This window comes from Oceanobacillus sp. FSL W7-1293 (assembly GCF_037969815.1).
Classification (GTDB): domain Bacteria; phylum Bacillota; class Bacilli; order Bacillales; family Amphibacillaceae; genus Oceanobacillus; species Oceanobacillus oncorhynchi.
This window is the reverse complement of record NZ_CP150212.1, coordinates 4,141,057-4,198,727: the sequence shown is the minus strand read 5'-3', so window position 1 is coordinate 4,198,727 and position 57,671 is coordinate 4,141,057. Positions and strand designations below refer to the sequence as shown.

48 protein-coding genes and 1 pseudogene (2 of these 49 only partly in view) are annotated in these 57,671 nt (G+C 36.8%); 45 read left to right on the top strand and 4 right to left on the bottom strand.

From position 1 onward, the window contains the following. The 4 genes from MKY65_RS20330 to MKY65_RS20315 all read left to right on the top strand — a co-directional run. Positions 1 to 402, top strand: the end of a protein-coding gene (locus MKY65_RS20330) for a hypothetical protein (RefSeq protein WP_339180117.1). It extends 1,296 nt beyond the left edge of the window; 402 of the gene's 1,698 nt are visible here — the last part of the coding sequence; its start codon lies beyond the left edge, outside the window; its stop codon occupies positions 400 to 402. 95 nt (positions 403 to 497) lie between these two features. Next, the gene (locus MKY65_RS20325) at positions 498 to 1,013 is read left to right on the top strand and encodes an alpha-glucosyltransferase N-terminal domain-containing protein (protein ID WP_339180115.1); all 516 of its coding nucleotides are present in this window, start codon (positions 498 to 500) and stop codon (positions 1,011 to 1,013) included. 146 nt (positions 1,014 to 1,159) lie between these two features. Beyond that, on the top strand, positions 1,160 to 1,990 hold the full coding sequence (locus MKY65_RS20320) for a glycosyltransferase (RefSeq protein ID WP_339180112.1): 831 nt from the start codon (positions 1,160 to 1,162) through the stop codon (positions 1,988 to 1,990). A gap of 56 nt (positions 1,991 to 2,046) precedes the next feature. Then, on the top strand, positions 2,047 to 2,637 hold the full coding sequence (locus tag MKY65_RS20315) for a class D sortase (protein WP_256705118.1): 591 nt from the start codon (positions 2,047 to 2,049) through the stop codon (positions 2,635 to 2,637). Positions 2,638 to 2,646: 9 nt separating this feature from the next. Here MKY65_RS20315 and MKY65_RS20310 read toward each other — a convergent pair whose 3' ends face one another. Both MKY65_RS20310 and MKY65_RS20305 read right to left on the bottom strand, forming a co-directional pair. Continuing rightward, positions 2,647 to 3,414, bottom strand: a complete 768-nt coding sequence (locus tag MKY65_RS20310; protein WP_339185329.1) for a sodium/glutamate symporter — start codon at positions 3,412 to 3,414, stop codon at positions 2,647 to 2,649. 142 nt (positions 3,415 to 3,556) lie between these two features. Continuing rightward, positions 3,557 to 4,279 carry a GntR family transcriptional regulator gene (locus MKY65_RS20305; protein WP_339180108.1) on the bottom strand — a complete coding sequence of 241 codons (723 nt, stop codon included), beginning with the start codon at positions 4,277 to 4,279 and terminating at the stop codon, positions 3,557 to 3,559. Positions 4,280 to 4,978: 699 nt separating this feature from the next. On the opposite strand from MKY65_RS20305, the gene MKY65_RS20300 reads away from it, so the two are divergent. The 9 genes and pseudogenes from MKY65_RS20300 to MKY65_RS20260 form a co-directional block, all read left to right on the top strand. Then, the gene (locus MKY65_RS20300; protein WP_339180106.1) at positions 4,979 to 7,543 is read left to right on the top strand and encodes a glycoside hydrolase family 43 C-terminal domain-containing protein; all 2,565 of its coding nucleotides are present in this window, start codon (positions 4,979 to 4,981) and stop codon (positions 7,541 to 7,543) included. 316 nt (positions 7,544 to 7,859) lie between these two features. Then, positions 7,860 to 9,206, top strand: coding sequence for an ABC transporter substrate-binding protein (locus tag MKY65_RS20295; RefSeq protein WP_339180103.1), 1,347 nt, complete (start codon positions 7,860 to 7,862; stop codon positions 9,204 to 9,206). A 418-nt stretch (positions 9,207 to 9,624) separates the two neighbouring features. Further along, positions 9,625 to 10,602, top strand: a complete 978-nt coding sequence (locus tag MKY65_RS20290; protein ID WP_339180100.1) for a sugar ABC transporter permease — start codon at positions 9,625 to 9,627, stop codon at positions 10,600 to 10,602. Next, entirely contained in the window at positions 10,602 to 11,444 is an 843-nt protein-coding gene (locus tag MKY65_RS20285) for a carbohydrate ABC transporter permease (protein ID WP_339180097.1), read from the top strand. Before MKY65_RS20290 ends, MKY65_RS20285 begins: the two co-directional genes overlap by 1 nt. Positions 11,445 to 11,468: 24 nt before the next feature. After that, complete coding sequence (locus MKY65_RS20280; RefSeq protein ID WP_339180095.1) at positions 11,469 to 12,104, top strand: YesL family protein; 636 nt, start codon at positions 11,469 to 11,471, stop codon at positions 12,102 to 12,104. A 115-nt stretch (positions 12,105 to 12,219) separates the two neighbouring features. Then, positions 12,220 to 13,737: an alpha-N-arabinofuranosidase gene (locus tag MKY65_RS20275; RefSeq protein ID WP_339180092.1), complete on the top strand. Its 1,518-nt coding sequence runs from the start codon at positions 12,220 to 12,222 to the stop codon at positions 13,735 to 13,737. Between the two features lie 18 nt (positions 13,738 to 13,755). Further along, the gene (locus MKY65_RS20270; RefSeq protein ID WP_339180089.1) at positions 13,756 to 14,010 is read left to right on the top strand and encodes an alpha-L-arabinofuranosidase C-terminal domain-containing protein; all 255 of its coding nucleotides are present in this window, start codon (positions 13,756 to 13,758) and stop codon (positions 14,008 to 14,010) included. Between the two features lie 249 nt (positions 14,011 to 14,259). After that, entirely contained in the window at positions 14,260 to 15,372 is a 1,113-nt protein-coding gene (locus MKY65_RS20265) for a GntR family transcriptional regulator (RefSeq protein WP_339180087.1), read from the top strand. Positions 15,373 to 15,687: 315 nt separating this feature from the next. Next, positions 15,688 to 15,948: pseudogene (locus tag MKY65_RS20260) on the top strand (family 43 glycosylhydrolase); the annotation flags it as partial. On the opposite strand, the gene MKY65_RS20255 reads toward MKY65_RS20260, so the two are convergent. Then, positions 15,930 to 16,268 (bottom strand): hypothetical protein, encoded by a 339-nt coding sequence (locus MKY65_RS20255; protein ID WP_339185327.1) that lies wholly within the window; start codon positions 16,266 to 16,268, stop codon positions 15,930 to 15,932. The pseudogene MKY65_RS20260 and the gene MKY65_RS20255 sit on opposite strands and share 19 nt — an antisense overlap. A gap of 640 nt (positions 16,269 to 16,908) precedes the next feature. Here MKY65_RS20255 and MKY65_RS20250 point away from each other — a divergent pair. From MKY65_RS20250 to MKY65_RS20180, 15 genes are all read left to right on the top strand, one after another. Then, positions 16,909 to 18,537 carry an FGGY-family carbohydrate kinase gene (locus tag MKY65_RS20250; protein ID WP_339185326.1) on the top strand — a complete coding sequence of 543 codons (1,629 nt, stop codon included), beginning with the start codon at positions 16,909 to 16,911 and terminating at the stop codon, positions 18,535 to 18,537. A 1-nt stretch (position 18,538) separates the two neighbouring features. Next, positions 18,539 to 19,234: an L-ribulose-5-phosphate 4-epimerase gene (locus MKY65_RS20245; protein WP_339180084.1), complete on the top strand. Its 696-nt coding sequence runs from the start codon at positions 18,539 to 18,541 to the stop codon at positions 19,232 to 19,234. Positions 19,235 to 19,272: 38 nt separating this feature from the next. Next, the gene (gene araA / locus MKY65_RS20240) at positions 19,273 to 20,697 is read left to right on the top strand and encodes an L-arabinose isomerase (RefSeq protein ID WP_339180082.1); all 1,425 of its coding nucleotides are present in this window, start codon (positions 19,273 to 19,275) and stop codon (positions 20,695 to 20,697) included. A gap of 301 nt (positions 20,698 to 20,998) precedes the next feature. After that, positions 20,999 to 22,387 carry a sugar porter family MFS transporter gene (locus MKY65_RS20235; protein WP_339180080.1) on the top strand — a complete coding sequence of 463 codons (1,389 nt, stop codon included), beginning with the start codon at positions 20,999 to 21,001 and terminating at the stop codon, positions 22,385 to 22,387. 408 nt (positions 22,388 to 22,795) lie between these two features. Then, entirely contained in the window at positions 22,796 to 24,064 is a 1,269-nt protein-coding gene (locus MKY65_RS20230) for an extracellular solute-binding protein (RefSeq protein ID WP_339180079.1), read from the top strand. Positions 24,065 to 24,151: 87 nt separating this feature from the next. After that, positions 24,152 to 25,033, top strand: a complete 882-nt coding sequence (locus MKY65_RS20225) for a sugar ABC transporter permease (RefSeq protein ID WP_339180076.1) — start codon at positions 24,152 to 24,154, stop codon at positions 25,031 to 25,033. 16 nt (positions 25,034 to 25,049) lie between these two features. Beyond that, positions 25,050 to 25,895 carry a carbohydrate ABC transporter permease gene (locus MKY65_RS20220; protein WP_339180075.1) on the top strand — a complete coding sequence of 282 codons (846 nt, stop codon included), beginning with the start codon at positions 25,050 to 25,052 and terminating at the stop codon, positions 25,893 to 25,895. A gap of 39 nt (positions 25,896 to 25,934) precedes the next feature. Then, entirely contained in the window at positions 25,935 to 26,342 is a 408-nt protein-coding gene (locus tag MKY65_RS20215) for a hypothetical protein (protein ID WP_339180072.1), read from the top strand. A 172-nt stretch (positions 26,343 to 26,514) separates the two neighbouring features. Continuing rightward, positions 26,515 to 27,993, top strand: a complete 1,479-nt coding sequence (locus MKY65_RS20210; protein ID WP_339180070.1) for an alpha-N-arabinofuranosidase — start codon at positions 26,515 to 26,517, stop codon at positions 27,991 to 27,993. An 82-nt stretch (positions 27,994 to 28,075) separates the two neighbouring features. Continuing rightward, on the top strand, positions 28,076 to 29,983 hold the full coding sequence (locus MKY65_RS20205) for a beta-L-arabinofuranosidase domain-containing protein (protein ID WP_339180068.1): 1,908 nt from the start codon (positions 28,076 to 28,078) through the stop codon (positions 29,981 to 29,983). 285 nt (positions 29,984 to 30,268) lie between these two features. Continuing rightward, positions 30,269 to 31,393, top strand: coding sequence for a GntR family transcriptional regulator (locus tag MKY65_RS20200; RefSeq protein ID WP_339180065.1), 1,125 nt, complete (start codon positions 30,269 to 30,271; stop codon positions 31,391 to 31,393). Positions 31,394 to 31,421: 28 nt separating this feature from the next. After that, on the top strand, positions 31,422 to 32,579 hold the full coding sequence (locus MKY65_RS20195) for a family 43 glycosylhydrolase (RefSeq protein ID WP_339180063.1): 1,158 nt from the start codon (positions 31,422 to 31,424) through the stop codon (positions 32,577 to 32,579). Positions 32,580 to 32,602: 23 nt separating this feature from the next. Beyond that, positions 32,603 to 32,854 (top strand): DUF6171 family protein, encoded by a 252-nt coding sequence (locus MKY65_RS20190; RefSeq protein ID WP_339180060.1) that lies wholly within the window; start codon positions 32,603 to 32,605, stop codon positions 32,852 to 32,854. 74 nt (positions 32,855 to 32,928) lie between these two features. Next, a complete protein-coding gene (locus MKY65_RS20185; protein WP_339180058.1) occupies positions 32,929 to 33,975 on the top strand; it encodes an aldose epimerase family protein in 1,047 nt (348 codons plus the stop codon). A 355-nt stretch (positions 33,976 to 34,330) separates the two neighbouring features. After that, positions 34,331 to 35,185 carry a glycerophosphodiester phosphodiesterase family protein gene (locus tag MKY65_RS20180; RefSeq protein ID WP_339180055.1) on the top strand — a complete coding sequence of 285 codons (855 nt, stop codon included), beginning with the start codon at positions 34,331 to 34,333 and terminating at the stop codon, positions 35,183 to 35,185. A 237-nt stretch (positions 35,186 to 35,422) separates the two neighbouring features. Here the strand turns inward: MKY65_RS20180 and MKY65_RS20175 are convergent, their stop codons facing one another. Then, complete coding sequence (locus MKY65_RS20175) at positions 35,423 to 36,472, bottom strand: M14 family zinc carboxypeptidase (protein ID WP_339180052.1); 1,050 nt, start codon at positions 36,470 to 36,472, stop codon at positions 35,423 to 35,425. Between the two features lie 584 nt (positions 36,473 to 37,056). Here MKY65_RS20175 and MKY65_RS20170 point away from each other — a divergent pair. From MKY65_RS20170 to MKY65_RS20090, 17 genes are all read left to right on the top strand, one after another. Beyond that, positions 37,057 to 38,307 (top strand): FAD-dependent oxidoreductase, encoded by a 1,251-nt coding sequence (locus MKY65_RS20170; RefSeq protein WP_339180049.1) that lies wholly within the window; start codon positions 37,057 to 37,059, stop codon positions 38,305 to 38,307. A gap of 17 nt (positions 38,308 to 38,324) precedes the next feature. Beyond that, on the top strand, positions 38,325 to 39,773 hold the full coding sequence (locus MKY65_RS20165; protein WP_339180047.1) for a sodium:solute symporter family protein: 1,449 nt from the start codon (positions 38,325 to 38,327) through the stop codon (positions 39,771 to 39,773). A gap of 17 nt (positions 39,774 to 39,790) precedes the next feature. Then, the gene (locus tag MKY65_RS20160) at positions 39,791 to 39,916 is read left to right on the top strand and encodes a hypothetical protein (protein WP_256705104.1); all 126 of its coding nucleotides are present in this window, start codon (positions 39,791 to 39,793) and stop codon (positions 39,914 to 39,916) included. Between the two features lie 389 nt (positions 39,917 to 40,305). Then, complete coding sequence (locus MKY65_RS20155) at positions 40,306 to 41,703, top strand: PTS transporter subunit EIIC (RefSeq protein WP_256705103.1); 1,398 nt, start codon at positions 40,306 to 40,308, stop codon at positions 41,701 to 41,703. 34 nt (positions 41,704 to 41,737) lie between these two features. Beyond that, on the top strand, positions 41,738 to 42,787 hold the full coding sequence (locus MKY65_RS20150; RefSeq protein WP_339180042.1) for an ADP-ribosylglycohydrolase family protein: 1,050 nt from the start codon (positions 41,738 to 41,740) through the stop codon (positions 42,785 to 42,787). Further along, positions 42,768 to 43,481: a GntR family transcriptional regulator gene (locus tag MKY65_RS20145; RefSeq protein WP_256705101.1), complete on the top strand. Its 714-nt coding sequence runs from the start codon at positions 42,768 to 42,770 to the stop codon at positions 43,479 to 43,481. Before MKY65_RS20150 ends, MKY65_RS20145 begins: the two co-directional genes overlap by 20 nt. An 848-nt stretch (positions 43,482 to 44,329) precedes the next feature. After that, positions 44,330 to 45,910 carry an IS21 family transposase gene (gene istA, locus MKY65_RS20140; RefSeq protein WP_339180036.1) on the top strand — a complete coding sequence of 527 codons (1,581 nt, stop codon included), beginning with the start codon at positions 44,330 to 44,332 and terminating at the stop codon, positions 45,908 to 45,910. After that, a complete protein-coding gene (gene istB, locus MKY65_RS20135; protein ID WP_193065035.1) occupies positions 45,907 to 46,677 on the top strand; it encodes an IS21-like element helper ATPase IstB in 771 nt (256 codons plus the stop codon). The genes istA and istB overlap by 4 nt, the downstream gene beginning before the upstream one ends. A gap of 516 nt (positions 46,678 to 47,193) precedes the next feature. After that, positions 47,194 to 47,691 carry a tripartite tricarboxylate transporter TctB family protein gene (locus MKY65_RS20130; RefSeq protein ID WP_256705100.1) on the top strand — a complete coding sequence of 166 codons (498 nt, stop codon included), beginning with the start codon at positions 47,194 to 47,196 and terminating at the stop codon, positions 47,689 to 47,691. Positions 47,692 to 47,704: 13 nt separating this feature from the next. Continuing rightward, complete coding sequence (locus MKY65_RS20125) at positions 47,705 to 49,198, top strand: tripartite tricarboxylate transporter permease (protein WP_256705099.1); 1,494 nt, start codon at positions 47,705 to 47,707, stop codon at positions 49,196 to 49,198. Between the two features lie 30 nt (positions 49,199 to 49,228). Next, entirely contained in the window at positions 49,229 to 50,206 is a 978-nt protein-coding gene (locus MKY65_RS20120) for a tripartite tricarboxylate transporter substrate binding protein (protein ID WP_339180027.1), read from the top strand. Positions 50,207 to 50,227: 21 nt separating this feature from the next. Continuing rightward, positions 50,228 to 51,241: a mannonate dehydratase gene (locus MKY65_RS20115; RefSeq protein WP_339180025.1), complete on the top strand. Its 1,014-nt coding sequence runs from the start codon at positions 50,228 to 50,230 to the stop codon at positions 51,239 to 51,241. Between the two features lie 82 nt (positions 51,242 to 51,323). Further along, positions 51,324 to 52,847, top strand: a complete 1,524-nt coding sequence (gene garD, locus MKY65_RS20110) for a galactarate dehydratase (protein WP_339180023.1) — start codon at positions 51,324 to 51,326, stop codon at positions 52,845 to 52,847. A 379-nt stretch (positions 52,848 to 53,226) separates the two neighbouring features. Then, a complete protein-coding gene (locus MKY65_RS20105) occupies positions 53,227 to 53,913 on the top strand; it encodes a FadR/GntR family transcriptional regulator (protein ID WP_339180021.1) in 687 nt (228 codons plus the stop codon). 316 nt (positions 53,914 to 54,229) lie between these two features. Next, positions 54,230 to 55,897 carry a thiamine pyrophosphate-dependent enzyme gene (locus MKY65_RS20100; RefSeq protein WP_339180019.1) on the top strand — a complete coding sequence of 556 codons (1,668 nt, stop codon included), beginning with the start codon at positions 54,230 to 54,232 and terminating at the stop codon, positions 55,895 to 55,897. Between the two features lie 57 nt (positions 55,898 to 55,954). Next, positions 55,955 to 57,385: an NAD-dependent succinate-semialdehyde dehydrogenase gene (locus MKY65_RS20095; RefSeq protein WP_339180018.1), complete on the top strand. Its 1,431-nt coding sequence runs from the start codon at positions 55,955 to 55,957 to the stop codon at positions 57,383 to 57,385. A 93-nt stretch (positions 57,386 to 57,478) separates the two neighbouring features. After that, on the top strand, positions 57,479 to 57,671 hold the 5' end (the start) of the coding sequence (locus tag MKY65_RS20090) for a dihydroxy-acid dehydratase (RefSeq protein ID WP_339180016.1). 1,496 nt of this gene lie beyond the right edge of the window; only the first 193 of its 1,689 coding nucleotides appear in the window; the start codon lies at positions 57,479 to 57,481; the stop codon falls past the right edge of the window.

Sequence of the window (57,671 nt, the reverse complement as noted above, 5' to 3'; positions counted from 1 at the left end):
TATAAACCGGAACGTAAATATTATAAATTCGGCTTACAGAATGTACAAAATAGACTGGATTATATTTACAAACGAATCACCACATATCCTACTTTCCTTGAGTTGATGATGGCAGCTTATCAGATGGTTAATCGTATGAAAGCAGACGGATATGGGGACTTAATTAACGAATTAGATTTTGATGAATCGAAATTAGAAGCAACGATTCACCGAAGGGCAGAGTACCAGCGTAATGGTTTTTTCTATCCGGAACTGGCCATGTATTTTAAAAATCCGAAAAGAATCACCGGCAGTTTCTTCATTCGGCATCACTCCTTCCGAACGCGAATTGATGATGTGGAGCATTATTTATCTGGATATTGTGCATACTATAATTTATTTTTAAAACAGAATGAACAGTAATAATTTACAGTCTAAGCAAAGCTCTGCTATAGTTCTGCTAATATGTCAAAAGGAGCTTTGCTGACATTGTTTTGGATAGGGAAAGGGGATTATCATTGGAGAAGAAAAAAGTGTATTTCTTACATTCAAATATCGGGCAGCATCTTACTGGTGTTGAAAAATCAGCAATGAAACGCGGCAATATGTTTGTGAAATATTTAGATGTGGAACCTGTATTTGTTACAGTGAATAAAAACGTAAATATACATACAAATTGGGAACGCTATGTTGAAAATGGAATCGTTGACAGGGATATTTCCATGGTTAATTTATTCGAGTATTTTCAACGCAGTGAAGAGGGAAAGGACTTGCCCCCTTTTCAAATAAAAAAAGAACAAACATATGGGTATGAAGATGAAAAATCAGCAGAAAAACGACATATTCGTGTTTTTGATGCCAATAATAAACTTGTAAAGTATGTAATATATAAATCAAATAAGCTTTTAGATTATATTAATTATTTTCATAATGGTAAGAAAATCGTCCGTGATCGATTTAACCGGTTTGGCCAATTATCCCACACCGAATATTTACATGATGATAACACGGTGTACATGACGGAATACTTTTGATGTTTATGGCAAAAGGGTTATTATAAAGTACGATGACGGCCCTTATCTTATCAGTGATGGGAATGCTGTTTTTCAGACCGTGCTGCCAGATGAACAGGCCCTTATTCTTTATTTTTTGAAAGAAATAATCGGGCAAGAAGAATCTATTGTCATTATTTGATCGCAATAAAAGGTACAGCTCGATTTTTACAGGACAAAACCAGTTAAACGTGAAAACCATTTCTATGATTCATTCCACTTATTTTTCAAACATAGCATTTCGCTCCAAAATAAATAAGAATTATCAAGAAGTTCTTAATAGTCCATATAGCTTTGATAATATTGTTGTGTTAACAAATAATCAGAAACAAGATATTGAAAAGCGATTTGGCTTTAATAATTTGGCTGTTATTCCACACCCTTGCAAGATAACTGATAAAGTAGATCAAAAGAAGCCTGAAACCAATAAGCTGGTTTCTGTCGGACGTTTAGCTCCTGAAAAAAATATCAATCACTTATTGGAAGTTCTTTCTTTAGTGAAGCAACATATTCCAGAAGTAATATTAGAAATTTACGGAAGTGGAAAAGAACTACAGAATTTAAAGAAATTAGTTCAAAAGCTTGATTTAAAAAATAATGTAACATTTAAAGGATATGTAGACAATGTAGAGGACGTATACGCCTCCAGCGACTTATTCTTATTTGCGGGACAAGCTGAAGGATTCACCATGAGTGTTTTAGAAAGCTTAGCATGCGGTTGTCCTGTTGGCAGCTACAATGTCCGCTATGGTGTTGATGAAATGGTTCAAGAAGAAAAAAATGGTTTTCTTGTTGATTTTGGAGATAAGGAAAGTTTTGCTGAGAAGATTGTTACGTATTTAAATCAGACGAACGAAGAAAAGCAATATTATCGGCAGGCAGCCATACGCACAGCTGCTCATTATACGGAAGAAAAAGTAGCAGATAAATGGCAACAATTAATCAGCAGTCTGAGTTAGTTTTATTTAGAAGGTAATAAAAATGGTTAAGTTGATATGAAGAAGGGAGCATCACCATGAAACGTATCGGAATCCTCTTTATTATCATTGGCGTCGTCTGTCTAGGTGTTTTTGGTTATCAAATTATAGGACATGAGCAATCGCAAAAACAGTCTTTAGTTCAGGCGGAGGAAAGAATCGAGCAAGGAGTCAGCGAGCAGGATGACCCCGACCAGGATATAGAGAAAATCATAGAGGAGTTTAATTTAGAGACAGACGAAGCATTTGCCACCTTAGAAATCCCTAAACTGGGAAAAACATTGCCTATTGTCGAGGGAACTGACCCGGATTCATTAGAAAAAGGCGTTGGTCATCTATCCAATTCGGTGTTGCCAGGACAGGAGGAGCAAATTCTTCTATCAGGTCATCGCGATACCGTATTTCGTGATTTTGGAGAATTGGAGATAGGCGATACATTTGTCGTACAGATGCCTTATGGTGAGTATACGTATGAAATCAGGGAAACAGAAATTGTTCCTGAGGATGATACATCGGTTATCCGCGAGATGGGAGAAGAGGTATTAGTAGTTACGACCTGCTATCCATTCCACTTTGTAGGCAGTGCGCCCGATCGATTTGTTGCCTATGCTTACCCGGTTTCGGGGTAGGGTAGAAAGTTAGATGAAATAATTGATTTTATAGATGAAGGATAAAAGGAATATATTATATTGAGCGTGAGTGAGAGGCTGTTGCATGATTAGGTAATTAATTGTGCAGCAGCCTTTTTTTATCAATAAGGATATCATTTGTTGTATTGGGTGGTACAAGATGATTTTGACGTAATCTTTAACCTCGGATTCGCCATATTTCTTGGCTAAACCGCGTTTTAACCCATATTTCGCAAGAGGGACGCCAATTAAGAAGCAGGCAATAAAACCGATTGCCGCAAAGGTCAGGCCTACCATCGCTGCATTTTCTATTCCATACTGCTGTTCAAAAATAGATCCGAATGTTGCTGCCTGCCCGGGACCCTGCGTAAAGGCAAAGGGAATAAGCAGCCCGTATAGCGCATCCATTCCGAAATAACCGCCGACGAGTAAAATGACAACCGCACCAACAGCAGGGGTTAGTGCGTATAATAGATTCCAGAGCATGCCCATTCCGAGTGAGCCTCTGGCAATCTGCTTCCCGGCAGTATGGTCGTTGTTCGCCTTGTTATTGCTTGTTAACCCAATGGAGATGAACGTGATTGTAAATAACTGCGTGACAATTACAGTGAACATTTCGGCATTGGTTGCCTGGATAAGATTTGTATTCATGACAATCATGCCTAAAATACCAGCTATGACACTAGCAGGCACTAACATATTTCGAATAAAAGCTACTTTGGCCCGAATAATCATACCGGCGCAAAGCAGGATACTTGCGATACTGAATGCAATCATAAAACTCACATGGATGACCTCCCTAAAAAGGCTGTCTAATTTTGACTGCAAAAATATTATTTATATTTTATGCGATAGACACCAGTATTCTCAAGGGGGTCAGAATGTTCTAACCAGTTAAGAAACACTAAATATTCTATTTTTATTTGCTATTTCTCGACAAGGTTATTTTAAAGGAGTACATATCCGCCCGATAATAGGCTCTCTCAAATTCCACGAAGTCCCCATGGACATCGGTAATTTTTCTTTCTGCGATAATGATACTCGTCCCCTCAGGGATATTCAGTAACTCTGAATCATCCCGGGTGGAGATGCCCGCTCTGATTTCCTGCTCCGCCTGAAAGGTATTTACCTTTAATTCTCTTTCCAGCAGCTCATAGAATGCTTCTTCATCCAGATTAAATTGAGATAGCTTTTTCCCTAATGCCACAGGGTAATAATGCCTTTCAATTCCCATCGGAATATCATTTGCATACCTTATTCTTTTAAAGTGATATGCCTTATCTAAACCGGTCACCTCTTTTAATCTTCCAATTAACTCGATTTCCTGGGAGGCTACTAATCTGGCTCCCGGCGCCATCCCCATCTTCTCAATATTTTCCGAGGTGCTGTGAAGGCTGCCGAGCCAGTCATTAATCGTTCGAACGGCGATAAAGGTTCCTTTCCCCGGCTTTCTCACCAAGATTCCTTCCCGAACCAGCTGCTCGATACTTTGTCTTACCGTACTTCGGCTCACATAGTGTTCATCCATCAATTCTCTCTCGCTGGGAATCTTTTCGGCATAACCACCGTTATATATTTTCTGTTCGATGATTTGTTTTAACTGCACATGAAGCGGGATGGAGTTTGTATAGTCTAAGGTCATAGTTGTTTTTCCTTTCGTTGCTGTTTGACTTGTTGTTTCATTGGTATGCTTATTTTAGCATGTTTGAGAAGGAGGAGAGGGTAGAGAAAGTAGAAAGTTTGGATTGATGGAAATTCAAGGGAGGAATGTTTTTGTACATAATATGAGTTATTGATTATGTTTCGCAAACTATATTTTAGTCATCTATGTTGCATAAATAAAAAAATTAATTTGGCAAGCATTTTTAATAGAGAAATAAAGTTCCTAAGGTTCTGCACTTTGGAATTACAACCTTTAAATTCATAAAAAACCCCTTTTAATAAGGATAGGTAGTTCTATTCAAACTCCAATTATAAGGAGAAATTGTATGGAAAATGATGCCACATAATCCACAATAAATGGATTCCGAGGTGTTTTTAATCGGCTTTGAGCTTACACTGGCGTTGGTAAAATCAATTTGGACTACTTCGTTGAATTGATTAAAAATTTAAAAATCATTGAATTATCATATGAAATGTTGTACGTTTATGTAGTAAGTGAATGCGCTTTCTTTATTAGGTTATTCAATAACTAGATATGAATTTGATAAGAAGGGAGAAGATTTAAAGTATATAAGACTATTTTTAGTGCTTTTGGCATTAACTATTTTATAAATTACCTAGTGGAGAATAATCTTATAACATGTACTTACTAATATCTATTTTAACCAAGGAGGAGTATATGATGAAAAAATACGGAGGGAAAATTACCATTATTATTCTAGCATTGGTTCTAACTACATTTTTTGTACCTCTCCCTTTATCAGCAAATGAAAAGGATGGCAATCAGCAAAAAAAGGATACAACGAATGAGGGGGAAAGTCCTGAATTTAAAGAGGTTTCCGTACATGACCCCTCAATTATAAAAGAAGGTAATATGTATTACGTATTTGGTACGCACATCGAAGCTGCGAAATCGACAGATTTAATCCAGTGGGATAGTTTTGCTAACGGATATACAACTCCAGATAATACTTTATACGGGGATTTGTCTGGGAATTTATCTGAATCTTTTGAATGGGCTGGTGAAGATGATTCTGACAGTAAAGGTGGATTTGCGGTTTGGGCACCGGAAGCAATCTGGAATGAAAGTTATGTAAATGAGGACGGCTCAAAAGGTGCGTATATGATTTATTATAGTGTATCTTCCACATATATCCGATCGGCAATTGGGTTTGCTGTTTCTAAAGATATTGAAGGTCCATATGAATATGTGGATACTATTATTTATTCAGGTTTTACTAAAGAAGATGCTAAAGATGAAAATAGTGATATTAATAAACAATGGAAAAATACGCATATTGATGAGTTAATAGAGGATGAAAAAGTAGATGAGCCAAATCCAAATTGGTTTATGGATGATAAGGTGGGTTCTTATAACAATACGATGTATCCTAATGCTATCGATGCTGCGTTATTCTACGATGAGAATGACAAGTTATGGATGACATACGGATCTTGGTCTGGTGGTATTTTTCTATTGGAGTTGGATCAAGAGACTGGACAGCCGATTTATCCCGGGGAAGACGGAGAAACTCCTGATGGCCGCATGATAGATAGATACTTTGGAACGAAGATTTCTGGTGGCTATGGGAAATCGGGAGAGGGCCCTTATATCGTCTATAATGAGGAAAACAATTATTACTATCTATACGTAACATATGGATGGTTAGGTGCTGATGGTGAATATAATATGAGGGTATTCCGATCAAAGAACCCAGATGGTCCATATGTGGATGCAGATGGACAAAATGCTGTTTTGACGGGTGATGTAGATCATTCTCCATACGGTAATAAGCTAATGGGGCATTTCTTATTTGAGAGAAAAGTTGGGGATCCAGGATCGGGTGTTGGTTATGGATATGTCTCACCAGGACATAATTCCGTTTATTTTGAAGAAGAAACAGGGCAACACTTTCTGGTATTTCACTCTCGATTCCCAGAAAGAGGGGATTCGCATGAACTTCGAATTCATCAAATGTTTTTCAATGAGGAGGGATGGCCTGTTGTAGCTCCATACCGTTACGGAGGAGAAACATTAGAAAAGGTGGATCGTAAAGACTTGGCGGGAGATTATCAGTATATTAACCACGACTTAGATATAACTAATGATCTACACAAAGATGTCCAAATTACGCTCCATAAAAATAATAAAATTACTGGAGCTGTTGATGGTACATGGAAAAAGACAGGCCATAACCAGGCAGAATTGAATATTGATGGAGAAACATATAAAGGCGTTTTTGTACGACAATATGATCCTGTTTCTGAACGCCACATCATGACTTTCACTGCATCATCAAAAAATGGAAAGAGTATTTGGGGGAGTAAACATGAGGGAGGTAAGTCCGATGAAGATATTGCTAAGGATGTTGAAGAGGATTTAAGTTTAGGAGATACGAATAACGTATATACGGATATAATTCTCCCTACAGAAGGATCAAGGGGGACTACCATTTCTTGGAGTTCTTCCCACCCACAGATTATATCTGAAAAGGGTGAAGTAACTCGTCCTGAGATTGGGAAACCAAGTGCAGAGGTAACATTGACAGCCACTATTATGAAAAATGACGTTACAACAGAGAAAGAATTCATCGTTACAGTGCTGCCAAAGAGTGAAAAACAGTTAATTGCTAATTATTCATTTGAAGATAATTTGCTAGACAATACAGGCAATTTTCCGGAAGGGACGATTACTGGTAATCGAATAGATAATACTGGTGGTGAGATTTCCTTTAAAGATGGAATAAAAGGAAAAGCAGCAGTTTTTAATGGACAATCAGGAGTCAGGCTTCCAAATAATTTAATTACAGAGTCAAGTTATTCTGTATCTTTATGGTTAAATCCTGATAAACTAACGGGTCATACTACTAGTTTCTTTGGAGCAAGAAATTCTAATAACTGGGTTAGTTTATTACCAGGTGGTTTTCCTGGTGATAATCAAGTTTTACTTTGGTCTGGAGGATCTGTTTATACAGATGCGAAAAGCAAGGTTCAACTTCAAACAAATGAATGGTCTCATATCGCTTTTACAGTGGAGGAAGGAGATGTTGTAGTTTATATAAATGGAGAAGAAGTTGTGGCACAGTCTGGTTTTAATAATGTATTCACCTCAGAAAATAGCCAATTTAGCCTGGGGGTAAACTGGTGGGATGAACCTTATCAGGGATTAATAGATGAATTAAAAGTCTATCATGGTGTACTCTCAGCTGAGGATGTAAAAGCCTTAGCGGAACCGAAAAAATAGTAAATAAAATGGACTAGGTCACCTGTGTGCTTGGTGACTTAGTTCTTTAATAATTATATGTACGTACGAGGTGGGTGGTTTATAAAATAAAACTTATTGACCAATTCCGCTAAGGGTGTTACTATAAAAATATTAAATAAATGCCTCTGGTTTATGGAGCTTTTGCCATGCCTTCATTGACTTCAATATAAATGCGCTGCAAAGGCCTGGGTGTTTAGAAATATATTATATGGGGGTGTGCTTGTCAATAAGTAGGTTCAATTGCATTTTTATGAAAACGCTTTAATAAATAATGAATATTCAAGGGGGAAATACGATGAAAAAAGTGTTTGTACTATTCCTTTTTGCTTTAATGTCAATGATATTAATGGCGTGTGGCGGTGAAGGGGGGGACTCGAAAGAAGCAACGGCAGACGAGTCAAAAGTTATTGGTGATGACATAGAAGGTGCAACAGAACTAACGTATTGGACTTTTGTAGGGCAGCATATTGATTTATTTGAAGAAGCAGCAATTCGTTGGAATGAAGAAAACCCTGATAGACCTATTAAATTAATTGCAGAAGCATATCCGTTTGATCAAATGCACAATAATCTTTTACTTTCTCTTCAATCTGGTAAAGGAGCTCCTGACATATCAGATATTGAGCTTGGTAGATTTGCGAATTACTTACAAGGTGAACCACAGTTAGAGCCTATGAATGAATATGTGGAGCCATTGTTGGATCAAGTTATTCAATCACGTTTTGAAATCTATGCCAAAGATGATAGTTACTATGGTATACCTACTCACGTAGGCGCGACCGTTATGTACTATAATACAGAAATTATGGAGGAAGCAGGTGTGGATATAGATTCTATTAAAACATGGGATGATTTTGTAGAAGCCGGGAAGCAAGTAGTAGAGGAGACGGACTCGGTTATGTGGAATGTTGGTACGACAGATTGGCTAATGGATTACTGGCCAATGATTTCCCAACAAGGTACGGATATGTTTAATGAAAATGGTGATTTAATCGTTGATAGTGAAAAACATGTTGAAACGCTACAATTTTTACATGATCTTATCTATGAACATGAGATTGCTGAGATAACACCAGGTGGTATGAACCAATCTGAAGAGTTCTATGGATACATGAGTGATGGTGGAGCAGCAACTATCCTAGCACCAATTTGGTATATGGGGAGATTTATTGATAGTATGCCGGAGCTAGAAGGAAAAATCGCTATACGTCCATTACCAGCCTGGGAAGAAGGTGGAGATCGTACTGCAGGTATGGGCGGTACAGGTACCGTTGTAACGAATCAATCTGAAGAGACCGAACTTGCTAAAGAATTCTTGGCATATGTGAAACTTTCTGAAGAGGGAAGTATTAACTTATGGAAAGTACTTGGTTTTGATCCACCGCGCTGGGATGTATGGGAAAGTGATCCAGTAAGAGAAGATAATAAATATTATCAATACTTCGGAGATGGAATTTTTGATACTCTATTAGAGGTAAAAGATGAACTTAATAATCTTCATCTAACAGAATATACTCCAGATATCGTAACAGAATATAATACAAATATTGCGGAAAGTGTATTGCGTCAACAATCACAGACACCAGAAGAAGCGTTGAAACAGGCAGCGGAAACAGTTCGTTCATCAATGGAGAATAATTAACAATGGGCTGGAAGCGGGGGTACCTGCTTCCATTTTTGATTATAGAATATATTAATTATTTTCTAAAAGTATATTGAAATAATAGGGTGATAAAGTTATACTTTAAATACTAATAACTTATACGTATATATAGTTAACAACTAAATATATTTTATAATATATTCGTACATCAATCATTGATATAGCATGTTTATATTATTTAATACGTAATTTGTAAACGCATACAGATAGGGGGACAACTTTATCATTTATTTATTGAAATGATGGGTTATAAGGGAGAGAATTGTAGATAAATAATTGATAAAAAACTAGATTAATTGATTAAAAGTTTTGGTGTAAATGCTTTAAACAATAAAGTCTACAAAATGGGCTTATAACTTGTACGTCCAATAGGATAAAATGTTGAGGAGGAAGCAATATGGAAGCTTTATCAAATAGTTCCAATCTATCCACAAAGCCAAAAAAAGATCCGAAATCACCAAAAAATAATTCAAACAAACAACCGAATTCGTTTCTTAGGTTTATTAATTCAAAAAAAGTAGTCCCATATTTATTTGTATTACCTTTTATCATTTCTTTCTTAATTTTAACGCTTTATCCCGCAATACAAGGTATTATTATGAGTTTTCAAAGAGTGTTACCGGGCCAAGTTACTTTTATAGGATTGGCTAACTATGAAAGATTAGCTAATCCTGTATTTTATAAGGCATTACTAAATACGACGCTATTTGTAATCTTTACAGTCTTGATTTTGACTGTGATTCCCATGTTGTTAGCTATTTTCTTAAATTCGAAATTTGTTAAATTTAAAACCTTTTTCCGTGCTTCTTTATTTTTGCCGGCATTAACTTCTACCATTGTAGGAGGGATGATTTTTCGATTAATGTTTGGTGAGCAGGATACAGCAGTAGCTAACCAAATTATAAGCCTATTTGGTCTAGATGCTATAAATTGGAGATTTACGGGCTGGGCTGCCATATTCTTAATGGTTATTCTTGCTTCTTGGCGATGGATTGGGGTAAATATTTTGTATTTTCTTGCTGCACTACAAAATGTCCCGGAAGAATTGTATGAAGCTGCCGACATTGATGGAGCTTCAAAATGGCAGAAGCTAAGATATATAACAATACCACAATTAAAGCCTATTATCATATTTGTTAGTACGATTACCATCATTAATGGATTTAGAATGTTTGAAGAAAGTTTTGTATTTTGGGAAGCTGGTTCACCAGGCAATATTGGTCTATCCGTAGTAGGGTACATTTACCAGGAAGGTATCCGACAAAATGATATGGGTTATGGTTCTGCTATAGGCGTTATTTTAATGTTGATTATCGCTGTGATAAGTCTTATTTATCTAATTGCCACTGGAACCTTTAAAAGAGGTGAAAACTAATGAATATTAAAAAGAAAAATAAAATCTTAACATGGATTACTTCGATAAGTTTTGGGGTTATTTCACTTATTGCTTTATTTCCTATTATAAGTTTGGTGATTTCGTCATTACGGCCGTCATCAGAATTAATGAGACAAGGGATTAGTTTTAGTATTAACTTTAGTCAATTAAGTCTAGATAATTATTTATATATTTTAAACCAAGCACCAGAGTATTGGGCGTGGTACGGTAATAGTTTAGCTATTTCAGCAATAACAATTGTATTATCCTTATTTTTCTCATCGATGGTCGGGTATGCTTTAGCTGTTTACGATTTTAAAGGAAAAAACTTCTTCTTTATTTTAGTATTACTTATTTTAATGGTACCGTTTGAGATATTGATGTTGCCACTCTATCAATTAATGATTAATACGCAATTAGTGGATACGTACTTTGCAGTTGTTCTTCCAATGGTGGTTGCTCCTGTTGCAGTTTTCTTCTTTAGGCAATATGCTCTAGGATTACCAATCCAATTGATGGATGCAGCTAGGATAGACGGCAGTACTGAATATGGGATCTTTTTCAAAATTATGCTTCCCCTTATGGGACCTTCTTTTGCGGCAATGGCGATTTTACAAGGATTGGGTAGTTGGAATAATTTCTTGTGGCCATTACTTGTACTTAGGTCGAATGATATGTTTACTCTACCAATAGGATTAGCAACACTACTTACACCGTATGGAAATAACTATGATGTATTAATTGCTGGGTCAGTTTTAACTATTATCCCAATCATTATATTGTTTATTTTCTTCCAACGTTACTTCATTGCTGGATTAACAACTGGAGGGGTTAAAGGTTAAAGTTTACAAACGAAGAAATAAAAGATGAATGAAGGTGAAAGGAACATGCATGCTAATGGGTTTGTATCTACATTAGATTATATTGCTACTTGGGTCGCCCGGATGGCGTTATTAAATCTGTTGTGGTTTTTATACTCTTTACTAGGATTGTTGGTTGCTGGGGTTTTTCCTGCGACTATTGCAACACTTGGAGTGGTCAGGAAATGGCTGATGGGCGAACAAGATATCAAGATTTGGAAAACATTTAGAAAAATATATAAACAAGAGTTTACATCAGTTAATGGATTAGGATGGGTGTTAACTGGAATCGGTGGAGTCCTGTTCCTTAATTATAAAGCAATTGAGGCCTTTGGAAGGGAGCTTTCTTTTATAGTTCCATTTGCCTTTTATCTGCTCCTGTTCTTATATATGGTTATCGTTATATGGTCATTTCCATTGAAGGCACATTATCATGCAGGGATATTCCAACATATAAAAAATGCGTTAGTTATAGGTATAACGAAAATTCATATTTCTATAGCAACTATTATTGCTCTTTTTGCTGTTGCTTATCTATCATTAGAAATACCAACGGTGATTCTATTTTTTATTTTTAGTTTGTCGGCGCTCATTTGGTTTTGGTTTTCTTTTCGGATATTCATAGCTTTAGATAAGGAATGAGGAAGTTTGAAGTTGATAAATCGACTTGGGTTGAACTTACTAAAAAATATCAGGGATTATGGGTTAGTAGATAAGTAGACTTGCGTCTAACACCTAATGAAAAAGGGGTTTTATTATGGCAAAGAAAATATCAAATGCAAAGGTTGTTGTTGATAAAGACTATGTGATTTCTGAAATAGATAAACGAATCTATGGATCTTTCATTGAGCATTTAGGGAGAGCAGTATATGGAGGGATTTATGAGCCAGGGCATCCTACAGCAGATGAAAATGGCTTTAGGAAAGATGTCCTTGAATTGGTAAAGGAACTTCAAGTCCCTATTGTTCGCTATCCCGGCGGGAACATGGTATCAGCGTATAATTGGGAAGATGGAGTTGGACCAAGGGGAAATCGCCCAAGAAGATTGGAGTTGGCTTGGCGCGTAATTGAGACAAATGAAATGGGAACGAATGAATTTATGGATTGGTCGAAGTTGGCCGATACTGAAGTAATGATGGCCGTTAATTTAGGTACTAGGGGAATTGATGCAGCTCGTAACTTTATTGAATATTGCAATCATCCAAGTGGTACCTATTGGAGTGACTTAAGAAGGGAGCATGGATATGAGGATCCTCATTGTATAAAAACTTGGTGTTTAGGAAATGAAATGGATGGTCCATGGCAAGTTGGTCATAAAACAGCAGATGAATATGGACGTCTAGCTGCTGAAACTGCAAAAGCATTAAGATTAGTTGACCCTAATATTGAATTAGTAAGTTGTGGAAGTTCTAATTCAGATATGCCCGCCTTTCCGGAGTGGGAGGCAACAACATTAAGTCACACGTATGAGCATGTAGATTATATATCTTTACATCAATATTACGGGAATCATGAGAATGACACTGCTAACTATTTAGCAAAATCACTAGATATGGATGAATTTATTAAAACGGTAATCTCCACATGTGATTATGTGAAAGCGAAAAAACGTAGTAAGAAAAAGATCCATTTAAGTTTTGATGAATGGAATGTATGGTTCCATTCGAATGAGCAAGATAAGCAAATTGATCCTTGGATTGTTGCGCCGCCTCAATTAGAAGATATTTATACATTTGAAGATGCATTATTGGTTGGAAGTATGTTAAATACGATGCTAAAGCACTCTGATCGTGTGAAAATTGCTTGTATGGCACAACTTGTTAATGTGATTGCACCTATAATGACGGAAAATGGTGGGGATGTATGGAAGCAAACTATCTTTTATCCGTATTACTATTCATCTGTGTATGGAAGAGGAGTAGCATTAAACCCAATCGTCACCTCTCCTAAATATGATAGTAAGGATTTTACGGATGTTCCATATTTAGATATATCTGTTGTTTATAATGAAGAAAAAGAGGAACTTGTCATCTTTGCCGTTAATCGTCATTTGGAAAACCAATTACATGTTGATGTAGACATACGCTCATTTGAAGGTTTTGAAGTGGTGGAACATGTTGTTTTAGAAAATGAGGATGCAAAAGCTAAAAACACATTAGGCAGAGAACAAGTGCAGCCTCACTCCAATGGACAATCATATAAAGAAGCAGGAAAAGTAATTGGTATTTTACCGAAATTTTCTTGGAACATGATTCGCTTGCAAAAAAATAATTAATTCATTAGTAGTGTCACAATGGGGAATAAAATAACGATTAACACAGATATCGTATGGTTTAAGTTTACATTATTATGTAATTTAGATAAAGAACAGTCAGCACCCTTAAGCGTTGATTTACGTGGAATGGAAGTCAGTAAAGTAAATGGACGTATATTAACTGCGAAGAAAATGAATGCTATTAATACTTTGGAAGACCCTGAAAATGTTGAATGGTATTGTAATGATAGAAGGGAAAGCCACAAGAATAGATCCTACTTCAAGGGCGGATAAATTATAGAAGACTAACAATAATAATAGAACCTTAATAAAAGTAAAAGCAGTCCCATATTATACGTAGTGTAATTGTGAACCTGGGGAAAGGCTATTCCGGGTAGATGAAGAATAAGGATAAATATACCTTTTGTTTTTATAAAATTATTATACGTTTATAATAAGAAGCTCTAATGTAATCTATAACAGAAACTGTTATAATATACCTCATACGGACAAGTTTGAATTATATAGAAACAGAGGTGTGCCATGAAATCGAAACACAGTATAGTAAGGGAATATATTCAATCTAAAATACTAGATGGAACTTATGTACCGCATCAAAAAATTAGCTCGGAAAGTGAACTGATGGAACGTTTTAGCGTAAGTCGTCATACTGTTCGTCTTGCCATTGGAGATCTCGTGAATCTAGGTTGGTTGTATCGAAAGCAAGGAGCGGGTACGTATTGTGCGGAAAGAAACGAAATGGGATCGAATGATTATAACCAGAAAAATATCGCTATCATTACAACGCATATTTCAAATTATATTTTTCCTTCCATCATACAGGGAGCAGAATCATTTTTAAGTAAAAACGATTATCAGGTTAGTTTATACAGTACGGATAACAATCATGAAAATGAAAAGAAAATACTGGAGAAGATTCTAACGCATCATGTGGATGGTGTCATTATAGAACCAACACAGAGTGCGATTTCCAATCCTAATATAAATTACTATTTGAATCTAGAAAAGTCCAATATCCCTTATATTATGATTAATGCTTATTATGATGAATTGGAACCTTTGAGTATTACCATAGATGATGAAAAAGGCGGTTTTATTCAGACAGAGCATCTTATTGAACAAGGGCATGAGAATATTTTAGGTTTCTTTAAAACAGATGATTTACAGGGTACCAGGAGAATGAAAGGCTATTTAAAGTCCCATCGTAGCAATCATTTACCAATTAGACCTAGTAATATCATCACATATCACACGCAAGAAATAATGACTAAACCTCAGGAAGAATTGAAAAAAATATTAGAACTCCCAAATGAAGAATGGCCAACTGCTATTGTTTGTTATAATGATGAACTTGCTATGTTATTGCTGGACGTATTACGCAAGAAAAACATCAAAGTACCAGAAGATATATCCTTGATAGGTTATGATAACTCTATATTATCCAGAGTATCTGAGGTGAAATTAACTACAATTAAACATCCGCAAAGTGAGATGGGCGAAGCGGCTGCCAAAATGATATTAAACTTGATTGATCGGAAACAAGGTCTTAACAAGGAAGAAGTGGAAGAATCCATCGTATATGAACCAGAACTTATAGAAAGGAATTCAACAAAGGATATAAGAGAGTTAGTTTAAAAATTAAGGTATGGGAGAGGTATCTATGACTATAAAAGCGTTGGATAGTGTTCAAGTTACGACTAGTCTTAGTTTACAACCCGAATTACCAAACAGGATAGCCTTTGGAATAGAAGAGGGAGTAAATGTCGTATCGATGTGATCTGGGAGCACTATCCAAAAGATAAATATGAAGAACCTGGAACTTTTCAAATAAAGGGAAAAATTAAAGTAAAAGAATACCCCAACCCTCTGGTAGAAAAAAAGAGCAGGTCCATATATTTATAAACATAAGACGGTTATTATTTTACAGAATCTTACCCTGAATATGACCGAATTGTTCTTAGAAGGTCCGAATCGATAGAAGGACTAAAAGACGCCAGGGAGATAGTTATTTGGGAAAAACATGAAAAAGGAATTATGTCTGAACATATTTGGGCATCAGAAATTCATTATATTGATGGGGATTGGTATATCCATTTTACTGCAGGAGATTGTGATGATGTTTGGGCTATACGTCCTTATATATTAGAAAACAAATCTGAGAGTCCTTTTGAAGGGGAATGGTTAGAAAAAGGTCAGGTTAATACCGACTTCCAAAGTTTTTCATTAGATGCTACAACATTTGAACATACCCTTTTCCTGATGGAGCTAAGTAGTAACCAACAAACCACAGCCGATAGGATTTTTTTCTTACCGGCTCCTTTTTTATATAATGTTATATTTCCCGGATACCCTTCCTCACCATCTGAGCTTAGGTACATGAATTGAACACCAGCTTCGTTTTCTTTTTCAAATACTTCAGCATCCCAGATAACACAATTGAATCCTTTTCTCCCAATGTGAAGATGATTGTTTCCTTCATTTTTCGTAAGTGTGTGGGATTGTCCATCCAATTTAAACTGAGCATCTTTTATTCTTCCCCCAACGTGACCGATAATAGCCCCTAAGTATGTTGTAGCTCGGTAACAAAATACAAATTCAAAGTAGAGCGTTAGTTTTTTGTGGCGAGTAAAAATATTACTCTTTCAAATATATTTTTGCAAACCAAATAAGCATAATAAAGCGATTTTTTTCTAACTATTTAATTATCAAAATTAGAATTCAGTAAATCCTGTTCTTTTTTCTCCATAATAAATTTTATTCCACGAGTAATGGAAAGTGTAATCCGAAATATAGGTTATGATCGCACCAATTGCATTAACATCCTCCTTTTAATCGATTTGTTTTGTACTTATATGTACATGTTTTATCAAATCCTCCGTTCAATTAAAAATTGTATTTATTAAGGTAAAATAATGAAAGAGTTATCGCCTTTCTGCTTTATGCTGTCTTGTTAAGAGTGTATATACACCTCCTCCGATATAAATGGTTCATATAAAGAAAAAAAGCAGAATATTTACCGTGTACTTATAAGTATAGGAGCATTTTAAGTTGACAGATGTACGTACAAGATTTACAATTGAATTATAAATGAAAAAGAGAAAAGAAAACGATTTAAGTAAAAGGAAAACACCTCCTTTTGATTTTAAAATTGCTATCAGAGAGGGGATTAACGTGAAAACGAATCTAGTAAATATGAAGGAAGCGATTGCTAAGGGAGAAACCTCACTTGGGATAGAGTTCGGGTCGACACGTATAAAGGCGGTATTGATCGATAGCCGTTTTGAAGTAATTGCATCCGGAAGCTACGAGTGGGAAAATCGTTTGGAAAATGGATTTTGGACGTACAACTTAGTGGATATTATCACTGGGCTCCAAACAGCTTATAGTAAAATGAAGCAAGAAGTTGAATGGAATTATGGAATTACCATTCGAACAATCGGCTCTATCGGTTTTTCGGGAATGATGCATGGGTATATGGCCTTTGATAAAACTGGAGAGCTGCTAGTTCCGTTTCGTACTTGGCGTAATACCACCACTAGTGTTGCCGCAAAGGAATTAACTGATTTGTTCCAATTCAATATACCCGAAAGGTGGAATATAGCCCATCTTTATCAAGCAATATTAAATGAAGAAAAGCATTTGTCGCGCATTGACTTTATAACAACTTTATCTGGATTTATTCACTGGATACTTAGTGGAGAAAAAGTTATTGGAATTGGCGAAGCTTCGGGCATGTTTCCAATTGATGAATCAACGAAAAATTATAACGAATCCATGATTAAACAGTTCGATGAAAAAATATCTCATAAAAGTTTCCCTTGGAAGCTTAAAGATATTCTGCCTAAAGTAAATAATGGAGGGGAGTTGGCCGGTAAACTAACTAAAACTGGAGCTAAAATCCTAGACAGATCTCAAAATTTACAACCGGGTATCCCACTTTGTCCCCCTGAAGGTGATGCAGGAACAGGGATGGTTGCTACAAATAGTGTGAGGAAACGTACAGGAAATGTTTCAGTAGGGACTTCTGTTTTTTCCATGATTGTATTAGAGAAGGAACTTTCAGAAGTTTATCCTGAAATTGATATGGTTATGACACCAAATGGCAGCCCGGTTGCGATGGTACATGCAAATAACTGTACAAGTGATCTTAATGCCTGGCTTGAATTGTTCCATGAATTTTCTGAGGCAATGGGGGAAAAAGTGGATCCGAATCAATTATTCGGGATTATGTTAAACAAAGCGTTGGAAGCGGATCCAGATGGCGGTGGTTTACTTAGCTATGGCTATTTATCGGGTGAAAATATAACTGGTTTGGAAAAAGGGCGTCCATTGTTTGTTCGTCTTCCGGAAAGTAATTTCAACTTGGCTAACTTCATGCGAACACACCTTTTTACTGCATTTGGTGCCTTGAAAATTGGGCTGGATATTTTGATGAAAAAAGAAAACGTTGTCATTGATGGTATTTTGGCTCATGGTGGCTTATTTAAAACTCCTGTAGTAGGGCAAAAAATTGTTGCAGCTGCAATGAATGTTCCCGTTTCTGTAATGAAAACAGCTGGAGAAGGTGGTGCCTGGGGAATGGCGCTTCTAGCTTCTTATATGTTGAATAAGGAACGAAATGAAAGTTTAGAAGACTTCCTTGATAAGAAAGTTTTTGAGGATGTTGATGGGAAGGAAGTTTATCCTGATGAAATGGATGTTAAAGGATTTGAAGCGTTTATCGAACGATACAAAAAAGGTTTAGTGATTGAAAAGGTTGCTGCAGCTAATTTGATAGGAGAGGGAAATGGGAGGAATTAATGTGTTAGAACAATTGAAAGAAGAAGTATTTCAAGCAAATTTAGACCTGCCGAAACATGGGCTTGTAAAATACACATGGGGAAATGCAAGTGCCTTTGATCGAGAAAGCGGATTATTTGTTATCAAACCGAGCGGTGTAGATTATGAAACGATGGAAGCCAGCGATATGGTAGTTGTTGATCTGGATGGAAAAGTTGTGGAAGGAGAGTTGAACCCATCATCGGATACCCCGACTCACGCTGTACTTTATAAACATTTTCCTGAAATCGGTGGTATCGTTCATACGCATTCCACCTGGGCAACGATTTGGGCGCAAGCTGGTCTTGATGTTCCGGCGATGGGCACCACTCATGCAGATACATTTTACGGGGCTGTACCATGTGCTCGTTTCCTGACACAGGAAGAGATTGATCGAGGATATGAAATCGAAACGGGCCATGTCATTATCGAAACTTTTGAAGAACGTGGATTAGATGTTCTGGCGGTTCCAGGGGTTTTACTTCATGGACATGCTCCATTTACATGGGGAAAAGATATTCAATCCGCGGTGATGAACAGTGTCGTGCTGGAGGAAGTTGCAAAGATGAATTTATTTTCCCGTGAATTAAATAGTTTTGCTAAAGAATTACCACAAAGAATTTTAGATAAACATTATTTACGAAAACACGGGAAAAATGCCTATTATGGGCAAAAATAACATAACTAAACTATTAAACAATGAAAAGAGGAATTATTATGTTGACAATTGGAAAAAAGGAATTTTGGTTTGTTGTAGGTTCGCAACATCTTTACGGAGAAAAAACGTTAGCAGAGGTTAAAGCAAATGCACAAAAAATAACAGATGCTTTAAATGAAAGCGATATCCTACCTTATCCTCTTATATTGAAAGATTTAGCTGTCAATGCAGACCAAATCACAAATACGATGAAAGAAGTTAACTACCGTGATGAAGTTGCTGGTGTTATCACTTGGATGCATACTTTTTCACCTGCAAAAATGTGGATTCGCGGAACAAAATTATTACAAAAACCATTGCTTCATTTAGCAACACAATTTAATGAAAGTATTCCATGGCAAACAATTGATATGGATTTTATGAATCTAAACCAAGCAGCTCATGGTGACCGTGAATATGGCTTTATCAATGCCCGTTTAAATAAACAAAATAAGGTTGTTGTCGGATATTGGGAACGTCCGGAAGTAAAACAGCAAATCGCAGAGTGGATGGATGTGGCAGTTGCTTTTAACGAAAGTTTTAACATTAAGGTTGCTCGTTTCGGTGATAACATGCGTCATGTTGCAGTTACGGAGGGAGATAAAATTGAAGCTCAGATCCAATTTGGATGGACAGTAGACTACTTTGGAATTGGGGACTTAGTTCAATACATCAATGATGTGAAAGAAGAAGAAATTGATGGTCTATTTGAAGAATATGAAAAACTTTATGAATTTGATTATGGTACATACAGTAGAGATGCTTGGGAAGCTAGTGTAAAAGTTCAAGCAAGCTATGAAATTGCAATTAAGCGCTTCCTTGATGATGGAGGTTATAGTGCCTTTACTTCTAACTTTGAAGATTTATATGGTATGAAACAGCTTCCGGGTCTTGCTGTCCAACGTTTAATGGCACAAGGGTATGGGTTTGCCGGTGAAGGGGATTGGAAAACTGCAGCATTAGATCGTTTACTGAAAGTGATGAGCCATAATCAATCTACAGGCTTTATGGAAGATTACACATATGAATTAGCTGAAGGGCAAGAATCTATCCTTCAATCCCATATGCTTGAAGTAGATCCAACTTTAGCAAGCAATAAACCGAAGATTATCGTATCTCCATTAGGTATTGGTGATCGTGAAGATCCTGCGCGTCTTGTGTTTGATGGGAAGACAGGAGAGGGAGTCGTTGTTTCCATGGCTGATTTTGGTACTCATTTCAAACTTCTAATCAATGAAGTTGCTGCATTTGAGCCCACCACACAAGCTCCGAATCTTCCGGTTGCCCGTGTACTTTGGGAAGTGAAGCCAAACTTTCAAGATGGGGTTAAATCCTGGATTGAGAATGGTGGCGGCCATCACACAGTGGTTTCATTGAATCTGACAACAGACCAAATTATAACTTATGCAAAGCTTGTTGGTCTGCAATATGTGGCTATTACGTAATGCTTAGACACTCCGGGGAAGCTATGCTTCCTTGGGGGTAAAAAGTATGCTTTTCAAAAGAGGAGACGCAGGAATCATTAGTAAAATAACCAAATCATCTCAAACGGTAAGAGAGTTTTAGATATTAATGAAAGCGTTTAAAACAAAGTGATAATCCCAACGAATATATTCTAATAATTAAGAGATTGAAACACATTATCGGTATTAACAGTTATGAAATGTTTTTACTCTTTCCTTAACCAATATTTTTATGTAGAGGGGTTGTTATAAAGATATTTAAAATTTTAAGGAGGGAAAATGAATGGTTAATGAAAAGAAAATATCGAGTGGCTTCATTTATTTTTTTGGAGCCTTTGGAGGTATTTTATTCGGCTATGATATCGGTGTGATGACAGGAGCCCTGCCTTTTTTACAAAATGATTGGAACCTTCAAAATAACCCAAGTGCTATTGGTTGGATTACCTCTTCGCTGATGCTAGGAGCTATTTTGGGGGGAGCCTTGGCCGGACAACTTTCTGATCGTTTAGGGCGGCGTAAAATGATCTTAATTTCTGCTATCATTTTTGCTGTGGGTTCCATTTTGGCAGGAATAGCACCTCATAATGGAGTTCTTTTTATGATTGTTTCTCGTATTATATTAGGGTTGGCTGTGGGTGCTGCTTCTGCATTGGTTCCGGCTTATATGTCGGAAATGGCGCCAGCGCGTTTACGCGGACGTCTTTCGGGGATTAATCAAACAATGATTGTTTCAGGAATGCTTCTTTCTTACACCGTTGCATATTTTTTAAAAGACCTGCCAGAAACAATGGCGTGGAGGTTGATGCTTAGTCTGGCAGCTGTACCTGCTTTAATCTTATTTATTGGGGTGTTAAGATTACCCGAATCACCACGTTTTTTAATTAGAAATAATAAAATTAATGAAGCGCATAAGGTGTTGAGCTATCTCCGTTCCGACAAAGACCAAATTGCTTCAGAAATAAAACAAATTCAAGATACTTCCAAAAAGGAAGAGAACCATAAAGCATCTTGGGGCACGCTCTTAAGTGGTAAATATCGCTATCTAGTAATGGCTGGCGTGGGTGTCGCTGCTTTTCAACAATTTCAGGGAGCGAACGCTATCTTTTATTACATTCCTTTGATAGTAGAAACAGCAACAGGTAATGCTGCTAGTTCTGCCTTGATGTGGCCAATTATTCAAGGAGTTATTCTTGTTTTAGGTTCGTTACTATTTCTATTGATTGCTGATAAATTTAAACGCCGTACTTTATTAACAGTGGGTGGAACAGTAATGGGTCTGTCCTTTGTTCTGCCAGCAATTTTGAATTTAGTAATACCAAATGCAAGTCCCATGATGATCGTTGCTTTCTTAAGTATCTATGTTGCATTTTATTCATTTACTTGGGCTCCTTTAACTTGGGTCATTGTTGGAGAAATTTTCCCTCTGGTCATTCGCGGACGTGCTTCCGGCTTAGCTTCCTCGTTTAACTGGATTGGTTCATTTTTGGTTGGATTATTATTCCCAATCATGACCGCCACCATGGCTCAAGAGGCTGTTTTTGCAATCTTTGGGGCTATTTGTTTACTTGGTGTTTTATTTATCCGGATAAGAGTTCCTGAAACAAAAGGTCGTTCTTTAGAGGAAATTGAAAGAATTGGACAAAATAGACAGGGTAAGGAAAGAAGTGCATAAATCATATGAATTAGCTAGACCAAAGAGGAAGTCGTTGTTTCTATGGCCGATTTTGGAACCCATTTCAAACTATTAATTAAAGAAGTTTCAGCTTTTGGAGCTGCACCAAATCTACCGGCAGTTCGTGTACTTTAAGAAGTGAAGCCAATCTTCCAAGATGGGGTTAAAGCTTGTTGGTCTGCAATATGTGGTTATTAAGTAATAAAGCTATCAATGTAACTTAATTCAGAAGAGAATTAAAGTGGAATGAAACCGCTTGTTAATATACAGAAAATCGGTTGAATATGAAATTCAGTTATTTAAAGGAGGTGATAGTCTTATAGATAACTACGGAATGAGTTATTAATTTCCTTGTATGGTTCAGTTCCAAAATAAGTTAATTTAATTAAACTCAGGGGGTTTGTTGAATTGAAAAAGAAAATGTGGTTTTTAGCGATAGCCTTAATGGCACTAGTCTTGGCCGGTTGCAACAACGATGAAAACGTTATAGAGTTTTGGACTCCTTTAACTGGTGATGATGGTGCATATATGAATGAACTTGTTGATCAATATAATGAACAGTCAGAACAGGAAATTGAAATTAAACACGTAATAACGTCTGATATGTATACAAAACTATATACAGTTATGAATTCAGGCAGCGGTATACCTGATTTAACATTGATTCATGCGGATCGTGTACCAAGCTTTGTTAAACAAGATTTACTAGAGCCAATGACATCAATATTGAAAGCGCAACCAGAACTTAATGAAGAGAACTTTCTGTCTCAAGCATGGTCGGCAGGGAATATAGATGGCACCCAATATACCATACCATTGGATATACATGGCAGTGCTATGTATTACAACAAGGAGCTGCTAGCTAAATATGACGCAGAACATTTTTTGAATGACGATATTGTTACAATTGATGAAATTTTATCTCTAGAAGGGCAATTGGATGAAGGAGATTACGTTGTTAACGATGCATTATTAGGATGGGTAATTTTAGCGCAACTGCAAAATATCGGTGGCGATATTCAAGTGGATGGAGAACCAGCAGTAAATACACCTGAAATGAAACAAGCCATAGAACAAACGAAACAGATTAAAGATGCAGGATTAATGACGCCTTATGGAGAAGATGGGTATTTAATGTTCCAATCTGGTAATGTGTTATTTTCAACTGATGGTACCTGGAGTTCTACGGGACATGCGGAAGTAGAAGGATTGGATTTTGGTGTCACTAACATCTATTCTGTAGAACCGGGCACCTTCCACAATCGAGCTTCATCCCATTTATTTTCTATGTTGAAAAAAGAAGATAGATCTGAAGAAAAAGAAGCAGTGATTGCAGACTTTCTAGAGTTTATCCGTACAAATTCGATTGAATGGGCAGAAGCTGGTCAAATCGTAGCTAGTAATGATGTGATAGAAAGTCCCGAATATGAAAATTACATGCAATCCTTTTTCACGAAAGACGAAAAACAAACTGAATCTTTATACATTTACACGTATGAGTATTACCCATATGTAGCAGAGGCGATTGATACGTATATTGCTGATCTGGTGCATGGCGAAATGGACATCGATGAAGGTTTGGCAGAGATGCAAAAATTTGTTAATGACAAAGTAGCTGAAGGAGAACTGGAAATAGAAAACGCAGACACTGGAGACACAGAGGAAACTGAAGAATAAAGACGAAAGGCTGCCTTCTATTCTGATGAAGTCTTCAATCATTTAAGGAGTGAGAGGGATAGCCTTTTTTAAGAAGGAGGGAATGCAATGGGAAAAAAGAAAGTGAGTATGTCTCCGATTTTCTTTGTTGGCCCCCATATTATCCTATTTATAGTGTTTATTTTGTTACCGTCCATATATGGAATTTATGCATCATTTACGAATTGGAATCTAGTTGGAGATCCTGTATGGGTAGGGTTGGACAATTATAAAACGATTTTATTTGATAAAGATTCAACCTTTCATTTTCAATTCTTTAATGGAATGAAAAACACGTTTATTTTTGTTGCTCTTAGTGTTCCGCTAATGATTATCATTCCATTAATTATTGCTATTGCCCTGGAGACGAAAGACGTTAGGTTCAAAAGCTTCTTTCAATCTATTATTTATATACCTGGATTGATTTCGATTTCAGCGGCTGCGCTAATCTGGTCTTTGATATTCAATAAGCAATTAGGTGCCGTTAACAATTTGTTTGGATCTGATACTGTCTGGTCGACAACGCAGCCGTATGCCTGGATTATTATATTCGTAATAACAGTTTGGGCCGGTGTAGGTGGGAATATGATTATTTATCGCGCATCGATTAATGGGGTGCCGAAGGATCTGTATGAGTCGGCAGATATTGATGGAGCTGGACCAATTCGAAAATTTTTCAGCATAACATTACCATCCATTCGCTTCCCATTAATATATACAATGGTAATGACTACAGCAGGTGCTTTCAATGTCTTTGCGCAGCCTTTAATGATGACAGACGGTGGGCCAAGGCAAGGGACGACAGTATTAATGATGTACATACGTGATCTTGCATTCAGTCATGGCGAATCTATTGCAGGTATTGCATCTGCTATGGCAGTGATGCTTGGACTGGTAATACTGATCATCTCAGCAATCCAATATTATTTGATGAACCGCAATGCAGTATAGGGAAAGGAGGACAAATATGAAGAAAAAAGTGAATTTGTCCAAATACTTGTCTTACTTATTTTTAATCGTTGTTTGTGCCATTTGGATTATTCCATTGATATTTGGTTTTGCAACATCTTTTCGTTCACAAACAGAAGTAGTAACGCAAGGGTTTCGATTATTACCGGTAAACTGGGTTGTTGAAAACTATGCAATGATTTTTAGTGATACTGGTTCTGCCCCGATTTTGAAGTGGATATACAACTCACTATTTATAGCTGTAACACATACTATTTTAGTTATCATCGTAATATCCATTACAGCGTACGGTTATTCCAGGATGAAATTTAAAGGCAGGGATGTTCTTTTCTTTACATTGCTGGCGATTTCTTTCTTCCCGAACGTTGTTAACTTAATCCCTTCTTATAAGATTATCGATACACTAGGATGGGTGAACACACCATGGGCAATGATTATACCTGGATTAGCAGGAATGGGGAACATATTTTTAGTACGGCAATTTATGAAGAACATCCCAAGAGAACTTGATGAATCTGCACGAGTTGATGGAGCTACTGATTTTCAAATCTATTCCCGGATAATATTACCAGCAATTAAGCCGATTTTAATTGTTTGTGGGTTATTCTCTTTTGTTGGCTCTTGGAATGATTTCCTGTGGCCGGTTATTGTATACACAGATGTTGAAAAAATGCCAGTTACAGCTGGATTGCTTTTATTGCAAGATATTTACGGTAATTATCGAATGATTGGACAATTGATGGGATCGGCTATTTTAGCAATTATCCCAACCGTACTGTTATTCGTCTTTGCGCAGAAATATTTTGTACAGTCACTAGATCTCAACTCTGGTATTAAAGGTTAACTGTTTTACTTTAACATTCAACAGAAATGGGTGTTTGATATGAATCGAGGATTGGAAAGAAAATTACTATTTACAGGTGCTGGTTGGAATCTGGTTACCGCTTTATTAACCCTATTCAGTTACCGTACATGGTTTAATACACAGGGAGCAGAACAATTGCAGAAATCTGGGTCAGAATCACTGCTGATGAGTGCTCATCTTCTAGGTAATGTGTCTAATGTAATTTTGACATTTGGGATGTTCATGTTTACTGCTGCAATCGTTAATTTTTTGGTTGCGGTTAAATTAAAGGATAACAAAATACAGAAAAAAATCTGGCTGTGGATTGGTATCTGGGCTGTTATCCAATTAATATGTATGGACATTATCGGTTTTGTCATCTATTCGATTGCATTTGTTATCTATAGTGCAAAGAATAAAGCAATTAAACTCACTACTGTGGAATGAATTAAAGCAAATAGTTATCTGCGCTGATCCTAATTTTTGAATCTGTTTCTTTACAGAAGCTATTCGTTTACAGAAGCATCCAAAAGCAAGTAGGCTCTGCAATCCGTTAGGATATTTAAACGTATTGCAAATTAGGCATATTGTTTTTTAAAAATTTTAAGGAGTGTAAAAGATGGGAAATAAAATTACGATTAATACAGACATTGTAAAGAATAAAATCAACAAAAATATATACGGTCATTTTGCTGAACATTTAGGGCGTGGGATATATGAAGGTCTTTGGGTCGGAGAGGACTCTGCTATTCCAAATACGAATGGAATTAGGAACGATGTGCTGGAAGCGTTAAAAAAATTAAATATTCCTGTTCTGCGTTGGCCAGGTGGTTGTTTTGCTGACGAATATCACTGGAAAGACGGAGTTGGCCCTAGAGAAAATCGTAAGCGTATGGTGAACACCCATTGGGGAGGTGTCGTTGAAAACAACCATTTTGGGACACATGAATTTATGATGCTTTGTGATTTGTTAGGTGCAGAACCTTATATTTGCGGAAATGTAGGAAGCGGAACTGTTCAAGAAATGTCTGAATGGGTGGAATATATGACCTTTGACGGCGAATCTCCTATGGCGAACTGGAGAAGGGAAAACGGTCAGGAAGAACCTTGGAAATTAACCTATTTTGGTGTAGGAAATGAAAACTGGGGTTGCGGCGGTAACATGCGTCCCGAATACTATGCCGACCTTTATCGCCGTTATCAGACATATGTAAGAAATTATGGGGATAATAAGATTTATCGTATTGCAGGTGGTGCAAATGTTGATGATTATCAATGGACCGAAGTTTTAATGCGTGAAGCACATCATCTAATGGATGGTTTAAGTTTACATTACTATGTTCATCCAGGTGGTTTCGAAAATAAAGGTCAAGCAGTTAACTTCACAGAAGAAGAATGGGATGTCTCTATGGAGAAGACATTGTATATGGGTGAATTAATTGAGAAACACAGTACAATTATGGATAAATATGATCCGGATAAACGAATTGGAATGATTATCGATGAATGGGGTGCTTGGTATGATGTAGAGCCTGGCACAAATCCTGGATTCCTTTATCAGCAAAATACAATAAGAGATGCTGTTATAGCTGCTGTTCATTTTAACATCTTTCACGAACACAGCGATCGCGTGCAAATGACGAATATCGCTCAGATGGTAAATGTTATTCAAGCTATGATTTTGACAGAGCAGGACAATATGCTATTAACACCGACTTACCACGTCTTTGAAATGTACAAAGTCCATCAAGATGCAGAAAGAATTGAAATGGATGTGAATACAGGGGCGATAGAGGAAAATGGTTATAAATATCCACGTGTAAGTGCAACCGCATCAAAGGCTGGAGACGGAACCGTTAACATCAGTTTATGTAACTTGGATAAATCTTCTGCAGTATTCGTTGAATTAGATGTACGTGGGATGAACGTATCTGAACTGAATGGACGTATCTTAACTGCTGATGAGATGAATGCTAAAAATACATTTGAACAACCGAATTATGTTCAACCGACTAGTTTTACTGATTACAAGTTAGAAAACAACAAAATGAAAGTAGAACTACCTTCTAAATCTGTCGTTACATTAGCTATTAAATAGGTTGTTAGGTTAAAGCGAATATTCTTGATTGAGATTAATATAAGTCTCCATTCAACGAGGATGAACAATTGGAGGTAGTTTCATGATTAAAGTTCAAATGAAGGATAAATTTTGGTCTAAATACATGGACGTTGTGAGAAATGAGGTTATACCTTATCAATGGGACGCATTGAATGATCGTATTCCAAATGCTGAGCCAAGTCATGCAATTAAAAATTTGCGAATTGCTGCAGGTGAGGAGCAAGGTGAATTTTATGGGATGGTTTTTCAGGACAGCGATGTTGCTAAATGGTTAGAAGCTGTTGCATACAGTTTGGAAAATCATCCGGACACTCATTTAGAAGAAACGGCTGATGAACTCATTAATTTATTAGGAAGGGCTCAGCAGGAAGATGGTTACTTAAATACGTACTATACTATTAAAGAACCGAATAACCGATGGACCAATCTGCGTGATAATCACGAATTATATTGTGCTGGCCATTTTATTGAAGCTGCAGTAAGCTATTACAAGGCTACAGGAAAAAGGAAATTTCTCGATATTATGATTAAATATACGGACTACATTATTTCTGTATTTGGTACGGAAGAAGGGAAAATCCCTGGTTATCCTGGTCACCAAGAAATTGAATTAGCTTTAATTAAACTGTTTGATGTGACAGGCGAAGAAAAATATTTAAAATTAAGTAAATATTTTATCGATCAACGCGGAGAACAACCTCACTATTTCGAAATAGAAGAAAGAGAACGTGAGGATAAACAACCATTCTTTTTTTACAATGGTTATGAATATCATCAAGCACACATACCGGTCAGGGAACAGGATAAAGCAGTTGGTCATGCAGTACGAGCAATCTATATGTATACTGCAATGGCAGCCCTTGCACGAAAGACAAATGATGCAACTCTTAAACAGGCTTGTGAGAAACTGTGGGATAATGTTACTAAGCAGCAGATGTATATCACTGCAGGAGTGGGTTCGAGTGAATTTGGTGAATCGTTTTCATTTGATTACGATTTACCGAATGATGCGTGTTATACGGAAACCTGTGCCAGTGTTGCTTTAGTTTTCTGGGCAAAACGTATGCTAGACGTGGAAATCCACAGTAAGTATGCAGATGTTATGGAAAGAGCGCTATACAATGGGACGATTAGCGGAATGAATTTGGATGGGAAGAAGTTTTTCTATGTTAATCCACTTGAAGTTTGGCCGCAAGCATGCAATCGACATGATAAACGTCATGTGAAACCAGTAAGACAAACTTGGTTTACTTGTGCTTGTTGCCCACCCAACCTAACAAGGTTAATAAATTCCATTGGTCATTATTTATACTCTGTTAAAAATAATCAAATATACGTACATTTATATGCCGGCAATGAAACGAGATTAAAATTGAATGGACAAAATATCCGTATTGCTCAAAAGACGGAATATCCTTGGAATGACCAAGTAATATTGTCTGTCACACCTGAAAGAAAAAGTGCGTTCACCATCGCTTTACGTATCCCGAATTGGTGTAAACAGGCTGAAATTAGAATAAATAATGAGAGAATTCATGTGAATCAACAGGATAATGGCTATGCTTACATTGATCGCATCTGGGATAAAGATGATCAGATTGAAGTATTATTGCCGATGTCTGTTAAAAGAGTAAGGTCCCATCCAAATGTTAGAGAAAATGTCGGCAAAGTTGCACTGCAGCGTGGTCCTATCGTTTATTGTGTAGAAGAAGTTGACAATGGGGAGAATCTCCCTAATCTATTTGTGCCTATTCATACTCAATTTGATATTCATTTTGAGGAAGAATTATTAGGCGGGGTAGTTACGTTGACTGGAGATGGATTGAGGATAGAGGATTCTGTGTGGAATGGAGAACTTTATTCTTCAAATACTTTCCAGAAGAAGAGAACAAAAATAAAAGCGATACCTTATTATGCATGGTGTAATCGTACACCTGGAGAAATGTTAGTTTGGATTAACGAATGTTAACTTGGAGATAAGGTATGTCAGCTTGCAATTGAAAACAATTTATCACGGAGAAGCGTCCGGAAAACTCCCGCCTCCAAATAAAGAGTAACCACAAATTTATTTAGGCGGGAGAACAGGTGAGCTAACTCCCTGATTCACTCAGGCTAATTCAGTGGGAGAAGAACAAAAACTCCCACTGAATGAAGTTTCGTTTTATCTTGTACTGTGCGTTTTTTTCGTACTATAAATTGCTATAATATAACTTATATAAATAGGTGAAAATTCAGGAAATGACAGAGGTGTATTATGAAGACAAAGCACAGCATAGTACGGGAATTTATTAAATCAAAAATACTGGATGGTACGTATATTCCTAATCAAAAAATAAGTTCTGAAAGCGAGCTGATGGATCGATTTAAAGTGAGCAGGCATACCGTGCGACTAGCAATAGGTGATCTTGTTAATCAAGGTTGGCTAGTTCGCAAGCAAGGAGCAGGAACTTATTGTGCGGAACGAAAGGATATTGGGACACAAAGTAAAAGTCAGAAAAATATAGCCATAATAGCAACGCATATTTCGGACTATATTTTCCCTTCAATTATACAAGGAGCAGAGTTCTTTTTGAGCAAAAATGATTATCAAGTCAGCCTATTTAACACAGACAATAATCATGAGAATGAAAAACAAGTTCTCGAAAAGATATTAACATACCAAGTGGATGGGGTTATTGTTGAGCCTACAAAAAGCGCTATTTCCAACCCTAACATTAATTACTATTTAAATTTAGAGAAGTCGAATATCCCATATATTATGATTAACGCTTATTATGATGAACTTGAACCATTGAGTATCATAATTAATGATGAAAAAGGTGGTTTTCTTCAGACAGAGCATTTGATCGAATTAGGCCATCAAAACATTCTTGGCTTTTTTAAGACAGATGATCTTCAGGGAACAAGACGGATGAAAGGATACTTAAAAGCACATCGTACGCATCATGTATCAATTAGTCCAAATAATATTGTAACTTACCATACGCAGGAAAAAATCAGCAAGCCACCGGAAGAGTTAGAGAAAATTTTGGATCAGTCCAGTAATCATCAGCCAACAGCAATTGTCTGTTACAATGACGAGCTTGCGATGTTATTGCTCGAAGTGCTGCGTAGGAGAAACATTAAAGTACCAGAAGATATTTCCTTAGTAGGCTATGACGATTCTAGCTTATCAGAAATATCGGAAGTGAAACTTACTAACATAAGGCATCCACAAAGTGATATGGGAGAAAAGGCTGCTGATATGATTATGGATCTGGTAGATGCCAAGAATGGTTTACCACAAGCTGCTGAAGCAGTAGAGTCAATCATTTATGAGCCACAGCTTATTGTGCGTAATTCGACAATGGATTTAAGACAAATAGGTATTACATCATAACTAATTAAGTATGCAGAGGTGATTGATAATGATTAAGCAGGAAGATATATTACAAACAACTATTAATGTTGGAGAGAAACCTGATTTACCTAATAAAATCCGGACGACCATGGAAGATGGTGTGAAGGTACAAGTCCCCGTTGAGTGGGATTTTCAAAGAAATAATTTCAATATTCCAGGAAAACAACGCGTATTTGGTAAATGGAAGGTGTATGACTATCCCAATCCTTTAGTCGAACAGCGTGCGGATCCTTATATTTATAAGCATACAGATGGTTTTTATTATTTTACAGGTTCTTATCCTGAATTCGACCGGATAGTAATAAAAAGATCCGAAACAATTGCAGGGCTGAAAGACGCTCCTGAGACAGCAGTTTGGGAAAAACACTCCACAGGCATTATGTCGTGCCATATTTGGGCACCTGAAATTCATTTTATTGATGGCAAGTGGTATATTCATTTTGCTGCTGGAGATATCGATGATGTATGGGCAATTCGACCTTATGTGCTAGAGAATGATTCAACCGATCCCTTTAAGGGGAACTGGATTGAGAAAGGTCAGATTAACACTGATTTTCAAAGCTTCTCATTAGATGCTACCACCTTTGAACATAATAAAAAAAGATATTTAATATGGGCCCAAAAGGTGGATAATGATACTATATCTAATCTTTATATAGCAGAAATGGAAAATCCTTGGACAATCAAGTCAAGTCAGGTTGTGCTATCCACGCCGGATTTAAATTGGGAACAGGAAGGCTTTTATGTGAATGAAGGAGCCTCGGTATTGAAACGAAATGGAAAGATATTTGTTGCATATTCTGCAAGCGCAACTGATCACAGATATGCGATGGGGTTACTGACTGCTGACGAAAATAGTAATCTGCTAGATCCAGCATCATGGATTAAGTCAGATAAACCTGTCTTCGTAACATGTGAAAAGACAAAGGAATATGGCCCAGGCCATAATAGTTTTACTGTGGCAGAAGACGGTGAAACTGATTTGCTTGTCTATCATTCAAGACCATATAAAGAAATTGTTGGCAATTCTTTGTATGACCATAATCGTCATGCAAGAGTTCAACAACTGTTCTGGGATGAGAATGGTAACCCTTACTTCGGTTATCCTGGCATAACGAAAGATCTAGTAAATCAAAAAATTGTTGCTGAGATTACTGTGAAATAGTATAGAAATTGTTAAGGAGATAAATGATGGGCTGTAAAGGGTGTTCCAGAAATATCGATGTATCAGATGAATTTGTTCAACTGCAGGTAGAGCAACAATTACAACTTGAAACAGACCTTGTTGAAGATGAATTGTACATCAAAAGACTTGATAAATGTAACAGTTGTCCTTCCCTTCTGTACGGTCATACATGCGGTCATTGTGGTTGTTTTGTTCAATTTAGGGCTAAGTTAGCGTATAAAACATGTCCCTCTCCTGATGGAGCAAAATGGTAGTGATGTAACAGGCGTTAAGAGCTTACGATATTCAGCATACTTCACTTACACACTATAAAAAGGAGAGATTTTTAATGAAGATTGATATAGAAGAAACAAAACCTATTAATGGAGTAAAATGGAAGATTGTGACATTGACTAATAATCAAGGGATGTCCGTAACTTTTCTTAATTTTGGAGGCATTATCACAAAAATACTTGTACCGGATAAGAATGGCAAACTAGAGAATGTAGTTCTAGCTTACAAAAATGAGGAACAATATTTGACTAACCCAGGTTATTTGGGAGCCATCATTGGAAGGGTAGCAGGAAGAATTCAAGGAGCCAGTTTTAAAATAGACGATAAGACATTTAAAGTGGACGACAATGAAGGTATACACTGCCTTCATGGAGGAACAAGTGGATTGAATAATGCTTTATGGGAGATCGAACCATATCAGTCTTTCAATGAATTATGTGTTAAATTATCTCATCGAAGCAAGGATGGAGAAGGTGGCTTTCCGGGGAATTTAGATATAGAAGTTATATACAAACTGAATACTCGGAATCAATTAACGATAGATTATATTGCTTCAACGGATAAAAAGACTCCGATTACCTTAACAAACCACAGCTATTTTAATTTAAGCGGTAACGCAAAACGTACAATTCATGACCATGAGATAGCAGTGGATAGTAAAGAATTTATAGAACTGGATGAGGAATTAATCCCTACTGGAAAGTTGCTAGATGTTAGCGGTACTACTTTTGATTTCAGAAATAGCAGGCTGTTACAAAAAGGATTTAATAATGATTTTTACCAAAACCGTTTAGCTGGGAGCGGGTACGATCATTATTTTGTATTTGAACATAAACAAGAAGAACAAATTTGGTTGAAAGATAAAGAAAGTGGCAGAACGCTGTCTGTTAAAACAAATCAGCCCGGATTTGTCATGTACACTTCGAATAATTTAGAGGAAGGGTTAGAATTAACAGAGGGAATAACAGAGAAATATTTAGGTGTATGCTTGGAGACACAAGGAACGCCAGTCTCCCTGCATCATCATAATTTCCCTAGTATCGTTCAAAACGAAAATGATGTCTATAAAAAGCAAACAATCTTTACTTTTGGAATAGGCTAAGACAAATTTTAAAAATGAATTTCAATTTTCCCCTTAATTTTACTGAGTGAATTTTGCCCTCTTTAACCAAATTATTGGTAAGGAGGGTTGATTTATGTATATAAACAGTTTCCTTTTTCTATTAATAGTTACAGGGGTTGCCTGTAGTAACAATGAAGAAGGAATGCCGAATCAATCAGATGACGGTTACTAGAATTTCTAAAGATGTAAATTTAGAGTTGGATCTTCAAGGTGGTTTTGAAGTTTTATATGATGCTTGATTTATATTACATTTCTTTATCTTCCAGTTTACATTCACTTCATAGATTACCTCTATAATAAAAAGTAAATACAGAAAAAGGGAGAGATTAAGATTATGATACGAAAAGTTACTATTTTTTCATTAACAGTAATGATCTTTGCATCCATGTTCACAGTTCCTGCATTCGCATCCAATGGTAGTGGTACCCAGACAGTTCAACAACAGAAAAAAATGGTTAATATTGCACATCGAGGGGCGTCAGGACATGCTCCGGAAAATACAATGGCTGCTTTTGAAAAAGCCTTTGAAATGAAAGCTGATTATATTGAAATTGATGTGCAAATGACCAAGGATGGAGAGCTGATAGCCATTCATGATACAACCGTTAATCGTACAACAAATGGGACAGGATCTGTTGGGGATTACACACTTGAAGAAATTCAACAATTGGACGCTGGAAGCTGGTTCGGACAAGAATTTGCAGGTGAACGAATTCCTACTTTTGAGGAAGTAATCGATACATATCGAGGGAAGATTGGATTATTAATAGAATTAAAATCTCCTGAACTATATCCCGGTGTAGAAGAAAAAATCGCTGAAGCCTTAATGGAGCGTAATATGCATAAGCCTAATAACGAAAAAATTATTATCCAGTCGTTTAATCATGCATCTGTGCAACAATCAAAGGCACTTCTGCAGAATATTCCTCACGGTGTACTGGCTGGTACATCTTGGACAAATGTTACCGATGAACAGTTGGCACAATTTGCAACTTATGCTGATTTCTTCAACCCGAATATGAATATCGTTACCGATGAGCTTGTTGACCGTGTTCATATTGCCGGGATGAAGATGTACCCTTATACGGTACGAACACAGGAACAAGCAAATAACTTATTTGAACGTAACGTGGATGGTATCATTACCGACTTTCCTGAATATGTTTATAGACATCCGGTGAAAAACTAAAGACCTTAGAAAAATATAGGTTGGAATTCAACACGCAGCTAGAAGAAGAGAGAATGCACCTAAATCCAAATGAAGAGGGTGCTTTTCTTTTTAATAGAAAGTTAAAGACTCCACACCAAAGTATAGGGATTCTAAGAAAGCAATGAACTTTCTTAGAATCCCTTCAATGCTCCGTTTTCTAAAGCTGACTACAAGGTATTATACGGAGTTATTAAAATTTATGAAGGAATAACTGCTTTACTCCGTTGTCCTAGTAGTTTGTGTCGGTAAAGTATCCCAAAAAGATACATCTTTATTATTAATTGATCCATCTGAAATGGCCCGAACCGCCGCATCTAACGTATTTACTGTTTGTTTTATTAAATAGCCATTACTTTTTTGTCCTAAAATGGCGGACTCATTGGAATGATCCGACATGCCGCGCATTTCAAATAACAGGGTAGAGATTCCGTATTCGACAGAAATTCCATTTCGGGAAATTGTCTCTGCAGAACCGCCATTATATTTACCAAGATGTCCCCAACCAGTTGAATCTATTTTATCAAACACCACAGCACCTAATTGTTTGGATTTATGAACAACTTCGGGATCTGCATTTTCCGTAGTCGGATAAAGGATGGAACCAGACACTAGCTCTCCATCACGTTCACTATTAGCTCCCTGGTGATGAAGGTCTATCATATAATCAATATCGTAAGCACTTAATACATTATTATGCAGGGCTTGTGTTTCAGGGAAAACTTTATTCACATGATCACGATTTAAATCCTCGCCTGCTGCATTGTATCTTGTTAGATGACGATCCCCGCTAGCAATATAATCATCTAAATCAAAATCTACATCTCCCATTGCTCCATCAGGGTTCAACATCGGAACAATCAACACATTCACATTATCTAGCACACCTTTTGTTTTACCGGTTCCCAGGTGTTTAATGAACTCAAGCGTTCCTTCTGTTGTCAATTGCTCGTTACCATGCTGTTGCGTTAAAAAAAGAATAGTTGGGTTTTCAGGGTTGGAGATATACTTAACAAGATATAGATCGCGACCTTTCATAGATTGACCAATCACTTCCAATTCCATTTGACTCTGTTTTGAGTCCTGTTTCTTAAGATAATCAACCATTTCATCGTAGGTAGTAAGAATGGAAGTATTAACCGTTTCATTGCCATTGTAATTTGGCCCGTTTCCTACTGCATGGACAGCCGGTGAAGTAAGGATTGATCCTCCCACAACAAATGCCCCGGCAAGACTGAACATTAAAAGCTTTTTGCTTATCTTTTTCATAGATACCCCTCCCATTTTGTTATACTATACAAATTCGCTAGGGATGAATACAAATCCTTCTAAAATTATAAAAATAGAGAATATTATCTATTTTTGAATAAGTTTGAAGGTGTTTTGATAGGGAATGCGGTCATAGGATGTGTGAATGATAGAAACATGATTAGTTAAGAATGTAAATGAGATTGTTGTAGCTTATGTGGGATGCTTTGGAATGTGCTATATTTTGGATAAGGTGGATTATAAGGCTAATAGGTTGTGCTGCTGTTGAGGGAAAAGTAAGAGTTTTTAATGATAAGCTAAAGATTAACCTATTTATTAGAAGTTGATATTACTGCCATATATTAAATAAATCAAAACAAAATAAAGCAATATTCTGTCTAATCTTGTATAATAGAAATTAGAAAATTGTAAAATATCAAGAGGGTGCTAACTAAGCCTGTCAGAAAACAAGCTTTATGTGTTGCCAGGCAATAATTCGAGATAGAACAATCCATCGAATAAAGCATCTATTTAATTAACGAAAAATTTAATAATTACTGATTAATCTTACTGTTTCACAAATGCTTAACAAAGGAGTCCTTATCTTGAAAAAAGTAATCATAATTGGTGGAGGCGTTATCGGCCTTACCAGCGCCTATTTTTTAAGAAAATCCGGTGCAGAGGTGACGATTATTGAAAAAGGAGAATTTGGCATGGCGTGCTCCAGGGGCAACCAAGGATGGGTCTGTCCTGCAATCCATGAGCCGGTGCCGACACCCGGGCTGGTAACGGAATCCATCCAAATGCTAATGAAAAAAGACAGCCCGCTTTATATCAAGCCTTCTGCCATGCCGCAGCTGTCCGGCTGGTTGACGCAATTTATGAAACATTGTAATGAAGCGGCTTTTAAAAAAGGGGAAGAGGCTTTATTAACGACGAGCAAGCATACCTTATCTCTATTTAATGAGATTCAAAAGGATGGCGTTGATTTCGAATTGCATAAAAAAGGAATGCTGTTTGTATTTCTCTATGAGGCGAACCTTAAGAAGAAATTAGAGCGCCTGAAAGCTGTCTCGCATCAGTATGGACATCAAAAGCCGGAGTACAAAAATCAGCAGGAGGTTAAAGCATTAGAGCCTGCACTTTCTGATGATGTAAAGGGCGGCATTTTTTTAGAGAATCAATACCATATTCGCCCGGAATCCTTTTCCAAAGGGATGGTAGAAAAATTAAAAGCATTGGGAGTTAAGCTGTATTCAAATACAGAAGTGATAGATATTGAAAAGAAGGAGAATCAGATTACTTCGGTAAAGACCAAGCAGGAAGTTTTTGAAGCGGATGCGTTCCTGCTGGCCGCCGGAGCATGGTCTGATGATATAGGGAAAAAGCTGAATTATAAGCTGCCGCTGACTGCGGGGAAAGGTTACAGTATTACAATCACGAATCCTAAAACAGAAATCGATCATCCGCTTTATCTCGGTGATTTAAAAGGAGGAATCACTCCTTTTGACCATGCTATTCGCATCGGAGGAACCATGGAGTTGTCCGGAAAAAATGTAAACATCGATAAGAAACGTGTGCAGGGGATTCGCTCTGCCGCATCTCCCTATCTAAAGGAAGAAATCAAGGGAGATAACGAGGAAGAATGGGGAGGAATGAGACCAATGACTCCTGATGGCATGCCGGTCATTGGGTCGATACCTCATCTGGACAATATGTATATTTGTACCGGCCATGCCATGGTAGGCTTGGCTATGGCACCCGTAAGCGGGAAAATAATCTCCGAAATCATCCTAACCGGGCAAACAGACTTGAATATAGAAGCTTTCTCACCAGCACGATTTGAAAAATCATAAAATGAGGGGGAAGATATATGCCAGTAAATACCTTTGATGTTATTATCGTTTTATTTTATTTAGCGCTCGTCTTATACATTGGTTATTATTCCATGAAAAGAATTTCCGGTTTTAAAGACTATACCGTTGCCGGCCGTTCCATGCCAATGGCTCTTATTTTTGCAACGCTTGCAGCAACATTAGCCGGCGGCGGAGCAACGATTGGCAGGGTGGCGTTCGTTTACGAGACAGGTTTGGTTATCTTTCTTGCGGTATTTGGTGTTGTTTTCAGCCAAATTTTAATCGGTCAATTTGTTGCTCCACGGGTTAGAAATCTTGGGAATGTCTATACCGTAGGAGATGTTTTTGGATATTTCTATGGGCGCTCAGGGAAATTGGTGTCCGGTATCTTTTCTTTCTTATATAGCGTAGGAATGTTTGGCGTACAAGTGCTGGCAATGGGAAGAATACTGGAAACCATGACAGGATTCGATTATATTCCAATGACTATTTTGGGTTCTGTCATTACGGTAATCTACACTTGGGGAGGCGGCATGCTTGCTGTCATCTATACAGACGCCATTCAATTTATTATCTTAACCATTGGTATTGCAACCACATTGACATTGGCGTTAAATAATATCGGCGGTGTCCCAGCAATCGTTGAAAAAGTCAGCGCCATCGATGCCGGCATTTTAGATTTTACCGGCGGCTGGACCGTTGCTGCCATGATTGCTTTCTTCTTAACCTTCTTACTGGGGGAAGCATTAGCTCCTTTTTACATTCAGAGGTATGTTTCATCCAGAAATGCATTAGATAGTAAGCGCTCGGTGACCTACCTTGGCATCTTTTACTTTTTCATGACAACTGCTGTCGTTTTTATCGGACTAGCGGGTGTTGTTCTTCTTCCAGGCACCGATCCGGATCTTGTATTTACCACATTAATTTTAGAGCATATGCCAACCGGCGCTGTCGGATTGATTTTCGGAGGGCTTATTGCAGCCGTTATGTCCACTGGAGATTCTATCTTAAATACTGCTTCCACCATCTTCACGAGGGATATCTATCAAGAATTTATTAATCCGAAAGCAACAGATAAGCAAATGCTTAACCTTGCCAAATGGTCTACCCTCATCGTAGGAATTGGCGGAATTCTTGTTGCCCTTTTAATTCCGAACGTTTTCGACTTAATGGTATTCATTTTTGACCTTTGGGCGCCGTCCATTGTTCCCGTTATTATTATTGCATTATTATGGGGGAAAGCAAGAGACAGGAAAGTATCGCCATACGCTGCAATACCAGCGATACTGGCGGGGATTATCTCTTCTCTGCTATGGAATTACGGCCTTAACGAACCATTCGAAATCCCTACATTAATTGTTGGAATCTGCATGAACCTGTTTACATTCTTTATTGCACATCAATTGACGAAGAAAAAACAGCCAACTCGCGCATTTATGCAAGAGGATCTTGATCCTGAGGGATAAAGGGAGGAGAATCACACATGATATTTTGGGAGATTTTAGCTTATTTATCTATTGGTGTTTGTTATTTTGGAGCGGTTGCGGTGATTTATGGATGGATTAAGTTTGGGATGGAGCGGAAGAAGGGAAAGATGGGAGATGAATAGGGGGGTGGAAAATGATGGGGATAGAAAGTAATAGATTTCGTTGATGGAAGTAATAATTGATAGGGTTGGAGTGTACCGAATTATAAACTTAAGGCGACAATTAATAAATAAAAACTCCTTAGAGATTTTATATTCTCTAGGGAGTTTTTGTATTGGATAGAATCTCTAGTTATCAATTAAAAATCTGTTAGAGAATTGTTACTGTTACTTGTCGAATCTAAGTATATAAAGAAATTTAGAAATAAAAAGGTGTTAATTTTCAATAGAAGATATTTTTGTTACCGTTTACATTTTTGAAAAAATATTATATTATAGATTTAACGATAAGACGTCATAACGTCTTGTTGTCTTGTGGTGTTTATACTATAATTAGAAGGGAGTAAGAAGTTATGGGAACATCAAGATTTCTGGCGGATCAATTATTATCGTTGATGGGAGGTTCAGATAATGTAGTGTCAATAACGCATTGTGCAACTCGTTTACGCCCTACATTGAAAGATCGTACATTGGTAGAAACTAAAAAAATAGAATCATTGGATGGTGTGACAGGTATTGTTGATAGGGATTCAGGGATTCAAATAATAATTGGCACACATGTTGGCGATGTCTATAAGGAGTTTATAAAACTATGGAAGTCGGACGATGAGGCTGTTCCTGATGATTCGGAAAATACTCATTTTAACGATAATAAAAAAGGTAATTGGTTTAATGAATTTGTTGCGTTAGTTGTTAGTATTTTTTCTCCTTTACTTCCATTATTAGCTGGGGCTGGTTTACTTCGAGGTTTTACAATTTTAGCAAATGAATTAGGGTGGTTATCAACTGAAAGCACAACGAATTTAATCTTAACACTGGCTGCGACTTCCGTATTCTATTTCTTACCTATTTTAGTAGCAATTACAACTGCTAAACGATTTGATACAAGTCCATATATTGCGATTGCGGTATTAGGAGCTTTGATTATGCCTGAGTTTATTGACTTGATAGAAGGAGATGGCGGAAATACAGTAGTTTTTCTAGGGATATCTATTCCTGTTTTTAATTATACAAGTCAAATCATTCCAGCTATTTTAACTACTTGGTTACAATCAAAAATGGAACACTATATGAAAAAGAAATTGCCAAATAGTTTACACATGATTGTGATACCTACGATATTGTTATTGGTATTGGTTCCGGTTGCTGCAGGGATATTCGGACCGCTAGGGAATTATTTAAGTATTGGGGTTGCCAATGTTATTGATTGGTTTACAGGTGCTAACCAAATTATTACTGGAGCATTTATTGGTGGGATATGGAATATTTTAATATTATTTGGAGTGCATTGGGCGCCGAATACAATGGTAATTATTCCGGAGATTGCAAGTAACGGATATTCTGCTTTTATTGCTTATGGTGCAAATGCTAATTTTGGGATGGCAGGAGCAGCACTAGCTATTTTCTTACGCACTAGAAGTAAAAAGTTAAAGGGATTCTCACTAACTGCGATGACTTCTGTGTTTTTATCAGGGATTGTAGAGCCGGCGATTTATGGGTTAGGTGTGAAATTTAAGAGTCCATTAGTAGCTGGATGTATAGGAGCAGCACTGGGAGGAGCATTTATGGGAGCATTTAATGTAGTTGGTTATGCTTTTATATTTGGAGGTCTGACTACAATTCCTGCATTCGCAGGTCCAACGTTATGGGCGTATATTGTCGGTTTGGCCATTTCATTCTTTGGTGGTATGATCTTAACGCTTATTTTCGGTGTGAAAGATCCAGAGGCAGAAATGTCTAAATCGAGGTAAGTATATCAAATGAATCAATGAAAGGGTGATAGAAGTGAATTTAAATACAAAAATACAAGGAATTTTAGGATTGGCAGCAATTGGTGATGCAATGGGAGCGGTTACGGAGAACATGTCATTTGATCAAATTCGCACACATTTTGGCCAACCAGTGACGACAATGGAAAAACCTGGTAAAACAGCTTTTGCATTAGGAAATGAGGCTGGGCAGGTAACGGATGATTTTTCACAAATCTATTTTCTTAGCAAAGCAATTTTACGGAATAAAGGTGTGATTGATAGGGATATTGTGGTTAAAGCAATTTTAGATTGGTCAGAGGTTCCGTGGTATTTTGATCGCTTTGCAGGTCCAACTACAAGAAGTGCAGTAGCAATGTATAAAGACCCTTCGTTGAAAATGAAGCCATTGCCTGGAGCAGCAACGGTAGATTATGCTTCCAAAGCAACTAATGGTGCGGCGATGAAGATTGCGCCAGCAGGTATTTTGAATCCGGATAATTTGAAACAGGCAATTGATTCTGCCATTACTATTACGCAAGTGACGCATGATAATTCCTTGGCGATTTCTGGAGCATGTGCAGTAGCTGCTGCAACAAGTGCTTCTTTAGCACCTCATGCAACGGTTGATGAAGCATTAAGCGCAGGTCTTTATGGTGCTATCCGAGGTGAAACTAAGGCGCAGTTCATTTCTCGGGAAGTTGCAGGACCAAGTGTTGTGGAGCGTATCCAATTAGCGTATAATATAGTTGATGGCTTTGGTACAAAAGATGAGAAATTACGTCGCTTATCACAAGTGGTAGGCAGTGGCTTGCATATATCAGAAGCAGTACCTTGTGCGTTTGGAATTATTGCTTTAAACAAAGAGGATGCTTTACAAGCAGTCATTGATGCCGTAAATATAGGATATGATACGGATACCATTGCAACAATTGTCGGGTCGATGGTTGGAGCTTTTATAGATTTATCTGATAAGCGTTTTATCTCTTTATTCGATACTGTACAAGCCGCCAATGATTATAATTTAGTAGAGTTAGCAAATTCATTAGCAAATGTGGTGGAAGATAATGAAGGGAACCAGCGTTAAATATATAGCTATATATGAAGAATTAAAAAAGCAAATCATCAACGGCGAATTCGTCGTTGGTGATTTGCTGCCTGCTGAACCAGAGTTGCAGAAAAGGTATAATGTAAGTCGGATTACTGTGAGGAATTCAGTACAATTATTGGTTGATGAAGGGTATGTCCAACGAATTCATGGTGTTGGTACAATTGTATTAAGTAAAAAAGAATCATTACAACTGCAAACATTATTGAGTTTTTCTGAAGAAAATAACGGACGGGCGATAGAATCATTGTTAATCTCATTCAAAGAGAATATTCAAGCTTCTCCATTAGTGTGTTCTCAGCTTGAATTGCCTAAAGGTGCCATGGTGAGTTGTCATGAAAGATTACGATTGATTGATGATGTTCCGATTGGTTTCCAGCGAGTATATTGTCCCGATTTTATTCAATTGTCATCAGAAGAACTAAATGCACCAGATGTTTCTTTATATCAATTATTTCGTCAAAAAGGATATGTTATAAATAAAGCGAAAGAAACTATTGAGTCTGTTATAGCTGATAAATATTTAGCAGACTATTTAAAAGTTCCAGAAAATAGCCCTTTGTTATATGTGCAAAGAATGACAGAAGATCAGCAGGGGCGACTGATTGAATACGCTGAGATTTTTTATCGCGGTGATCGATATCGATACAACGTTCAACTACAAGCTACGTGATTAATTGAAAGTAAACTTATTCTGAAATCGTTATGATTAAAAAGGAAGCAATTAATTAAAGTGATCTTCTTTGTAATGAAAATAAAAGAAATCCGAATATGCAATTAATATTCTAGCTATCTCATTAACGCCGACGTTTGTGACGTTATTTGGGATGGTTTTTTGCATCTTTTATAGGATGGTATAAAAAGTTTTAATCTGTATTAAAGAAGTAATTAAAACGAACAATTAGGTAATGCTTCATACTGTAAACTTGGTTAAAATCGAACAAGTAACAGACTTTTTATATTTATTTGCAGCGTCTTTTTTTTACAGTAGTAATGCTACAAATTTATGATGCTTATTAAAGGAGACAAATTTAAATATATATATAGAATTTAAAAATGATTTCTATTTTATGAAATTATAATTTTTCTAAGTACTATATACAAAACTTATATGATTTAAAATTTCTCTTGTGATGTAATAAAAACTATAGCTGAAAAAGGGAATTTTGAACTAATAATGAGAAAATGCAAATCTAATATATTTATAACTGCTTCTTTTCTAAATTAAGTAATAGTGATTTGTTTCGAAGTAAGCAATATATCATCCAGATCGAAGAAAGCTGTTAATATGAAGAAGTTTTTTCTAACCTGAAGATATAACTGTAGCGCGAGTGTAACTGCTAAACTAAAGTAGACCATTATTGCTTGATAAGAATGAACACTTTTCTTGGGGGATAGGCATGTAACAGGCTGTTGCCCCGTAGGGGCGGCAGCCTGTTACATGCTCGCCGTTCCGTCAGGTACCAACTAACTATTGCAATCTTTCATTTACTGTATAATACATGTTTGTACGATACAGAAATGGGAGGAGTAAGAAAGGTGGAAACATGGAAAGTGTATATGGAAATCTATCAACTAAAACAAGAAGGATTTAAAATACGGAGAATAGCTAGAAAACTAGGTATATCAAGAACAACAGTATATAAATACCTTGAAAAGTCTCCTCAGGAAATGGCGGAGTGGGTAGCTTCCACACAGACAAGAAAGAAGAAATTAGATGCCTACGAATTACTTATTCATACTTGGCTAACAGAACATCCAGATCTTTCTAGTGCTCAAGTTCATGATTGGTTAAAAGAAAGGTTTCCAACTCTATGTGTTGGAGAAAGTACCGTTCGTAGTTATGTCAAAGCACTCCGGGAAAAATATCATATTCCAAAGACAGAAATGAAGCGTGTCTATCAAGCTATTCCAGATCCACCAATGGGGCAGCAAGCCCAAGTAGATTTTGGTCAGACGATACAGAAAACATCCCAGGGAAAGGAGAGGAAATTATATTTTATTAGTTTCGTGCTTTCGCACTCTCGTTATAAATACGTTGCGTGGCTCTCCCGTCCTTTTACAACAAAAGATATGATTCAAGCTCACGAAGATGCTTTTCAGTATTTTGGAGGAATTCCATATGAGTTAGCTTATGATCAAGATTCCCTTATCGTAGTAAGTGAAAATGAAGGTGATCTCATCCTTACCAGTGAATTTCAAGCATACAGGGAAGAAAGAAAATTAAAGCTCTTTGTATGTAGAAAAGCTGATCCAGAAAGTAAAGGGAAGATTGAAAATGTCGTAGGATTTGTGAAGAAGAATTTTGCGAAGAACCGCGTATTTCACCATATAGATAAATGGAATGAATCCTGTTTAGCATGGCTGATTCGAACGGGAAACGGAAAAGTGCATAATACAACAAAAAAAAGACCAGTCGAAGTGTTTGCCCTAGAAAAACAACACTTAAGACCAGTCAACAAAAAAATTTCAATTTCAAATATCGATAATAGTATAACAAGAAATGTTCGTAAGGACAATACTATTATCTATCAATCGAATCGGTATTCGGTACCACTTGGTACATATAAAAAAGATAAAGAAGTTTTTATTGAAATAAGCGATCAAAACGAATTAATAATACGTGAAGAATCGAATGGAGCAATCATTGCCAAACACACATTAAGTATAGAGAAAGGGAAATTGATTCAAGATTCTCAACATACCAGAGACCGTTCTAAAGGAATAGCTGCCTATATAGAAACGGTATCAACGTACTTTGATGATAAGGAAATGGCTTCTGATTTCCTTCAGGAAATTCACCAAAGATATCCTCGTTATATACGAGATCAATTATCTCTTATTTTAAAGGTATCTAAAACAGTAACAAGAGAACGAAGGAACCAAGCTTTAGAAGAATGTGTCACACGCAAAATATATAGTGCAACAGAGTTTAGAGATGTCGTAGAGTTTATCCAAAGACAAACGGATTCTCATCAAAGGCCTCCGCAAATAGAAGCTATCAAAACATTGCATGGTATGGATGATACGCTGCTTCAAATCAAGCCAAAAACAAGAGAATTGGATTCTTATATAGAGTTATTGAAAGGAGCAACGGTATGAGTCATTCAATCGAAGAAATACAACAACAGTTTCGATCGTTGAGACTCACAGAGACGGCAAATTATTTGCCATCTCTGATTCAACAAGCAGAGTCAGAAGATTGGACATATCAAGTACTTTTGAAACAATTGACTGGATATGAATTAAAACGTAGGGATGAAAAATTAATCGAAAAACGATTAAAATGGGCTGCATTCCCTTCCTATAAGACGTTGGACGAGTTTCATTTAGATGAGCAGCAATCACTCAGCAAAAGACAAGTATATCAATTAAAGGAGTTTACCTGGCTAGATCAACTCTATAATTTAATCGTTTTAGGACCGCCAGGTGTAGGTAAAACACATTTAGCTACAGGGCTGGGCATAGAAGCCATACAAAAAGGATATAAAGTCTCTTTTATTTCCATGGGGCAACTGATTCAAACATTAAAAACAGAAGAAGTTACTAGAAAATCACAAACGAGAATGAAACGAATTCGTTCCTCTCATTTAGTGATTATTGATGATTTAATGTTTATGGCAATGGATACACGTGAAGCGAATTTATTTTTCCATCTTATTAATGACCTTTATGATAAGGCTTCAATTATATTAACTTCTAATAAAGGACCAAATGAATGGGGAGAATTACTAGGTGATCCAGGGATTACAACGGCTATCCTAGATAGAATTTTACATCGGGCTGAAGTTATTCATTTTCATGATGATGATAGTTATCGAATGAAACACCGTTCTTCCATTTTTATGGAAGAAAGTGTCCAAATTTAATTAGCAAAAAGTGTTCATTTCTACTTGACGCTCACAGCGAGTTCTCTTTACAAGTTTTAAATGAAATCATGTTGAATTTTTTAATCTAAAATTAGAAAAAATGGAAAGTATTTAATAAGATAATAGTTTTGACAGAAGCAGTCCATACAAGATATGGACTGTATTTTATTGGTTTTAACACCAATTCTTTATAAAATGAGTCAAGAGGTAGCACTTGAAAGTGGAAATAAAACAAAAACTACATTAATTATCGAGACCTTTAATCCAAATCTAGTTTGGAGTTTCTTTTTTTAGCAGGACAAATTAAGTCACGAAACCAAACTGAACGGATTCATATAAAATAAATTATCTAATTTATAGTGAGGATTTTTTTGATAATTTGGCATACCTCAATACATATAAAAACCTTAGAGAAGTAATATTTAAAAAACCTAAAAATTTTATTGACATATAAATATATTTGTCATACAATTACGAAAAGTAATAAAAAATAGGATGGATTGGAGGGGAAGTCTAATGGAAAGGAATTACGGTGATTTAATTACAGGAATTATTTTGTTGGCGATTTCAATAGTTATGTTTATAGGCTCTCTTAATATGGAAGCGCTAACAGAAGGGGCGGTCGGGTCAGATTTTATGCCTAAAGTAATTGCAATATTAATTGCAGTAATGAGTATTCCTGTAATTGTAAGCGGTTTTAAAAGTGGGGAGATAGACAAAACAGATGAAGAAGCACCTGCTGCAGAAGTTAAAGAAGGAACAGATAATAAAAATAGCTTTATTTATCTGATACTTACGATAATTTTGTTATTTGTTTATTTATTTCTAATTCCTATCTTAGGCTTTTTAATTACCACTGCTGCTTATCTCATTATACAAATGCTACTTTTCTCAAAATGGACAATCAAAAATGCCCTCTTATATGGGGTTATTTCAATTGTCACATCGTCCGTTATTTATTTCGTGTTTCGCAATGTGTTCTATGTCATGCTTCCAGCGGGAATTTTTGGGTAAGGAGGGTTAGAAAATGTTTGATATGTTATTAGAAGGTTTTAATTCGGTTTTCACTTTTCAAATAATCCTGTTAATTGTTGTTGGTGTAATCTTAGGACTTATATTTGGTTCTATACCAGGTTTAACAGCTACGATGGCAATTGCGATTTGTTTGCCGATTACATATGGGATGGATCCAGTCGCAGGAATGTCTCTTTTGATGGGATTGTATATTGGAGGGGTTTCAGGAGGTTTAATTCCAGCAATTTTATTGAAGCTGCCAGGAACCCCATCCTCCATTGCAACGACATTTGATGGATATCCGCTGGCTCAAAAAGGAGAGCCGGGAAAAGCATTCTCCTTTGCGATTGTCTCTTCTTTCTTTGGAGGATTAATAAGTATCGTCGCATTAATTATTATTTCTCCGCCATTAGGCAAAGTTGCTTTAGAATTCGGACCTTTTGAGTTTTTTGCTATTGTGATTTTTTCCCTGACGTTAATCTCAAGTCTTTCTGGAGATTCGATCGTCAAAGGTGTTCTATCAGGAGCACTTGGTATTGCATTTGCATTGGTTGGTTCAGCACCAATTGATGCGTTTCCAAGATTTACGTTTGGTTTCAGTTCCTTAGATGCTGGGTTTGACTTATTACCAGTGTTAATTGGGCTATTTGCAGTGTCGGAAATATTGATTACTGCTGAAAAGAAAGTCAAAAATAATAAATCTACACGTCTGAAAAAAATTAGTTACCGAGTAAAAATGAAGGAATATTTTGAACAAAAATGGAACTTTCTTCGGTCGACATTGTTAGGTTTGAGCATTGGGGTATTACCTGGTATTGGAGGTGGAACCGCAAATATTATCGCATATGCAACAACAAAAAATCTTTCAAAAAAACCTGAAGAATTTGGTAAAGGGAATCCCAGTGGTATTGTAGCGTCTGAATCATCAAATAATGCTGCTATTGGAGGAGCGTTAGTTCCGCTTATTTCTTTAGGAATACCGGGAGATACAGTTACAGCTATGTTACTCGGGGGCCTTGTCTTGCATGGGTTGCAGCCTGGACCAATGCTGATTCAAAATAGTGGCGAAATAGTATATGGCATATTTGCTGCTTTAATCATTGCAAACATTTTAATGGCAGTGTTTTTATTCTTAGGAATGAGAGGATTTGTAAGATTGCTTAGCATTCCTCAGGCTATTCTTTTACCTATTATTCTAGCGTTGTGTGTTGTTGGTGCATTTGGTGTGAATAATCGTTTATTTGATGTAGGTGCATTATTTTTCTTTGGGATTATCGGTTACCTGATGATCAAAGCTAAAATGCCATTAACACCGCTTGTTCTAGGATTTATCCTGGGACCAATTCTAGAAACAAACCTACGCAGAGGTTTAATGTTATCTGAAGGAAACTTTATGCCTTTTTTAACAGAACCAATAGCTGCAGGATTCTTACTTTTAACAGTCGTTTCTATTGCCATGAAAATATACAGTAATAGAAAGAAACAAAAGCTTCAAAAAGTAAATTAACTAAATAAATCAAAAAAGGGAGGAATTATATTGAAGAAAATTGTGGATATTTTTACGAAAAGTTTAGCTGTTGTTTGTCTAGTTTTTATTTTAAGTGCATGTTCAGATGGGGAAAGTTCAAATGCGGAAGATGCATACCCGTCTAAACCAATTGAGGTAGTTGTTCCAGTTGGAGCGGGTGGGGATACAGACTTGAATACACGTATTACTGCTAAATATCTGGAACAGGAACTTGGTGAATCAATCGTCATTACGAACGTGGAAGGGGCTGGGGGTTCAACAGGTATCAAGGAAGTATTATCTAAGGAACCAGATGGACATGCTGTATTGGCTTACCATAATGCAATGTTAGTTAATAATATTTATGGATTAGCTGACTATACATCTGAAGATTTTAAATATGCAGGTGTAGGAATCGTTGATCAATCGAATACATTTCTTGCTTCTAAAGATGCTGCATTTGATGATATCGAATCCTTGATTGATTATGCCAAAGAAAATCCTGGCGAAGTTAAGGTGGCTACAGAAGTTGGAGCGATGACACATTTGCAAGTGTTAGAGTTTGAACAAAAAACAGGAGTTGAATTTAATATAGTTGATGCCGGTGGTGCTTCTGATAAAATTACCGCTTTATTAGGAGGAAGAGTTGACATTGTACCAACTTCTCTTGGATTAGTGCAGGATTATCTTGAATCTGGCGATTTTGTTTCCCTCGGTGTAATTGCTGAGGAGCGTCTGGAAGGAGCCCCAGATGTTGAAACGTTTACCGAGCAAGGTGTAGATATGTCAGTAGATAAAGTTTTTTATTGGGCTTTTAACCCGGAAACACCGGATGAGGTCGTAGAAAGATTTTCAGAAGCGTTAGAAAATGTAGTTGAAGATGAATCCTTTCAAGAGGAGATTAAGAACAGTTGGTTAACCCCAAGTTATCTAGATTCAGAAGAAACAGCTGAGAAGTTAAAAGAAATTACTGAGAATGACCAGGCAGTTTATGACGCGGCTAATTAATAATATAGAAGGAGGCTGTAAATGATGAAAGTGTCCGTAACCGTTAACACCACTGAATTAACAGATTTGGATTTACAACAAATGTCCCAGCTAGGTGTGGACAGGATTGATTTTGGGAACGGGAACTCTTTTGCAGGTGTGAAGGAACAAGGGTTTCCAGATTTGGATAGTTTATTAAAACTTCAAAGAAGAATCCGCTCATGGGGGATGGATATTAATAGAGTTACCTTGCCAAATATAACCGATTCATTTATGGATAATCAAGATGGCAGTGAGGTGCAATTGGAAAACTCCGTAAATGCCATTAAAGTCTTTGGAGAAGCAAATATAAAAATCGTCAGACAACGATTTGAAGGCGATGTATTTTATGGTCGTTCACAGACTTATCAAGCGATTCAAAGAGGCGGAGCCATCTCTAGAGGAGAGAGCGTTGGTTTATTGAAGGATAAAGCAGAAAGTCCGACTTTAGAAGAACTGGAAAAGTGGTGGCGTTCTTTTCAAAGGGCCTATAAAGAATTAGTGCTGACTGCTCAAGAAAATGGTGTGAATATAGCTATGCATCCATCTGATACACCACATCCAGATTCTCCCTTCGGAGGACTTGGTTTACACAGGATAATTGATGACTTTCCGAATGAAAACGTAGGTTTTGTTTACTGCATCGGTACGCGTGCGGAGGAAGGTGGGTCCCCATTAGTCATTGATGAAATAAATCATTTTGGTAGAAAAAACAGGATTTTCTTAGTGCATTTTAGAAATGTGCGCGGAAGTTTACCGACGGCCGGAGCATTTGAAGAAGCTTTACTAGATGATGGGGACTTGAATATGTTTAAGATATTGCTGGAATTAAAAAAAGTAGGTTTTAACGGTTGTCTAAATCCTGATCATGTACCTATCCTTGCAGGTGACATTGCAGACCAAGATAAAAAATGGGCAAATTCGAATATCGGCTGGAAATCATCTAACCTGGGATTTGCTTATTCCATTGGATATATTAAAGCCTTACTTACTGCATTAAACGAAGTTACAGGGTAATGAAATATACAATAAAATGTGATGATATGTTTAGTGTATTTCATACATTTACTGAAAAACAACAGAGAGGTGGTTTGAGAAAATGCAAGAAGATATAGAACCACTTTATATTAAAGTGAAAGAAATAGATAATACTGCAATTATTGTTAATAATGGAGGTTTAAAGCAAGGAACTGTTTTTAAGTGTGGTCTCGAATTAAAAAATATGATTCCTCAAGGGCATAAAGTAGCTTTAGAGGACATAGAAAAAGATGGAGAAATTATCCGATACGGAGAAATTATTGGATATGCTAAAGATCGAATTGAAAAAGGATCCTGGATAAGAGACGCCATAATGAATTTACCAGTACCTCCAGAACTAAATACATTAAAAACCTACGGAAAAGCAGAACCGAAGAAACCCTTAGATGAAGAATACACTTTTTTAGGATACAGAAACTCTGATGGTACAGCTGGAGTGAAGAATATACTCGGGATAACGACAAGCGTTCAATGTGTCGTTGGGGTTTTAGAGTTTGCTGTACAAAAGATAAAGGAAGAACTTCTTCCAAAGTACCCAAATGTTGAAGATGTTATTGCCATTAACCATAACTATGGTTGTGGTGTTGCAATAAACGCTGGTGATGCAAAAATTCCTATCCGTACCATTCAAAATCTAGCGAAACATCCAAGTTTTGGCGGGGAAATCATGGTTGTCGGTTTAGGATGCGAAAAGCTTCAACCAACGCGATTAAATGATGGAAAAGATAATGATAATATTGTAATGTTACAGGATCAAAATGGCTTCACAAATATGATTCAAATTATTATGGAGATGGCTGAAGAAAGGTTAGAAAGGCTAAACAAAAGAGAGCGAGAAGAATTTCCAATCTCTGAATTAGTAGTAGGTGTTCAGTGTGGGGGAAGTGATGCATTTTCAGGCGTTACAGCTAATCCAGCTGTAGGGTATGCGGCAGATTTGCTGGTTAAAGCTGGTGCAACTGTCTTGTTTTCTGAAGTAACAGAGGTTAGGGATGCGGTCCATCTATTAACACCAAGAGCAGATAGTCGCGAAGTAGCGGACGCTCTTGTTAGAGAAATGGATTGGTATGATAAATATTTAAACAAAGGCGATGTTGATAGGTCAGCAAACCCGTCGCCAGGAAATAAAAAAGGCGGATTATCTAATGTCGTTGAAAAGTCTCTTGGTTCAGTAATTAAATCTGGAACATCTCCAATTACAGATGTTTTATCTCCAGGAGAAAAGGTCCGAAAAAAAGGACTAAATTTTGCAGCCACGCCCGCAAGCGATTTTGTTTGTGGAACTTTGCAGCTCGCTGCCGGTATGCATTTACAGGTGTTCACAACGGGCAGAGGAACACCTTATAATCTGTCAATGGCACCTGTATTAAAGGTTTCCACAAGAAATGAATTAAAAAATCAATGGAATGATTTAATTGATATCAATGCGGGAACGATTGCTACAGGAAAAGCGACAATTGAAGACGTAGGATGGGAAATTTTTCATGATATTATTGCTACTGCTAGCGGTAAGAAAACAACTTGTGCAGATAAATGTGGTATTCGAAATGATTTAGCCTTATTTAATCCTGCACCAGTTACGTAACTAACCGGATATCTATAAATAATGGGTAGTTTTAATGATGTTAAGAAGGAGAGGGATATAATCTCTATCCTTCTTTTTATATCGACTTTAAGTCAATGGAAAGAACTTTAGAAATAAAAATTCCAGTTGATAAAGATAGCAGGGAGTAAATATACAACTGTGATATAGGAGAAAGGTTTACATGATATCTTCTTTGGAAAATTATTGAAATTGACAAACTTATGTATTTGTCATACAATTACGAGCGATAATTATGATAATAAACCTTGATGTAATTTATCCGCAGTTTATTTACATAATTTACTAAATAATCAAATGAGTTATATAGCATGTGATTTTTTTAACATACTGATTGCTAAGTACAAGGAGAGTGAAGGTAATGGAAGCATTTAAAACAGGAACAATACAAAGAAATACATTATCACAACAAGTGTTAAACCAAATTATTTCCATGTTGATGGATGGGCAGCTTCATCCGGGAGATAAGCTGCCGTCTGAATTAAAATTAATGGATGATTTTGATGTAAGTCGCCCTGTATTAAGAGAGGCACTTAGTTCTTTAGAAACATTAGAAATTGTCAAAAGAAGACCGCGTGGAGGAACGTATATCAATGAAAAAGTAGGAAATAGTCCTTTTAGAGCAATGTTAGCATTAACAATCAATAATGTGTCAGCTGTTATTGAAGCAAGAATGTCCTTAGAATTAGGGCTAGTTACTCTAGCAGCAGAAAAAATAACTGATGAACAATTAGATCTGTTAAAGAAGATAAACAGAGATATTGAAAAAAGCGTGAATAATGATTATGGGGCGTTAGATATCGAATTTCATAGAATTATTGCCCAGAGCGCAAATAATCCAGTAGTAGAAGGAATGATCGACTCATTACTAATTGCGCATGAAAAAACTGATAGCTTGATACCCTTCCGTGAGCGAAAGATAACAGTTGAATATCACGAAGCGATTTACAGGGCTTTAAAAAAGAAAGATCCGATTATGGCGTTTACAGAAATGTATCAACATCTTCGTTATGTACGAGAAAAAATTATGTCTAGAATAGATGTATAACTTTTCACATGAAAATTCTACTTTCTAAAAGATTTAAGCTGGTGCTAGATGACTTCCGCATTAACATGGGAGTCATCTATTTGTGTGGTTATGGGTTTTCACTAAATAAAATAAATCATTGATGAAATAATAATCAGAAGATTAAATAATGATTATTGACAAACAATTATTAATGTCTTACAATTAAAATCAAATCATTAAGAGTTTATATTGCAACCTTCAAATATTACTAATCAGAAGGAGGCAGTACATGGAGTTAATATTAGAAAGAAATTTTATGTGATGAATTAAAAATAATAGCAAAGGTGGAAAAGAAATGACACAAGTTAGTCAGAGCGATATTAAAGTAAAAAAAAGAACTGGTGGTCAAGCGATTGTTGATGTTTTGAAAAAAGAAGGTGTAACGAAAGTTTTTGGCGTTCCTGGAGAAAGTTATTTGAATGTACTGGATGCTTTTTACGAAGAAAATGAAATCGATTTCATTTCTGCGAGACAAGAGGGCGGCGCCTCATTTATGGCTGAAGGTTATGCGAAAGCTGCAGGTGGTGTAGGTGTTTGTACAGCAACAAGAGGTCCGGGTGCAACGAATTTGTCGATTGGGCTACATACTGCGCAGCAAGATTCTACTCCTCTTGTAGCATTGATTGGACAGGTTGAACGTCCGTATAGAGGCCGTGAAGCATTTCAAGAAGTAGATTTTGTTTCATTCTTTAAAGATTTATGTAAATGGACAGTAGAAATCGATGATGCTGACCGTATCCCGGAAATTCTGCACCGTGCTTTTCATGTAGCACGTTCAGGAAGGCCTGGACCAGTGCTGGTTTCATTGCCAGAGGATATGCAAGATGACATTGTAACTAGAGATACACATGAACCAATAAAGGTAACTACGATTCGTCCTGATGTAGATGCAGTACAAGAAGCTGCCGAAGAACTAAAAAATGCTGAAAAACCAGTTATTATTGCTGGCGGAGGCGTAATTCTATCAGAAGCTACTCAAGAGCTTGTTGCATTAGCAGAAGCAATGCAAATTCCCGTAGCTACAGCGTTCAGACGCTTCCATGCATTCCCGAATTCGCATCCAAATTATATTGGTGCATTAGGGTTGGGAGCTAGAAAGTCTCTGAGTGAATATATTCAAGATAGTGATCTTGTTTTAGCGCTTGGAACTAAATTCTCGCAAATGACAACAGATGATTATTCTTTAATAAATGAACAAAATAGCCGTTTGATTCATGTAGATATTTCACCAGATACTTTGGGGAGAGTTTATACACCGTCATTACCTATTGTTTCCGATGTAAAGGAATTTTTAAAAGAGCTTCTTAACATGATTAAACCGGAAGAGAATGTGGAGCGTCAAAAGAAAGTAACAGAAGCAAACGAAAAGTATACACAATTTTCAACACCTGAATTAACGGAGAATAAAGAATACGCAAATATGAAATCAGTTATCCATTATATTCAAAATGAACTGCCAAAGAATACGGTTATTACAAGTGACGCAGGTAACTTCTTTTCGTGGATTTCCCGTTATTTCAAATATGATGAAGGAGGTACGTATTTTGGACCTACATCAGGAGCGATGGGTTACGGGATGCCGTCGGCTATTGGAGTAAAAGTAGCTCATCCAGATAAAACAGTCATTTCTATTTCAGGTGACGGCGGATTTATGATGACTCCGCAAGAATTTGAAACAGCTGTACGCTATGATGTTCCTATCATCTCTATTGTTGTAAATAATAATATGTTTGGAACTATCCATACGCATCAGGAAGCGAAATTCCCTGGACGAGTAGTGGGAACAAAACTGACAAATCCAAACTTCGCAGAATATGCAATTAATTTTGGTGGACATGGTGAAAGAGTTGAAAAGAATGAAGATATTGCAAGCGCATTTGAAAGAGCGATTGCATCTGGACTTCCAGCATTGATCGAAGTAATGACTGACCCAACAATTTTATCAGCAAATCAAGAAAAATAATCTAATCAACCAAATAATTTTCTGCATAGGGTGCAGGAATAGAAAAGAGGAGATAAGATGCTTTATATAAATGGGACATGGGAAACTTCAGAAGATAATTTAGAAGTGACTAGTCCAACTACCGGTCAACTTCTTGGAACAGTCGCAAAAGGAGGAGAACATGAAACGAAGCTCGCAATTGACGCTGCGAAAAAAGCTTTACCTGCTTGGTCTAAACGAACTGCAAAAGAAAGATATGATTTTTTAAATCGGGTTGCTGAAATTTTACGTTCTAGAACGGATGAGATTGCTGAAGTGATTACAACGGAAATGGGGAAACCTGTGCAAGAGTCAAAAGCGGAGATTAGTTTAGCAATCGATTATTTAGAATGGTTTGCAGAAGAAGGAAGACGAATTTATGGAGAAACCATTCCTGCATCGTCTCCAAGTAAACGTTTATCGGTTATCCGCCAACCGATTGGAGTTGTTGGAGCGATTACGCCATGGAATTTCCCAATTGCAATGATTACAAGGAAGATAGCTCCAGCCATGGCTGCAGGGTGTACTGTTGTATTGAAACCAGCTTCTTCCACGCCACTTACAGCTGTAGAAGTCATTAAGGCCTGTCATGATGCAGGAGTTCCGAAGGGAGTAGTGAATTTACTCCATGGATCTGCAAGTAAGGTCACAAAAGCTTTAATGGATTCTCCTGATGTTCGTAAAATTACATTTACTGGTTCTACTGAAGTAGGAAAACAGCTAGTAAGACAATCTGCAGATACGATGAAAAAGCTGTCACTCGAGCTTGGAGGACATGCACCATTTATTGTATTTGAAGATGCTAATCTAGAGCAAGCTGCAGAAGCTTTGATTGCAAGTAAATTTAGAAACGCGGGGCAAACGTGCGTTTGCACGAATCGTGTTTATGTCCATGAAAGTATTGTAAAGCCTTTTTCTGAATTGTTTGCAGAAAAAATAAGGAAATTAATAGTCGGTGACGGACTGAAGACAGGGGTTACAATCGGACCATTAATCGATAATAATGCAGTCGATAAAGTAGAAAAACAGGTGCAGGATGCAACAGAAAAAGGAGCAGAAGTATTAGTCGGCGGGAAGCGACTTGTCGATGGAGAATACGCAAAAGGGAACTTTTTTGAACCAACACTCTTAGTAAACGCAACACATGATATGAAGATATCATACGAAGAAACATTTGGACCTATTGCTCCTATTTTTTCGTTTACAACAGAAGAAGAAGCGATAGAGCGGGCGAACAGTGGTGAATACGGTCTTGCTTCTTATATATTTACGAAGGATGCTTCTAGAATTGTAAGAGTCAGCGAAGCTTTGGAATATGGGATTGTAGGCATAAATGATCCCATGCCAACTGTTGCCCAAGCTCCGTTTGGCGGAGTGAAGGAATCAGGTGTCGGTCGAGAAGGCGGCAGACAGGGAATTGAAGATTATTTGGAATACAAATATCTTTCTTTCCAATTAGATGAACAATAACTGTGATAGTGAGTACATGCTAAGCTCGGGATTCAAACCTGTACGGCAGTGCTTGCATCCTAAGATGATAATTAAATGGGAGGAGAGATGACGATGAAGAAATCAAATGCATCGTATGGTGATGAAGCGTTTAGTGAGTTTTTGAAAATGGCTTTTAGAAGGCATTTGGGGCATGACGAGGAAGATTATGAAAAACCAGTTATTGGAATAAGCAATACATTTAGTGAAGTAAACCGGTGCCACTCCCATATACAGCCGATGGTAGAAGCTATTAAACAAGGAGTTA

Bases quoted from the DNA above. Each gene is read 5' to 3' on its own strand.
- MKY65_RS20315 (WP_256705118.1), top strand. From the start codon at position 2,047: ATGAAACGTATCGGAATCCTCTTTATTATCATTGGCGTCGTCTGTCTA.
- MKY65_RS20310 (WP_339185329.1), bottom strand. From the start codon at position 3,414: ATGATTGCATTCAGTATCGCAAGTATCCTGCTTTGCGCCGGTATGATT.
- MKY65_RS20305 (WP_339180108.1), bottom strand. From the start codon at position 4,279: ATGACCTTAGACTATACAAACTCCATCCCGCTTCATGTGCAGTTAAAA.
- MKY65_RS20300 (WP_339180106.1), top strand. From the start codon at position 4,979: ATGATGAAAAAATACGGAGGGAAAATTACCATTATTATTCTAGCATTG.
- MKY65_RS20295 (WP_339180103.1), top strand. From the start codon at position 7,860: ATGAAAAAAGTGTTTGTACTATTCCTTTTTGCTTTAATGTCAATGATA.
- MKY65_RS20290 (WP_339180100.1), top strand. From the start codon at position 9,625: ATGGAAGCTTTATCAAATAGTTCCAATCTATCCACAAAGCCAAAAAAA.
- MKY65_RS20285 (WP_339180097.1), top strand. From the start codon at position 10,602: ATGAATATTAAAAAGAAAAATAAAATCTTAACATGGATTACTTCGATA.
- MKY65_RS20280 (WP_339180095.1), top strand. From the start codon at position 11,469: ATGAATGAAGGTGAAAGGAACATGCATGCTAATGGGTTTGTATCTACA.
- MKY65_RS20275 (WP_339180092.1), top strand. From the start codon at position 12,220: ATGGCAAAGAAAATATCAAATGCAAAGGTTGTTGTTGATAAAGACTAT.
- MKY65_RS20270 (WP_339180089.1), top strand. From the start codon at position 13,756: ATGGGGAATAAAATAACGATTAACACAGATATCGTATGGTTTAAGTTT.
- MKY65_RS20265 (WP_339180087.1), top strand. From the start codon at position 14,260: ATGAAATCGAAACACAGTATAGTAAGGGAATATATTCAATCTAAAATA.
- araA (WP_339180082.1), top strand. From the start codon at position 19,273: ATGTTGACAATTGGAAAAAAGGAATTTTGGTTTGTTGTAGGTTCGCAA.
- MKY65_RS20235 (WP_339180080.1), top strand. From the start codon at position 20,999: ATGGTTAATGAAAAGAAAATATCGAGTGGCTTCATTTATTTTTTTGGA.
- MKY65_RS20225 (WP_339180076.1), top strand. From the start codon at position 24,152: ATGGGAAAAAAGAAAGTGAGTATGTCTCCGATTTTCTTTGTTGGCCCC.
- MKY65_RS20220 (WP_339180075.1), top strand. From the start codon at position 25,050: ATGAAGAAAAAAGTGAATTTGTCCAAATACTTGTCTTACTTATTTTTA.
- MKY65_RS20215 (WP_339180072.1), top strand. From the start codon at position 25,935: ATGAATCGAGGATTGGAAAGAAAATTACTATTTACAGGTGCTGGTTGG.
- MKY65_RS20210 (WP_339180070.1), top strand. From the start codon at position 26,515: ATGGGAAATAAAATTACGATTAATACAGACATTGTAAAGAATAAAATC.
- MKY65_RS20205 (WP_339180068.1), top strand. From the start codon at position 28,076: ATGATTAAAGTTCAAATGAAGGATAAATTTTGGTCTAAATACATGGAC.
- MKY65_RS20200 (WP_339180065.1), top strand. From the start codon at position 30,269: ATGAAGACAAAGCACAGCATAGTACGGGAATTTATTAAATCAAAAATA.
- MKY65_RS20195 (WP_339180063.1), top strand. From the start codon at position 31,422: ATGATTAAGCAGGAAGATATATTACAAACAACTATTAATGTTGGAGAG.
- MKY65_RS20190 (WP_339180060.1), top strand. From the start codon at position 32,603: ATGATGGGCTGTAAAGGGTGTTCCAGAAATATCGATGTATCAGATGAA.
- MKY65_RS20185 (WP_339180058.1), top strand. From the start codon at position 32,929: ATGAAGATTGATATAGAAGAAACAAAACCTATTAATGGAGTAAAATGG.
- MKY65_RS20180 (WP_339180055.1), top strand. From the start codon at position 34,331: ATGATACGAAAAGTTACTATTTTTTCATTAACAGTAATGATCTTTGCA.
- MKY65_RS20175 (WP_339180052.1), bottom strand. From the start codon at position 36,472: ATGAAAAAGATAAGCAAAAAGCTTTTAATGTTCAGTCTTGCCGGGGCA.
- MKY65_RS20165 (WP_339180047.1), top strand. From the start codon at position 38,325: ATGCCAGTAAATACCTTTGATGTTATTATCGTTTTATTTTATTTAGCG.
- MKY65_RS20160 (WP_256705104.1), top strand. From the start codon at position 39,791: ATGATATTTTGGGAGATTTTAGCTTATTTATCTATTGGTGTTTGTTAT.
- MKY65_RS20155 (WP_256705103.1), top strand. From the start codon at position 40,306: ATGGGAACATCAAGATTTCTGGCGGATCAATTATTATCGTTGATGGGA.
- MKY65_RS20145 (WP_256705101.1), top strand. From the start codon at position 42,768: ATGAAGGGAACCAGCGTTAAATATATAGCTATATATGAAGAATTAAAA.
- istA (WP_339180036.1), top strand. From the start codon at position 44,330: ATGGGAGGAGTAAGAAAGGTGGAAACATGGAAAGTGTATATGGAAATC.
- istB (WP_193065035.1), top strand. From the start codon at position 45,907: ATGAGTCATTCAATCGAAGAAATACAACAACAGTTTCGATCGTTGAGA.
- MKY65_RS20130 (WP_256705100.1), top strand. From the start codon at position 47,194: ATGGAAAGGAATTACGGTGATTTAATTACAGGAATTATTTTGTTGGCG.
- MKY65_RS20125 (WP_256705099.1), top strand. From the start codon at position 47,705: ATGTTTGATATGTTATTAGAAGGTTTTAATTCGGTTTTCACTTTTCAA.
- MKY65_RS20115 (WP_339180025.1), top strand. From the start codon at position 50,228: ATGATGAAAGTGTCCGTAACCGTTAACACCACTGAATTAACAGATTTG.
- garD (WP_339180023.1), top strand. From the start codon at position 51,324: ATGCAAGAAGATATAGAACCACTTTATATTAAAGTGAAAGAAATAGAT.
- MKY65_RS20105 (WP_339180021.1), top strand. From the start codon at position 53,227: ATGGAAGCATTTAAAACAGGAACAATACAAAGAAATACATTATCACAA.
- MKY65_RS20100 (WP_339180019.1), top strand. From the start codon at position 54,230: ATGACACAAGTTAGTCAGAGCGATATTAAAGTAAAAAAAAGAACTGGT.
- MKY65_RS20095 (WP_339180018.1), top strand. From the start codon at position 55,955: ATGCTTTATATAAATGGGACATGGGAAACTTCAGAAGATAATTTAGAA.